Raw genomic sequence first — 57,671 nt, 5'->3', positions numbered from 1 at the left:
TGCTCGTATGCGCTATGACGACCCTCGTGGTGACTTTGGTCGACAGGATCGTCAAAAGCAGGTTATCCAAGGGATTATCGATAAAGGAGCAAGCTTCACTTCTGTCACAAAAATTGATGATATTCTTGGTGCGCTTGGCACGAACGTAAAAACCGATATTTCCTTTGATGAAATGAAAACTATCCAATCGAAATATAAGGATGCTCGCCATAACATCGAGCAATACAGCATCGACGGTGTTGGGCAAACCCTTGACGCATGGTACTGGATTGTTTCTGAGGAAGAACGTCAGGCCGTCTCTACACGCTTGAAACAACATTTGGAAATTCAATAAATTACTGAAAGCAACCGGTCACGTTCCGGTTGCTTTTTTACGCCTTACATATTTTCCTCCTTTTTCCACATACTAAGTGGACGACGGACCTGTGTCCCAAAGGAGGTTCTTACGTTGAAACTTAAAATTTTATTATGCATAGCGTTATTATTTCTATTCATTTCGCCAGCGAGTGCTGCAGAAAAATCACCATTTTTTGGAGTGAGTGCGACGGTGGTACAGGTGGAGGATGGTACATTTGAAGTAAAAACGAAAGGTGAAGAGGAAAACGAGGGATTTGTTTTTTCACCAAAAGGGGTTAAGGGTGGCGAAACGATTGTGTTCGAGGTCCAGGTGAAGGGCAACACTGCCGTTTATTTACTTGTGGACGAGACTGATGCACGCGGAACTTTTTTAGCGGAGAGTGTATCCGCAGTGATAGGCTTGCATGATCCGTGGCGAACAATTCAACTTGAGGTTGAGCTTCAGGATACCACTTCGCAAATCGATGCAATGGTACTTACCAACCAGAAAGAGAAAACCACATTCATGTTCCGAAATGTAAAAATGAGTGTAAAAAAATAAGGATGCCCGCGCACAGGCATCCTTTTTCTATCTTAATAACCTCTCGATTTTTTCCCTAATCCCATGTGGCAATGGCTGGTTCAAAGCACGTGCTAGCAACCATGGATGCTTCACACCATTCTTTTTAAAATGTTCCTCAATCAGTTTTGCCTTATCCTGTCTGTTTGGAATGAACATGTAAAGAATATACCAATCCTCAAGTGAACTTAAAGGAATTCCATCAAAACTCCCGACCACCGAGTTTTCGTCAAAAGGCAACCGATAAACCCCTTCTTGATGTTCAATTGCAAATCCTCCCATGCTATCGACATTATTCCCACCAACGATGAATTTCGCAAAATATCTCGTTCTAAAAGGGCGTAAAGCGTTTGCCTCAATCGGTGTTCCAAGCACCTCAAGTTTCTTATTGAACCAAAAAGCGTCCTCTTCATCCACCAACAAATCAATATCATTTGGATGCTGAACAAGTCCGTGAAAACTTAGTAATAACGACCCGCCAACACCCCAAACGATTTTTCGTTCGTCAATAGTAGCCACAATCTCCTTTAATGTTTCAATCACAATGATTCCTCCAAAAAGAAAGACTTGAGATTATCTCCCAAGTCTTACTCAACCTTTTTTGAAATTTCATCTAGCTTTGCTTCCATTCGTTTGACACGCTTTGAAAAACGCATCATATAGATGAGGACGGCAACAAAACTTAGTGGAACGAGAAATGCAAATAACTGAAAAAGAATGTCACCAATATTTACCACGCAGGATTTTCACCTCTCTGGGACAAGGGACCTGTCCCCATGACCCACAAATTACTTCACATTGAATTTCTGGATTAACATGTTGAGTTCACCAGCATTTTCTTCGAGCTGTTTCGCGCTTTTTGAAACTTCTTCCATTGAGCTGCTCGATTGTTGGGCAGTTGCAGATACTTGCTCGACACCCGCTGCCGATTCTTCCGCCACAGCTGCAATCCCTTCGATAGCTCCGCTGATTTCTCTTGTGTCATCAAGTATACCGTAGAGCGAGCTAGACATGGACTCAAACTGGGTACTAATATCATCGATCTTACGTTTTAAATCATTAAATGTTTCGCCAGTTGTCTGGATTTGTGAGGTACCTTCTTCAACAGATTGGTAGCCATCATCCAATGATTGAACGACTTGCTTCGATTCCGTTTGAATATCTTTTACAATCACTGTTATTTCTGCAACAGATTTTCCAACTTGTTCAGCAAGCTTACGAACCTCGTCCGCGACTACTGCGAAGCCTTTTCCGTGTTCACCTGCTCTTGCTGCCTCAATCGCTGCGTTCAATGCTAATAGATTCGTTTGTCCTGCGATTTCCTGGATCACATTCACAAGCTTCGTAATTTCATTCGTTTTGTTATCCAGCCCAACTACCATCGCGTGGGACTGCTTCATTTTTTCATGAATACTGTTCATCTGTTGAATCGATGTTTCCATAAAGGCGCTGCCATCGTTAGTCAGAGTTAACATTCCCTGAGATTGTTCCTTAATGTCCTCACCATTTACTGCAACCTGCATGATCTCCTGCGAGAAATTGGACATTTTCTCAATTAAAAGGGTCGATGAAGATGCCTGGTCCTCAGCACCCCGTGAGAGCTCTTCCATCGTGACCGCGATTTGCTGACTACCTGCCATGACCTCATCCGCATACTGGGTCAATTCCTCACTTTGACCAGTCACATGGTCTGAAACAACAGACATTTGCTTGACCATACCTCTTAAATTCTCATTCATATCATTAACTGCTGTTACCAACTGGCCAATTTCGTCTTTTAGCTTCGTTTTAATAGGCTCAGCGTGAAGCTCACCATTCGAAATCGCCTTCATCCGGTTTGCCACATTTTTCACTGGTCTTGCAATCACTACAGATGTATAAATGGAAATAATCGTTCCTAAAATAATAGCAATTGCAGCCACCACGAGTCCAGCGATATTGGTACTCTCACCGTAACTTACAACGTCGTTACCAGTTGAGACAATTTGCCGTTCTCGTTCTTTTGATAGTTGTTCAACTTGATCCATCAAGCCCCTAGCTCCCGGCTGAACATATGTCTGCAGATTGTGCTTGGCCAGTTCTTTATCACCACTATCATAAGGGATGAACACCTTTTCATTTATCAAATCACGCCATTTTTTTGTTTCGCGTAAAATTTTCTCCACTTCTTTAATCTTCATCGAGCCTAACTTTCGATCGGTTAAATCAAATTCCACGGAATAGATGTCATAATCATCTCTATAGGAAGATTCCCCATACAACACATATCCACGAGCCAACGCAATACTCTGAGCAATATTATATTTCAAACTATCATATTCTAGTAAAACCGTGAGTTCCTCGGATACCATGTCGTCCGTCTTTTGATTCATAGTAGACACAGAAAAATAATTATATGCCGCTAAGCCTATACAAAGGATGATGATGGCAAAAAAGCTGACAAATAACCGCGTACGAATACTTTTCATCTAAAGTACCTCTTTCTTGTTGAATAGTAATAGATCAGGCAAAAAATAAAGCCAATTCTGCTAGATTGGCTCAAACGCTTCATATATTTTGTTACATAGACCCTATGCTCCAGAATCCCGTTTTTTTCAGAGAGTTTGCCCTTTTCTACAAATATATGATTTTCTACCTATAGTATATAAGTTTTCGCACTTTTCAACAATACTCGACACCACAATTCCACTACTTTTTTACTATTAAATCTAACAATAGTTTCAAAAAATCTTCCCTATTAACTGGTAATACCTCTGGCAACTCAACACCTGTTTTCACTAGAATTCCTCCTTACGAACCACAGGGACGGTTCCTTTGGTTCCTATTTTTTATATGTTCTATCACTTGTAATCTAGTATTGCCGAAATTTTGGTAGATATACATTTTTACTAGAAAAAGTTTTGATAGATTTGAGGAAGGAATTTGCTAAGAACAGGAAAGTCGAATTAAAAACAGTATTTTGAGATTAAAAACAGGAAAGTCCATGTTAACGACAGTGTTTTTAAATTAAAAACAGGAAAAAGAGGAAGGAACGAAAAAAGCCAACCCAGGGGTTGGCTTCAGACTGTTGACAAACGCTCACATGACTTTAGTTGCTTGTCTAACAAGCGTTTTCAAGACAGGTTGGGGGGAGGTAATAAATATCTAGATATCTCGAAGACAACCCGAGGGTTGGCTTTTAATTTTTAATTACGAGCAGACGCAAGCGCCTGTTCAATTACACGCATATTTTTCAATGTTTCTTCAATGCTGTACATCGGCTGTTTATCAGAAAGAACACAATCTGCAAAATGCTCTACTTGAAGCTTGTACTGGTCACCTTGAACTGTTTCTTCTCGCTGGCCAGCTTCAGCATTCACGACAAGCGCTCCATTTCCACCTTCATTATCTGGACGGAATGCATGCTTGGCTAAAATAGAGCCCTTTGTGCCAACAACCTCATATGAAGCTTTAAAGTTTTGTTCAAAGCTCACATCGAAATTGGCAATCACACCACTTTCAAACTTCAATGTACCCGCTGCAGTAATATCAACATCATGTGTAGGATGAAGATTCGCTGCTGCTTTCACTTCAATTGGCTCTTCGCCTGTAATCAAGCGACTCGCATGAATGCAGTAACAGCCTACATCGTACAGCACACCGCCTCCAAGCTCTTTTTGCATCTTGATACTTCCAGAATTTAAATCATGTAGAAAGGAGAACGTTGAACGAATCAGTTTCACATCACCAATTTCACCAGAAGCAATGATTTCCTTCACACGGTTATGTTGTGGATGGAACTGATACATAAATGCTTCCATAAAAGTAACATTATTTTCTTTAAAAGCTGCCGACATCTCTTCAACGTCTTTCGATGTCAAAGCAGCTGGCTTTTCACACAACACATGCTTGCCATGCTTCGCTGCTTCAATCGCCCATTGTTTATGTAATTGATTAGGAAGGGGAATGTACACCGCGTCGATTTCAGGATCATTTAATAAATCTGTGTAGGATTCATAATGCTTAGAAATGCCTAGTTCTGTTGCAAAATCCTTCGCTTTTCCGCTCTCACTCGCAACAGCCACAACCTCTGCATTGTGTGCGCGCTCCATCGCTGGAATCAATGTATTTCTCGCAATTTTTGCTGTAGATAAAACACCAAAACGAACCTTTGTCATCGGAGTTCCTCCTATTTGTTTAGATACTCAACAAATCTATATTCTCATATTTTAGGAGATTATGAAAGGGCTTTATTTTATAAATACCGGATTAAAAAAATAGAAAAACGGATCTAGCAAGTGCTAGACCCGTCCTTTTCAAAAGATTATTTTAACGCATCATATGCATCTAAATGTCCGTATCCAAAATATTGTTTATCCTTGCCTTTTACAGGGTCAACTGCCTTTTTATAAAGAAGGTCTTGAAGTTTAGCCGGTGACATTTTTCCATACTTATCAATCAGTAACGCAGCAACTGCTGAAACCTTTGGTGTTGCCATTGATGTACCAATTGACCAGTACCAACCACCGTCGTCACTTGCACTTAAATTGAATTCAGTTTCAAACAGACGTTTTGCAAGGTATTCATTGAATCTACCTTCAGCTGCGTATTGGTCATATAATCTTGCATCGCCCCCAACTGCTGCGATATCAATAAAACCTGGGCCGTAGTTAGAGTAATTAGCAAGCACATCTTTTGGTCCAGTTGCTGAAACAGTTACAACACCTGGAATGGTACCAGGAACTTCAAAGCCTGCCCCCACAAAATAAAGTCCATCTCCTCCATATTCGCTATTTAAGAAATCCATAACTTCTTTCTTGTTTGTTGCATTAATTCCATCATTCCCGGCAGCCACAACAACGAGCGCTCCCTTGTTCGTTGCGTACTCAACAGCACGTTTGTATCCAATAAAATCAGCAACATCGTTTCCTAGGTTTTCCTTCTTACCTGTCACAGGGTCCACATAAAAAGTTTGACCTATGACATCAAAGCCACCTAAGCTCATTGAAATGACATCGACTCCATCATTTGCCGCTGCAATCATCGCATCGTAAATCCACGCTGATTCAGCAGAACTAGTACCGAACACACGATACGCACGAATTCCCGTATCAGGAGCTACTCCAAGCATTGCACCATTTCCTGCAATTGAACCTGCTACATGGCTTCCATGCCCATGAATGTCATCAAACGCTGCCTTATCACCTGTTTCATAAGGCTCTGTTCCTTGGAATCCACCAGCTGGAACAAAGTTCTTAGAACCAGGTAAAAGGTTCTTTACTAAGTCAGGATGATCCCGGTCGATACCAGTATCAACGATTCCAACAACCACATCATGTGAACCCGTTCCTAATTTATAACTTTCACCATCATTCGTGATGCGGTGAATATCCCATTGTTTTTCCCATAAAGCTGCATCAGCAGGATTTACATTATCAGCTTTAATTTGCTGTGATTCCGGAAGATTCCAGGAAATCGAAGGATTGGCTACACTCACCCCTGCCATTCCTTTTAGCTTTGAAAATGAAGCTGTTGAAGCTTTCACCTGTGCGAAGCCAATTTCCGGAACGGTGTAAACGACTTCGCCACCAAATTTGCTAACCTCCTTAGCAAAGCTAGCAGGAATACTGTTTTTCTGAAACAGTACCGAATAATACTCCTGGTGAACATCTTTTCCAGTTGCAGAAACAGCTGGTAGGAAGCTCAGTAAAAGAGCCACACTGAGTAAAACTGCAAATATTTTTTTCATTATACTCCCCCTCATCAATGTTGTTTGGAGATACGGAACCTCCAACATACATATATTTAGACGAGTCTTTTCCCATTCCTCTAACTTTCGTTCATCAAATAATTACAGGAATACCCATAGGCAGTCGAATTGTCGGGGGTTATGTTAGAGAAGCACAAAAAAGCCAGAGATTTCACTCTGGCTCCTGATTTTAGTTTCGGTACTAGGTTTTAAGCGGATTGACACTCTTTCAATCTACCAATAAGGTCTTGCATAACCTCTTCTGTAGTAATCGTAGATGTATCCTCTACTTTTTTCTGGATATCAATCATTATTTTTAAAAGTTGTTCGGCACTCATTCTTTTTACCTACCAATCTTATTTTCCAATTAAAATCCATTTTACACTATTCGCTAAATTTTGCAAAGGAAAATTGTTACAAATTTTCGACAAAAAAACCCCCAACTACTTGTTAGGGGTTAAAACATTGATTTATTCCATTGATTCTCCTTGAAATCCAGAGAATTTTCCATTCGTAAAGCCAGCGAATAATACTTCTCCATTTTCATGAATAAATGGAACTGCGACGATTGTTAAAATGATTCCTTCAAAAGGCATATGGACAACCATTACCTGATCCGCTCCAGCAAATACATAGCCATCTTGGCCTAGGTCTGCCTTCACTTTCTTAAACTCCGTTAATTTCAACGTGTTTGCAACAACCTTGTTGCGCTCTGCCCCTTGTAAATAAGTTACACCACATTCACAATCATCCCCATGTGCAAAAGCGGTTTTTCCAGGCATAACAAGCGTCAACAGTACAACCAATACACCTAAAAATTTGACCATGTTTTTCATTCCAAATCCTCCCTTTCGTAGCTTCATTGTTACAAATTACACAGGAATCTGACAAATTCCTTTATTTTCTGTAAAAATGAGTCGGAAGGCGGAGTGCTAGTTCTTTTTGCTCACAAAAAAAGCAACCCAACAAGTGGGTTGCTTTACTCTTGATTAGCAATTTCATCGCTATTGACAAGTTCCTCGTATTTCACAAGTTCCTCTTGAAGGATTTTCTCGAGTTCCTTGAATTTTGATGAAACGCTGCTTGGTGATACATCATATTCTTCTGCAAGCTCTTCATAAGTAGAAGTGCCTTCATCTGAATAAATTTTTTCAACCATATACACCAATGCTGCTTCATAAATTCCCGTTTTGATTATCCTTGGATTTTTACGCTCACAATATTTATGCCACAATGAAAGTCCTATCCCAATAATGTCTTCCTCGAAATCGTACTCCTTCATCCGAATCTGGAACATTTCGGCGACCTCTTTATGTTTTGGCGTCTTCCATTGATAATCCTCAGCCGTTACATTCGCCTTTCCAAACATAAACACCATGAATACATTGATAAATTCATGTGACATAAAATCAACAGGATTGCTCTCGCCACTCTTTTCAAAGAGTTCAAGAATCATGTTTCGCATATCTCCCGCAAATTCCGTTGGCAACTCAAGAAATGTTGGGAAAAAGATGGAGTTCGCTCCAGCAGGCAACAGCGTTCCGAACACAAAATAACCTACTTCTACTTCCGTCTCTGTTTCATAAATCCGCACGCGGTGTTCATTTTCCGTAAAAATATCACGTACCGTCATATAGGTTCCCCGCTCATCCACCTCAGTTACCGTGTAGGCAGACGGTCGCGCTGCCTTCCATTTCTTTAAATGATCGCGCGTACGTGGGCGGCTACATTTCGGACCATATATATCAACATACTCTTCTAGAATCGTTTTCTCTTCTAACGGAATCGAGCTAACCACCCAAACGCGTGAAAAGAATGAGAATAAATCATACACATCCTCTGGAAGCTTATCAAAAATATTCGCATACTCTTCCAAAACGTCATCTAAAGTCTCTTCGTACATATGAAATGCGTACTGAAACATATCATGCTGGATATCGTTCAGCTCGTTTTCTACGACTTCATCGATTGAAACCACAGCAGACCGGCCACAGCATTTTTTATATTTCTTTCCACTCCCGCATGTACAAAGATCGTTCCGTCCAATAACCTTCAAATCCATTCACCCTTCTCTTCTTCTATGACACTATCATATCATAAAACCTTATTAAATAATGTAATTGGTAACATTTTGCAGAAGGAGAATGAGGTCTAGACACGGGTTCACATCTTCATGCTCGGATTTGCCTGTCGGGCCACGTATTTGAGTCGCACATCAGCACACTCGCAACCCAGCCCAATATAAAAAGAAGACAGACCTAGTAAAGTCTGCCTTCTTTCATAAAATACTCACTTTAATTTAAGTTCTGGCTCTAGTTCGGCTTCAAAGATACGTGGCCAAGGTAATTTGACGTGGACACTTTCTAGCTCAGAGATCGTCTTATAAAAATCCTTGTTTCCTCTGGACCCGATATATACCTCTTTTCCGTCAAAATATTGATACCATTTTTCGGTTTCAAGTGTAAGGTTTTCTTGGACAAAGTGATTGACTTGGTCATATTTTTCTCCAAGGTCCCATTCACTTGCGCCGATAGATTGAATATACGTTCTTGCCGCAGGGTGTACAATGTTTTTATAGCTTTGATCCTTTGTAAAACGATGGAGTAAAAATTCGTAATGGTATTCTGCTGTCTGCTCATATAAAGGAACCCCAAAACCATTTTTTTGAGTTAAGAATGCATAGCGCGCAGCAGCATGACCTACTGTAATACCAAGTGCATTTCCTGCCGTATTCCAACCGCTATATGACAGAATCTTGGTTAAATCCACATTCTCAGCAAGCTCCGTCACAAACGGTTCATCTGCTTTGTTGACAATCCAAACGTCTCCGATTGCCACCTGTTCTCCATTTGCAATAAGATCACTTGTTCTTTCTACAAGACCTGCTATGTCCTTCTCTCTTGTTGAATCTGCAGCTGATGGAGTGTTTAAAAGAAGGTGAATATCAGCATCTGCTTCATTCGTTACGACTTTTCCTCCAGCTGAGACAATATGTTTTTGAACATTATAATCAAAAGTCGTATCTTCAAATGGAGCAATCCAATCTTCCCCGTGGATTCCACCATATTCAACAAAGAATGTTGGTGCTGTCCCGAACAGTTGATTCACAAAGCGTGAAACCATTACGACATCAACCTCGTCTGCTCCAGGGAAAACAGCTACTTGATCCCCGACATTAAGAGTATCCACTTTTTCAAGTAAAAGCTCTCTTTCAGCACGATGAAGGCCATATGGGGCGGCGTCATCCTGTGATAAGATTAAATAGTCAATATACCCTTCTTTCACCCAGTCAATCAACAAATTATTGACTGTGTGATTTCTTGCCCTTGCTTTTTTATAATCTTCTAATACTGCTTCAGGAATAACTCTTTCTAATTCATCAAGTCTTTCCTTTCCTGGCATTCCTAAGTTAACTACCTTATCATAAAGAACCGCCCATTCACTAATTTGTGAATAATACTTTAAATACTCATCACTTATGGCCGTGACGGCTAATCGTTGAATCGTATCATACACATACACAGGTTTTTCAGGATAAAGCTCCTTAAGTTGTTTGATAACCTGAATGTCGGAAAGAGCATCTTCAAGCGACTTTGTCCCTGTTCGCGAGGCAACTAATCCTCCATAAGCAAGCATGCTTGTTGATATGACAAACCCGTCTGCTTTGTCTCCGTTTTCGATTAACCACTGACTTATTTCTTCGCCATTTCCTGGTGTTGTAAACTTTCCGATCATCTCTTTTGGTGGTGTAATAACTTCAACACCAGCTGAATATCCTACTTGGGTAGGGAAGTAGATGTTCGCTGGTCGATCATCAAGTGGAACCATTAATATTGTTGCAAGTTCATTTTTTTCCTTTGCAGCACTTATTACGCTGGCTGAGCTAAATAACAAAAGGACCGCGAGACTAATTGAGAACACTTTTCTCCATCTTTTCATTGGTTTCCTCCTTAACACCTTATAGAACTACCCCGTTCTCTGCTAAAATCGCCTTTAGCTTGTTGATGTCTAGTTCCTTTGGTGCAACATTTTCAGTAATTGAAAGTGCTGCGGCTGTTCCAGCCGCTTGCCCTGTTGCCATTGCACTAGGAGTAAGTCTTGTTGTCGCTAATGCCTCGTGTGTAGTTGAAATACACCTCCCCGCTACCAATAGATTTTTAATTTTCTTAGGTACAAGGCATCTGTATGGAATGCCATAGCTTCCATCTCCTTCGATGTCATTTGCCTGTACGCCTTTACCAGTTGGATCATGTATGTCAATTGGGTAGCCACTAAGAGCAATCGTATCCTCAAATTTTTTGCCCGCTACTACATCCTCAATTGTAAGGGCATATTCTCCATCAATACGGCGGGTTTCTCGGATACCAATTTGGGTACCAACAGCTGAAATAGAGGCCTTTTCAAAACCAGGAATCTTCTTCTGTAAAAATTCAGCCATCATTAGTACTTGTTTTCTACCTTCTTTTTCTCCTTCGGAAAGGTCAAATACATCAGTTCCATCCAAGCCCTGAACACGTGTGCAGTTAACTAGAACCTCATCCTCCTCAGGACCTGCAAAAAAGAGCACTTGATCACGATTAATCGGAACACCGGATTCATTCCATTCCTTATAAAAGCCTTGAACACCTGTTAATGGCAGTTCATCTAATTCGGCAATTGGCGTTTTTTTATAGAAATTACCAGGGTTTGCTTTCATCGCTTCCTTCACCTTTGACAAATCAACGCCCCTCATTCGAAACTTCATTGTCATCGGTTGTGTTTTATGATCACTGTCCCTTCCTTTTAAACACGGGGCTCCCGATAAATAGGCAATATCTGCATCACCAGTTGTATCAACGAATCTCTTTGCCGAAACCGTGATAGGTCCGGACTTAGTTGTTAAATTAATAGATGTAATAATGTTTCCATTAACCTCAACCTTATCTACGAAGCTATGAACAAGGACTTCGACTCCTGCCTCCTCAAGCATTTCGAGTGCTAAAAGCTTATATTTCTCAGGATGATAGGGGGTAAGTGTATTGGTAAAGCCGACCGTATCACGTAAATGACCTGGTGAGCCACCTTGCTCCATAAGTCGATCCACGATTTCTTGTGCAATTCCTTTGATTACTTGCTTTCCAGATGATGTATGAAAGGTCATCCACGGATAGACTAATGCTACTGTAGACATCCCACCCAAAAATCCGTATCTTTCAATGAGAAGTGTTTTAGCTCCTGTCCTACCTGAAGCAATCGCTGCATTAATGCCAGCAGGGCCTCCTCCTGCAACCACAACATCAAACTCTAAGTCTCTCTTCAAAATAGACACATCCTTTGTACATTTTTACTTACCACCTGTCATAGCAACGCCTTCAATAAATTGCTTTTGTGCAAAGAAGAAGACAATAAGCAATGGAACAGTTGCCATAACTGATGCACTCATGAGTAACTCCCATTTCGTTCCAACCTCGTCCGTGAATAGTGCCAATGCGAGCGGCAATGTCATCAACTCTTTTGAATTGATATAAATAAGTGGTTCATAGAATTCATTCCAGCTTGTTAAAAATGTAAAAATGGTTAAAGTGGCAACAGCTGGTTTTGCTAATGGAAGCATGATATTCCAATAAATTCGGAAATATGAGCAGCCATCCAGTTTTGCTGCCTCTTCCAACTCTTTCGGCACTAATAGGAAAAACTGCCTCATCACAAAGACTCCAAATACACCTGCTGGACCTAAAATGGGAATAGCAATTAACGGTACATGTGTGTTGATTAATCCTAAATCCCTCATAAATAAAAATAGCGGTATCGTAATTACCTCAACTGGAATCATCATTGTGCTCAATAAACAAAGGAATAGGAATGAGCTTCCTTTAAACTTTAGTTTTGCAAATGCATAGCCAGCCAATGATCCTAAAAAAATAGTCCCTACTGTAACAAGAATGGCAATATATAAACTATTAAAATAAAAAAGATGAAAGGGCGTAGAATCTAGTACTTTTAAATAATTCCCCCACTTAAATGGTTCAGGGATTAACTGAAAGACAAACACCTTCGTTGAGTCCTTGAAGGATGTATTGACCATCCATAATAATGGGACAATCATAATAAGGGAAATCAGTGACAAAACTCCGTAAAACGAAATTTTCGTAAGTAAACCGTTTTTCTTTTTATTGTTCATGGAATACCCACCTTCTTCTTCCAACCCACTGAATAATGGTAAAGAATAAAATGATAACAAATAAGACGAGGGCGATTGCTGATGCATACCCGAAATCAAAGAGTTTAAATGCATTTTCCCAAATATAATAGACTAGCACTTTTGTAGAATTCCCTGGTCCTCCACCCGTCATCACGTAAATTTGACCAAACACTTTCATCGATCCAATGACCGTTAAAATAATGGTTAAAAAAACGGTTGGCGTGATCATTGGAAGTGTGATATTCCAAAATTGTCTTCCTTTTCCTGCACCGTCTAACACAGCCGCCTCATATAGATTATTATCTACTTGCTGCAATGCGGCTAAAAATAGTACCATATTTAACCCCACGTTCTTCAAAGCACTTACTACAATAACAGCTGCCATTGCAAGGTTTGGAGAATATAACCAAGCTGGGCCATCAATACCAAACACAGCAAGCATTTGATTAATAAATCCTTCATCTGTCCCGAACATATATTTCCAGATAATGGACCATACTACGATTGATGTCATAACTGGAATAAAAATGGCCGTTCTAAAAACCCCAATACCCGGTAGGTTTCGTTGTAAAAGAAGTGCCAAGAATAGTGCAAGGACAATATTAATGGGAACCAGTCCAGCTGCAAAAATTAACGTATTTTTTAGGACCACCCAAAAATCAGGGTCATTCACTAGCCTTTCGTAGTTTTCCGCACCAATAAAGTTTGGGTCCCCAAGAAGCTGCCAATCTGTGAAACTTATATAAATTGAATATACGAGCGGAAATACCATGACTATCAAGAATCCCAATACCATTGGGCTGACAAATAAATACCCGTAAAATGCCTCACTGCCTATGAACTTCCGTCGCCTTTTTTCACCATTCAAAGGTAGGCGATCCGCTGTTTGAACTTTAGATTCCACTTCATCCTACCTCCTTTATAATGAGTCAATTCCCTCTCGAAAAATGGATATCGCTTTCTCAAGACTGTCTTCCGTGTGTCCCGTTACAATGGCCCCAAGCATAACTGCCTTTACGCCCGCTTGATAAAGAACTGGCAAATCATGAGGCACCAGTTTTCTCTGGGAAGGAACAAGGACAGGAACATCGACGCTTTGCACGAGTTTATAATAGGCAAGTACATCTTTAAAAGTTAACGGAGTCCCATACTCCTCCCCACGGACGATGGATGCTTCTAATGCCGTAATTCCAAACTGCTTTACATTCCCGATATTTTCTATTTGATAATCACTGGTTATCGCAAACGTTTTTTCAATCTGATCTAGGCCCAGCATCCAACTTGGTTTATGGTGCGCGTAAATCGAATAAAAACTAAAACCAAGATTGATCAACTTCTCCATTTCAGTTTGTTTTATATCTTCAAATGAGCCACCTGGAACGATGCCGAGTGGTCCAGAAAATTCATCCTTAATACTTCGAAATACTTCAGAGTAAGAGTCTACCTCTTCAAAATGATTTCCTGATGCACGATGGTCAACATTCACATGCATTTTTATCACATCTACGCCAGCACGAACGGCCACCCTCGCTAAGTCTAAACGGTTTTCTGGCAAACTCACGATTAACGTCATTTTCTTTTTTTCTAATACTTGCTTTAATGAAGTACTCAAGCGATTTCACCCCTAGGAAAAGGTATGCGGTTAAGTCTTTTGCATACTTAACCGCATACTTGTCATTCTTTTATTTCAAAAGTGGATTAATTTTTTCTTCCATTGTTTTTAAGATACCTTCAGGCTCTTTTAATTGTCCAAATAACTCATCAAATCCGAATTGGATAGCGTTGTCAATTTTTTGCCACTCAATATGGCCAGCTTGCAGTCTTGCATTGTCCATTTCATCAATGACCGCTCTTTGAATGCTCTCAACTGGCGGATTATTTGGTTGATTCACAAACTCATCAGAGCTTAGAACAGACTCACGTGGCGGTACAAAGAAGGTAGACGTTGCTGTAATTCCCTCTTGGCTTGTAAAGAACTTTAATAGCTCCTTCGCCTCTTCAGGATGCTTTGAACCTTTGAATAAACCATATCCCGCTTGACCTAGCATTGGGAATCTGCCTTCAGGTCCCTCTGGCAGTGGGGCAATGTCCCATTTAAAATCCTGTACATTACGTGCGGCCGACACATAGCTGTATACATCGAAAAACATTCCAATTTTTCCTGATTCAAAGCTTACTTGTTCCCCTGCTTTTGGATGTGAGGCATTTTCAAACATCATCCGTTCAAGCATTTTTAAGGTTTCTACACCTTGCGGACTATTCCATGTAAATTCCGTTTGATCTTCATTAAACAAGTCCCCACCGTTTGCCCATGTATGCGATAATAAGGCAATCCATGTATTCCAATCACGGAAGAAGTTTGCACCATACACTCCGTCGGCTGAAATCGCTTTTGCGGATTTTTCAAATTGTTCCCATGTCCATGTTCCAGCTTCCGCATGCTCGTTTGGTGTCTTTTCACCTGCATTTACGAACAAGTCCTCGTTATAGAACATGACCATTGGAGGCGTAGAGAACGGAATCCCTAATAATTGATCGTCCTTCTTAAATAAATCGAGCGTAGATGGGAAAAAGTCATCCATGTTATATTCAGCATCATCCTTGAAAGAAGATACATCCTCTAATAGATCGTTTTCCATAAATTGAGGCACCATGCGCTCTGCTACCCATCCAACATCCGGTAATTCTCTACCTGCTGCTAAAACGGTTATCTTTTGCTGATAGTCTGGGAATGGTACACTTTCCATTTTCACCTTAATATTTGGATGTGTTTCGTTAAACTTCGCGATTAATTTGTTGTACACTTCTTGATGTGCTTCACTTCCCCACATCATGAAGGTTAGTTCTACTTGTTTATCGCTTTTTTTGTCTCCATCCTCTTTTGATTCGCCGGTATCTGCGTCACTGCTGCACGCCACTGTAAACGTTATCAAAAGAAATGTTAAAAAAATGATTCCAATCTTTTTCATTTTCGTAATCCCTCCCTTTCCTTTTCATTTTAGGAAAAAAGCCCATTTAAAAATATCCTCTCAAAAAGAGAAATAGTTCGTTAATCATAGGTAATGTGAATGTTAGGAATATTTGCGAAACTGTACAGGAGTCATTCCTACTTCTTGCTTAAATACGGTCATAAAATGTTTAGGACTTTTATAACCCGAGAGCTGAGCGACCTCATACACTTTTAAATTGGTGTCTTTCAAAAGCTTTTTGGCACGCTTTAATCGCTCCTCCGTTATATATTCGGTAAATGTTTGATTTAGCTCTGCTTTAAAAAGCTGACCTACATATTGTGGATTCAAAAATACATAATCTGCAATATGCTTTAGCGTTATTTCATGACTTAAATGATCGTCAATGTATTGCAGGATTTTTTGAAATTGTTTTGAGGTTTCCAAGGATTCCTCTTCCTTATCCTTAAAAAGCTTTGAAATCGTTTCAGATAGTTCCACCCTGTTAATCGGCTTTAATAAATAGTCCGTTATTCCATAACGCATTGCCGTACGTGCATATTCAAAATCGCTATGTCCACTTAAAATAAGGATGGGAACCTCATTCGAGATCTGTCTAGCCTTCGAAATAAAGGTCAAACCATCCATTGCTCCCATTCGAATGTCGGTAATAATAAGGTGTGGTAATCGTTGATGTAAAAGCGATAGACCTTCTTCTCCACTTTTCGCTTCACGGACAGAAAATCCACCTATTACTTGTTCAAGCAGTACCTTTAGCCCTGCTCTTATAATCTCTTCATCTTCAACAATAAGAATTTCCTTCATTTTTCTTCCCCCATTCTTTGAATCGGAAATGTTAAGAGAACTGAAAAGCCTTCCTGTTCTCCAGCTTCAATTTGTATTCCATATTGTTTTCCATAAAAAAGCTGAATCCGTTCATGAACATTTGATAAGGCAATCCCGCTATGTTTATCAGAGGATGTATGTTTCTGCTTCTCTATTAATCTTTTAAGTTCTGCTAAACGTTTCTTTGTTATTCCCTTCCCGTTGTCTTCGACCTTAATCTTTATATGATTGCCTTCCCTGCTTACCTTAATAAAAATAGCGCCCCCGTTACTGGATAAACCATGAACGATCGCATTTTCAACTAAGGGCTGAAGTAGTAATTTTGGAAGCAATGCATTATATAGGGAAAGGTCGATTTCTTCTATAAATTGCAGTTTCTCTCCCATCCTTACCTTTTGAATTGAAATGTAGGATTGGATAAATTGTAACTCTTCCTTTAAGGATACAACCTTTGATGAATGATCAATCGTATATCTGAGTAATCTCCCTAGTGAAGACACCATATCTGACACATCCAAATTTCCTTTTGTAATCGCAAGCATATTAATTGATTCAAGTGTGTTATATAGAAAATGGGGATTCATCTGACTTTGCAGGGCTCTAATTTCCGCCTCTTTTTCTCGCAAACCCGTTTTGTATACTTCTGTTACAAGTCTGTCAATCTCACTAATCATGTGATTAAAGCCATTTCCAAGTTGACCAATTTCATCATGAGACGTTATTTCCACCCTTTGTGAGAAGTTTCCCTTCTGAACTTTATCCATTGCCTTTCGCAATTTATGAATGGATTGTACAAGTGGTTTAGAGAGGATAAAACCTAGTAAAAGAGAAATGACAATTCCAATTATCACAACAACCATCATCACTTTTCGCAGATGATTCACTTCACTAAATACAACGGATCGAGGGGTTAACATAATGGTTTTCACTCCAGAATAAGAAGATTCATTGTAAACCATCATGTAATCCTTGCCGCTAATTGGAATACTCGTATAGTTTTTTACGGTCACATCCTCCAATTCTTCTAAAAAGCTTGGCTCAATGATTTTATTTTCTTTATTTGGATAAATAAATTGATTGCCTGAGTCTACGATAAAAATATGGCTTTTTGAATTGGTATTGTCGATAATTTCCTCAATAAGTTCCTGCTTTAAATCTATTTTTATAATTCCAAGCGGCTCATATGTTGAAGGATCCCGAATAAGCCTAGCAACCGAAAATACAGATGTTTCTTTATTTAAATAGTAATTAGGTTGATGAAGGGGGAGTAACACCCACTCCCCATCCGCCTTCTCAATCTTCTTTATCCATTCACTGTTTCTTTCAAAAACCTTAAGCATCACTGAATTCGAATCCAAATTACTAAAAATGGTTCCATCATTTGCTAAAATATGGATCCCTTTAATCTCATTTCTCATATGAATTAAACTTGATATATATCTCCACATTGGGAGTCGTTCGGATGCGGGCGGAAAAGCAGTAGATGTACTTGGCTTTTGATGAACTTTTAAAATATCTAACACTTGCTGGTCATATAAGGGTGAAAGTGAAATAATCTGCATCTCTTTTAAATACCGGTTGATATTTTGATTGATTTGATCGGCCAGTTGAATCTGGTACTCCTCCGTCCGTTCCTGACTTGATTTTGCAAATTGAAAATAGGTGATGCTCCCCAAAATTAGAGCTGTTAAGAGAATTAGAAGTGAAAAAACAAGCATCAGTTTCACACGATAAGGTAAAGATAGCAAATGACTTTTAAGTCGTTGGTACTGTGGCATCCCCATAGATTTCCCCTTATGAATGATTTATTTTTTTATTTCTTTCGACATTTAATGTTTAAATCCTTTGTGTCCTCTAAATGAAAATAGATGATGCAGCGAAACTCTAAAAAATACGACGGCTAAATGGAAATCGCGTTCGAAACCACATAACAAAACCCGAGTGCCACAAAGGCATTCGGGTCCCACTACCTAAACCGGTATCTTTAACGTTTGTCCAATACTTAGGATGTCACTTGTTAAGTTATTTGCCGTCTTTATGTTGGTCACGGTGGTGTTATAGCGTTTAGCAATTCCATATAAGGTATCACCTGAAGCGACGGTATGCACCACAACATTTGTTGGCACTTTTAATACTTGCCCGACGTAGATCATGTCTGACGTTAAGTTGTTTGTATATTTTATCGCCGTCACGGTGGTGCCATTTTTAGTCGCGATTCCCGACAATGTGTCGCCAGCCACAACTGTATAATTCACGGTATACGCAGGTGCTGGCGGAGCCGGCGGTGTTACGACACTCACTGCTTCATCCGTTGGCACCCGCAATACCTGTCCAACATACAACGAATCCGTTGTTAGAGCGTTTGCCTCTTTCAATTCACTTACTGTTGTATCGTTCCGGTTCGCGATTACCCAAAGCGTATCGCCTGCAACAACCGTGTACGTTTTATAGTTCTGAACTGGCCCAGTGTAGACAGGCGATACAACTGGTACGGTGTTAGGCAATGTTGTCGTGTAGCTGTTCCAGACGCTTTTGTTTTCCTGGCCAAGGCTCCAGTTTCCGACGCCACGAAGATTGTATTTGCCAACAAGCCCAAGCTTTGCCTGAATTGATTCATCATTTTCAAACCAAATCGTATAGGTTCCTGGTGAAAGTGCAGCTCCACTTACAAATGTCAACGGATCACCCTCTTTAATCGTGACAATTGCTTTTGGCGTTTTGCTTACCTCATCAAACACAACAGTGCCGTTATAGCGGTCAATCAACGTCTGGACCTGCGTGTTTGATATTCCATATCCACCATAGCTTTGTCCTTCCATCCAATAGCGTCCAAAATGCGCGATTCCAAGGACAATTTTATCCGGTGCGACATTCTGCGCCAGCGCATACTGAATTGATTTTTCCACCCACGAATAGCTCGCAACCGAGCCAGGGTCGCCACCCTGATAGCTCTCGTCATACGCCATGATCATGAGATAGTCTGCGTATTTCGCAAGATTCGTGTAGTCGTACGACCCATGCCACCCTGCATTCCAACCATTTGGATTGGCCGCAACGGCAACGGAAACCTCCTTTGTTGGCGGTATTTTTTCACGCAGCAGCCGAACAAATTCGGTATAGTTGGCGCGGTCCGCATCGGTCACATTTTCAATATCAACATTGACTCCATCCAGGTTATACCGTGCGATGGCATCGGCAATTTGCTGGGCTGCAAGCTCCTTGTTCGCAAGCATCGCCCGGCCCACATCACGGTTCCAGTGATTACTTAAAAATGGAACAACCCGTATTCCTTGTCTATGCATCGTCTCGATAAAATTCGGGTCAACCTGATAGGTGAGCTTCAATGTTCCATCCGCATTGATATCAAAATAGCTTGGTGATGCAATATTCACCGCATGCCCTGTGGAATTTACGGTATTTACATATTGCTTTGTGTTACCAAAGTACATATACCCTAAATTGACAACTTCGCTCGCTGTAATCGGCAGCCTTAATGTTTGGTTCGGCTGAAGTACGTCACTCGTCAAATTATTCAATGTCATCAATGAATCAACTGTTGTGTTATAGCGCTTCGCGACACTATACAAAGTATCACCTTGTGTAACCGCGTACGAACTCATCGAAACATTGGTAACCTCGCTCGTATTTCCAGCGACATCGGTTTGCGTAACAGATGCCGATGCAACGCTGGAAGCCTTATCGACATACACATCGACTGAATAGTATCCATTTTCATCCGCATTTGCGATTCGTGTCACGAGTACATTTTTATCCGCATCAAAAAGGGAAACCTCAACCTTGGCGTTCGCCTCAGCCGTGCCGATCACCGTATAAATGTACTGCAGGTTTTCATAGCGGAATCCATTCTTCGTTGCGACCGCATTTTCAACAACTGTATCCTTCTCAATCGTCAACGCCTCTGCAATACTTTGATTTCCCACACGATCTGTTTGTCGCGCTTCAAAGATCAACGGGCCATCTTTCAGCCCCGACAGATTAAGAGTGGCACCGAACGTACCGTCGACAACCTGGGCAGTTTGCGTCACCGTTGTCGTGCCATCACTGACAATCATCTCAATGGTCGCACCTTCTTCGACGCTTGAGCCCGTAATGGTAAAATTGGACTGGTTGGCGCTGTTCACATACGTTGGCTGATTCGTCACCACCCCAGCCGGTGCTGTTGTATCTTTTTCAAGCGTAAAACTTTGCGCTTCACCCACGTTTCCAGCATTGTCAGTCGCACGAAATGTAGCGGTCATCTTTCCATCCTTCAACATACTCAGGTCAAAAATTTCTTCAAACCTACCGTCGTCATCCGTTTCAACCGTTTTCGTGATAACATTGACACCGTCTGAAATCTCGATCACAACTGTACTATGTGGTTCGATTACACCGCGAATGGGGTAAACCAGCACATTATCCGAAAAAATGGGCAGCGGCGTTTCCAACTGGATCTCGTTCGGTCCGACTGTATCCTTAACCAGAGTCTTTGTAACTGCAGGGCTCACATTTCCCGCGCGGTCGACCTGGGTCAATTCAAACGATACATCTCCATCTGAAAAAGCAGTTAAATCCACTGGAACACGGTATTCGCCATTTTCATTTGTCGTTGCGGTCACAACCTGTTCCTGACCATTTCCGTTAAAAATACGAATTCGGAGATCTGAATTTGCCTCGGCTTTCCCGGTTAGCTCGTAGGTTGCTTGATTTTCACCGGTAATAAAATGATTGTTATTAAAGATCGGTGCGGTAGGTGCTTTTGTGTCTTTTTCAACTGTTATATTACTAACATTACTTGTAATGCCGGCCGCACTCGTTTGAAATGCTGAGATTGTCAGGTTCGTATCCAACAGGGCACTCACATCAATGGCGACAGTGTACTCCCCGTTTTCATTCGATGTTGTCGATGTGATGATATCCGGATTCACCCCGTCAGACACTGTGATATCAACGGTCGTACCCGGTTGCGCCATTCCGAAAACGTGGTAAGTTGTTGCATTCATACTGTTGATGATTTCCGTATTGCTAATGACTGGTGGTGCAAGGGTGGTTTCCTTAATGAGTGTTGCACGCTCGACATCACTTTGATTTCCATGCTCATCGACTGCACTAGCTGTGACAAAAATTTCCCCGTCATTTAAGGCTCGAAGGTCAACATTTGCGCGGAACTCGCCATTTTCGTTCGCCACAGCCTCAACCGTCATTTCCGGATTCACTCCATCTGATAGCACAATTTGGACGGTCGAACCTGGGTCTGCCATTCCAAACAATGTGAAGTTGTTGGCGTTTTGTGTGGTGATGGATTGATTTGTATCTAGGACAGGCTCACCCACGATAGAATCCTTTGTAACGGAAACTTGTACTGGTGTTGAACGGTTTTGAGCATCATCAGTTGTGGTTGCTGTGATGGTAATTGCACCGTCATTCAAACCAGACAGATTAAGAGCAGCCTGGAACGTACCATTTTCATTTGTTGTAATTGTTGTTTCAATCACTTGGTTTAGACCATCTGTTGCGCGTATGGCAATTGTCGCATTTGGCTCAGCCGTTCCTGCGAACGTATAATTTGCTACATTTTTACCGGTGAGGTCTTGTAATTCCTGAAAAATGGGGGCGACCACCGTGGTATCTTTTTTCACCGTCAGCTTCGTCATGCCACTTTCGTTTCCGGACGAAGCAATGGCTTTCGACGTAATCGAAATCGGACCGTCTCGCAATTTGCTGAGATTTATAAATGTGCTAAATTCTCCTTTTTCATTCGCAAGCACTTCCGTCGTAATCGGCGCATTGACTCCATCAAAAAAGACAATTTGCACTCGCGATGCTGGCTCAGCCGTTCCTTTCACCGGATAGGCTCCAGCTGATTGGCTATTGATAATCTGTGTAGTAACCAAAGTTGGGGCTTCTAGGTTACTTGCAGGTGTTTCCTGTGTAGGCTCTTCTGGTGTAGTAGGAGCTACCTGCTCACCAGGAATCGTTAGTACCTGGCCGATAACTAAATTTGTCGTTGTTAAATGATTCGCAGTCTGAATCGCATCGACGGTTGTACCAAACCTTTGCGAAATGCTATATAACGTGTCACCTGCAGCTACTGTATATGTCGATGTGACAGGTGTTGGTTCCGGAGTTGGCGTTGGATTTGTCGGTGCAACCACAACTGGTTCAGCTTCACTGCCGGGAATCTTCAGCACTTGCCCAATGTTTAGCACATTAGACGTTAGGCTGTTGAGCGCTTTTATCTCATCGACTGTCGTGCCAAATCTTGTGGATATCCCATACAACGTATCACCCGCGGCAACTGTATATGTGAATGTTTCTTGTGTTGGAGCTGGTGTTGGCGCGGTTTCCTCCACTGGCTGTGGCGCAGGTGTTGCCTGCAACAGTGGAATCCGTAATTTTTGCCCAATCATAAGCATGTCTGATTTTAATTGGTTGGCTGTACGGATTTGGTCAACCGTTGTGTTATAACGTTTTGCAATATTGTAAAGCGTGTCGCCGGAGGCCACAGTATAGGTGAAAAACGGCAATTTTAGTTGTTGACCCACAAACAGCATATTTGACGTAAGCCCATTCACTTTTTTAATCGAATCTACTGACACATTGTAGCGCATGGCAATCGAGTATAGGGTATCGCCCGCTTTTACCGTGTATATGTCGTTGACAGCTTGGGTTTGACCACTGATGGTTTGCGCTCCAACGTTAGGGGCCGTCGCTCCTAAATAAAAAGTCGTAATCAGCATTGAACCCGCTAGCACCTTCGCAACCCTAATCGGCAGATGTGGGAATTTATGTTTAACGAGATGGCGAATTTGTGTATTCAGGTCCTTTTTTTCGTGTTGAAAATGCCCGCCAAACTCGGATGCAAATTCTGTCATTTGCGAGTCCAGGAAGACCACTAGTGTATACTCATCCTTATTTTTCACAAGCTTATATCCTTGAATTTCCAAAACGGAACACCTCATTATCCAATCTTTGGTCTTAGTTTCTCACCTTCCTTTTTATTCATTCCTTTTTTAGACATGAAAAAGCACCCGACTACACAAGTCAGGTGCCACAATTTTTACGATATGCTTTTCTTTGTCTCGTACGGTGGGTCAGCCTTCATGCTTTGCGGCAGCATTTGAATCGAGTCAATGACACTATCAAGCTTCGTTTCGATCCGATGCAAAAGATAGAATGTCACGACGACAGGAAAGCCAACCTCCTGAATAAAAGGCAAGAACTGTTCCACCAAAACTCCCCCTTCCTATTAATAAAGCCAACTCCCTAGAGAGTTGGCCCTAATTTAAATCAAATGCGCCCTTGGCGTATTTGTGCCCGATTTTTTTCGAGCTTGCTCGAAAAGTTTCCTTTGAAAAATCGTGGCATCCGCCGGAGGCTGTAACTTTATTAAGCGGGATATGAAAGCCCGCTTAATAAAGTTACATTTCTACTGTTGCAACGTTGCGCTCGACAACGCGTGCGCCTTTTTTCTCCACGATCGCACCACCAGGTGTAAGAAATACATTTGTTGATACGATAAGATCCATTGCGGCTGAAACCGATTCTGCATCAACAGGTTCAATTGGATTTTCAATGGAAATTGTTGTTGTCTTTCCATCCTCATTTTTAAATTGCATTTCTAGTGTTTTTGCCACTTTTTAATCCCCCTTTCTATAAAATTTGTTTAAAACTTACTGTCCGTCATTAGCTAGTGAATAGCTGTCATTACGCTCCAGTGTGACAAGCGGTAACGTTTGAAGCTTTTCAATCGAAACAGCTACTGAAAACAAATCTTCAGCTGTTACAAGTGGGTTGATGTTGTTGTAGTTTTTGTTTTTATAAGTCATCTTGCCTTTGTCATCAATCCCGTTTTCAAACACAAAGCGTAACTGTGTACGTTGAATATCCTGTAAAACTGCCATGTCCCTCACCTCCTTTACACCTATGTTATAGAGAGGTAAGGGGCAAAATGGGGCATCTATTTTAAAAAAGGCCCTTTTCTAAAAGATTGTTGCTTTTATATATACAGTGCAAACCTAGTTGATTGGAGCGTAAGGTGGCGACTCCTGCGGGAAAAGCGTGAGACTTGAGACCCCGCAGAAGCGGCAGCGACGAGGAGGCTCAAGCCACGCCCGCGGAAAGCGTCCACCTGAAGCGGAAATCAACGATAAAAAACAACAAAGTTTATGAAAACAGCCTAAAAAAAAGACAAAAAAAATACCTCCAAAAAGGAGGTCCAACAAAAATATATAAACAAAGGGGGGGAATACATTATTCATCCTTGCCAGATCTAAACCATCTTATACGTAAAAAAGAAAAAAATATCTGAGGTTCCAATATTTTCACTACAATGGCTCATACTAAATGTATAAGTTGCATTTGCCGAGGTGTACGTATGATTTCAACCTTTATATTAAAATATACAATCTCCCTTCTCACCTTCCAACATATTAGAGGAATGAGCCTAGTAATCCCAGATGACGGCTTTTTTTCAAGTAGTATTTTTTTGCCTTTCCTTTTATTAAGTATGTTCTTATGCACGTTCGTTGCGATTCTCGGCAATCGGTATCAGCGAAAATTACACAGGCAAGAGCGTTATTTTTGCCCTCTGTACGACCTAAACCCCAGCTCGATTATTATGATTGATCCGAACGGATTCATCATTGATATCAACCCAAGTTCAGAAAAACTAACACAGATGAAAAAAGGAGATATCAGTGGCTTACATTTTACTCATTTTTTACCTGAACATGAACTAGAGGTGACAAAACAACGATTTGAAAGAGTATTGACGGGAGAGGTTGTTGAATATGAGGTTCAAATATATAACTCCAAGGGCGACTTGATTGATGTATTTGTCCGGAATATCCCCATTGTAGTAGAGAATAAGATCCATGGAATCTACGGGATCATTATGGATATCACCAAGGAAAAAAGAAACATGGAAAAAATCCATTTTATGGCCTACCACACGCCTCTCACCAATTTACCAAATAAACGGAAGCTTAGTGAGGATGTCGCCAAAAATATCGCAAATGTAGTTCCTTTTAGTCTCATTTACCTTGATTTGAATGAATTTAAAAAGACCAACGACCGTTATGGACACCTAGCTGGAGATGCAGTTCTAACACAGGTTGCCAAACGTCTCACAGAAGTAGACGACCAAGGAGTTGCATACCATATCGGTGGCGATGAATTTGCCGTGACTCTTCCCGCGGTGCAGCATGATGCAATAGAAAAAATTGCATTGGCCATCGCTAATGAAATCTGCCTCCCTATTACTTATCAAGATTTTAGCTTAGAGGTTTTTGCAAGCATCGGAATTGCGCGTTTTCCGTTTGACGCCAATACCATTGAGGAATTACTACAAAAGGCTGACCTTGCGATGTATGCATCTAAGGAACACGGTCGGGGCCATCTTGTCTTTTATCATGATACACTCTTAAAAAAGGTTGAGGAACGCTTTAAGCTTGAGCAGGATTTAAAGGAAGCACTTGAAAAACGGGAATTTGAAGTCTATTTCCAACCTCAATTTGAAATCTGTTCTGGAAAATTTCGTGGGGCTGAAGCTTTATTACGTTGGAATCATCCTGAAAAAGGATTGCTTGGACCGGACGTTTTTATCCATGTACTTGAAGATACTGGTTTGGTTGTGGATGTCGGTGAATGGGTGATTACAGAAGTTTTGGGATTGATTTATTCGTGGACCGAGTCAGGCTATGAGTTTGAGCATATTTCAGTGAACCTGTCGCCAAAGCATTTTGAAAAACATAGCTTATGTCATTTTATAGAGGAGGTGAATAAAGAACACACCACCTGCCTTCATCGCTTAGACATCGAGATAACCGAAAGTGCCTTAATTAATTTGGAAAAATCGATTGATTCCGTTCGCGAATTGAAGAAACTTGGGATTAGCATTAGCCTTGATGACTTTGGCACCGGCTATAGCTCTTTAAGCGTTCTTCATCAACTACCCATTGACTGTCTAAAAATTGACCGTTCTTTTATTAAGAATTTTAATTCAGACTCCAAAGCTCTCATTCAAATGATTATCCAAATGGCCGATAACCTAAACGTCAAAGTCGTCGCAGAAGGCATCGAAACAAAAGAACAACTCACATTTCTCAACAACCAAGGCTGCACCTACGGCCAAGGCTACTACTTCAGCAAGCCCCTCCCCAAAACCGAATTCGAAGAAAAATGGCTAAAGGGACCATAGGGACGGTTCTCGTGGTCCCTCTATTGGCTGGGACCACAGGCAAAGGGCCACAGGGACGGTTCCTGTGGCCCTCTATTTGAAAATGTCCGCGTTTAATTCCGATTACAAGAAGAGATGTGACAGAAGCTTCAACCAACCAAAAAACGCAATCCAAAGCGGAATACTCAAGGTCGTTCCCCACACCATACCAACCGCTAATTGATTCGGATTCTCTTCCATCACTTCGCCTCCTCACACTTTCTTACCTATATTATAACGAAATAATGACAACGCTTACACATAAACTTACCAACAAATTATGCCAAATTGTATCAAAAAAGGAGCACCTTAGCGTGTTTGTGCCCGATTTTAGGTCTACACAAGGTGAGTCAAAGACGTTGCGATACGATTTGAAAACCGTGGAATCCGCCGGAGTCTTTATCTTTATTCAGCAGAAATAGTTATTCTGCTGATTAAGGTTATACCCAAAGTTCCCTTTTTGAAGTAGTGATGGCAGTAGCACCCGCTTCAAGTGCCTTTTGTACTTCCTCTTTTGTCCGAATCAGACCACCTGCAAGCACCGGAACATTCATTCTTTCTTTCACCTCTTGGATCATCCACGGCATTGCGCCTGGTAGCACCTCAATATAATCAGGTTGATTTTTTTCAATGAGCTTATAGCTTTTTTCAAGGGCATGTGTATCAATCAAAAACATCCGCTGTATCGCGAAAACTCCCTTTTGCTTCGCCTTTTGAATCACACTTGATTTCGTCGAGATTAACCCATACGGCTGAAACTCCTGGCAAATAAATTCCGTCGCATACTCATCACTTTTGATCCCATGTACCATATCCACATGAAAGATCATCTTCTTCCCATATTCATTGGCCAGCCTCTTAATATTTTTCAACTGAGCAATGTGAATTTCCGTAAAAATCCCGATTTCATATTTACTTTTTAAAAAATACTCGAATTCTTTCATCGTCGTCGATGCGGGCAAAATTTGTTGATTCACCTGTCTCCCCTCCATCTCTATAAACTAGTATACACTTTCGATTACAAACAAAAAAAGAGCCCCGCTCACCATGAGCAGGGCAAAAGAGAAAAAAGTCTACAGGTAAAATATATAGTCAAATGTAGAAAACCCCCATTCTCTACATTAACTAACTAGAGTATGACTGGTTATAATACCAATCTAGTAAATTACTATATTTATATAGTACCAATGTATTACAAATTTGTATATTGGGAAAATCGATGTAAAAATATAGCGATTATTAGCACTTTTTGAAGGTAACTTTCCTAAAACAGGGCTTTTTTAGCGGTTTTTGTCTAAAATTGACCAAAATAATTTAATTTTTTTCTACACGATTCCACATTTTTATCTCCATGGACATGCTATTATTTTTTAAATAGATTAAAAAATTCAAAAAATAATATAAATAATCATTTTTTGTCTGGGAGGAGTGCTAAACTTGCCTTATTATACATTTAAAGAAATTTGGACGCCATTAAAGATCGTGGGAATTCGTTTTTATAAAAGACTTGAAGATCGGCTGTATTTTGTAAGTTACGGCAAAGGTCCACGTCGTCCATTTTTAACTCGATTGAGTAAATTTAGCGCTAGGGCATAGGCTCTAGCCTATTTTTTTGCTCGCGGGACAGAGGGACAGGTTCGTTGTCCCACACCAAATCAAGAATTAAATCTTGTACTAGGACAACTTTCCAAAGGCATATCCATAATAGTAAACAAGCTTAAGGGGGCTTTTGTTTACATATGAGAAGACGACGCGGCTTGCCCATTCAGTTGATTTTGATCATAGTTGGAGTCATTCTTTTTGTTATTCTATTACTATCATTGTTTCGTTCTTCGCCGGAGGAAGAAGCCAAAGAGCTTGTTCAATCCTTTTATAAATACGAGCAGGATGCAGATTTCGGAAGCTCCTGGGAATTGTTCCATCCCTTGATGCAGGAGCGATTCGAAAAAGCCGACTACATCCAGCAGCGCAACCATGTGTTTGTTGGACATCTCGGAACCGACACGTTCAAGTTTACGATGGAGGACGCTGAAAAACTGAAATCCTGGCAGATGACAAAAAGCTCCACCATCTTCCACGATGTCTATAAAGTGCCTATCACTCAAACCTACAAAAGTACATATGGCACCTTTACCATCCACCAAGATGTCTTCGCGGTCCAAGAAGATGGTGACTGGACGCTCTTGTGGTCATATCGGTAGGGTGTGACGTGCCTGACAAACACAATGTTTGGGCATTTTAAAAGCCTTCGGAGTTCATCTGGAAGGCTGAAGTTCCGCACCCAACCTGAGGGACCACAGGAACCGTCCCCCCGGTCCCTCCTGACCAGCGAGTGACCAAGCTCACCCCATCTAAAGAAATCTTTGGTTTGTCCTTACGTCTAAACTTTCTCCATTTGCGAATAGACTTATAGAAACCACAAACTTCTTTTTGAAATGGGGTGGCTGTATGTTTTCTGCCGAAGGAATGCAGACGTTTGAGTTGTTTTCCACCTCGCATATCGTGACGCTTTTCCTTTTTCTGCTTCTCACTATTTTGCTCGTGGTCTCCAGAAGGAAACTCAGACCTTATCGCTCGATTATCAAATGGACCTTTTTTGGCATCTTAGTCGCGAGTGAAGTGTCTCATCAGATTTGGCTAATCACTACCAACCAATGGGAAGTTGGCGAACTTCCGCTACATCTTTGTTCCATCAGCACTTTTATCTGTATTTTCTTATTCTTAAAACCTAGTAATAATGCATTTTACCTTGTCTTCTTTACAGGACTCCTCCCACCAATTTTAAGTACGGTGACTCCCGAATTGTTCCATGAGTTTCCTCACTATCGATTTCTAAAATACTTTCTTCATCACGCCACCATCACCTGGTCTGTACTCTATTTCATTCTTTTCGAAGGCTACCGTGTTCCACGAAAAGCTGTTGGGACCACCTTTCTACTCCTTAACATAATCGCCGTACCAATCTTTTTCATCAATCTCCTTCTTGATACAAATTATTTCTACTTAGCGAACCCAACTGAATCGACAACCATCCTGTCCTACTTCGGCTCAGGCATCAAGTATTATGTGACCCTTGAAATTGCCGGCATCATCGTCTTTTTCATCACCTACCTCCCAATGGCTCTCTTGATGAAAAAAGAAAAACGCCATTAAGTCGATTTGACTTAATGGCAGTACGTGGGACGAAGGGACAGGTTCCGTGTCCCACAACTTTGATAGAGCCACAGGAACCGTCCCTCTGGTCCCTCCTCTACTTCATTTCAATTGCCTTCTTCACTGCTGCGTAGGCATCAACATACCCGGCGCCAACTTCCCATTCCTCATAACCCGTCATTGGTACCGCTGTGTCTACAATAATTTGCTTAATATCGTCCGGTGTCAGCTGTGGATTTGCTTCCAATAAGAGCGCTACAATTCCTGCAACATGTGGTGTAGCCATCGATGTCCCGCTCATAATCGTGTAGAACGGCACATGTAATGGATTCAAGGTTTGCAAGTCCTGTAGAGCCGCTAATGATGAAATCGGTGCAATCGCACGTGTAGACACGATATCCACGCCTGGTGCCGTAATAGTTGGTGAGTCCTTCCACGTCCACTCTTTACCATCCAAGGTGAACGTTCCACCCACTCCATTTGTCCCTCGTGAAGAGAAGTCCGCTAATTGGATACTACTGTCACCTGCTGCTACTGAAATCACCCACGGTGCCTTTGCATACGGGTTATGAGTGTTCTCATTCGGACCTTCATTTCCTGCAGCAAAAAGAACCGTTATCCCAGCATCATACGCTTTTTTACTAGCAACATTAATTGGATCATTTGGGTCAAAATCTCCTGATGAACCCCAGGAATTTGTAATCACACGAATATTGTATTTATCCTTATTTTTAATTGCATAATCAAAACCACTAATCCCATCAAGAACAAACAGCGCTGCACCTGAACCATAGCCAATCAAGTCTGCACCTGGTGCTACACCTTCATATTTGCCATCTGACATCGCACCCGTTCCACCAACCGTACCAGCTACATGTGTACCGTGGCCGGAATTCGTATCCGTATTCGGCACATTTTCAAGGTAAGTAATCGGAAGAAGTCCTGGTGCCAAATTCGCCAAATTCACAGATCCGAGCACGTTTTGCACAAGGTTTTTTCCAAAAAGATGGTCGCCATGCGTCCCATCAACTCCACTATCATTGACGACAACCCCAACTCCCTTACCCGTTACAGGCTGGTCGCCATTTGCCAATCTGATCTCCTCATCCGCCCTCACACGGTCGACGCCGGTTATTTCAGTCGATGTTTCATTGAAATACTCTAGCTTTCTATTAAAATAAATCGAGCGTACTTCATTGCTTTGTGCAAGTTTTTCAATTTGGCTCTTCGTCGCAACAATTCCGGCAATCGGGAGATTTTTCATCGAGACGCCAGCATTGACTCCGAGCACTTTCAAAAGATCCAATTGATGCTCTTTTGGGGCACCATCCCCATTGAATGTGACGATCACCTGCAAGGAACTAACCTTGTCCCACACTGCTTCTAAAGCCGGATCAATGATCGCTGAACCCGTCTCAACTGCAAAAACCGTCTTCTTTTCTTGTAAAAATGTCGGGATCACCAGTAAAAACGCAAATAATACAACAGCAAGTTTTCTCATCTTTTTCCCCTTTCAGACCACATATGTAACTTTCTTACCTCCATTATCGCGCCACTACTGAAGGTTTCCTATTCCGCAAAAGACGTAAAACTCCGCTAAAAAAGCAGTATTTCTTGTTATACAAAAGACATATAGATGTAATAATGCAGAAAAACCGTTACATAAGGTTACAGTTTGCAATTCACAAAAAACAAACGTTTCGGATTTAAAAAAGTTTATTAGAATCATTGTGAGAAACGTACTCCAATCTCCATTTTGGGCATAAAAAAACTGCCCCCACAAACGGAAAGCAGTTGTTGACCTTCATATTCAAAAAGCGAAATTGCTGGGGTGGAGGACCTCCAAAGCCCAGACTACTGGGACAACAAACCTGTCCCCGCGACCCAAGGAACCACTAGAACCGTCCCTCTGGCACCCTGAACCCCACGACTAAGGGTCCACTAGAACCGTCCCTACGGCACCCCGGCGCCTACCTACATCGGCACTAACTTGTTTTGCACGGCGTAGATGACGACTTGGGAGCGGCTTTTGACGTCGAATTTTTTGAAGATTTTGCTGACGTGTATCTTAACGGTTTTGTCGCTGATGAAGAGGCGCTCGGCGATTTCCTTGTTGCTAAGGCCTTCCACCAGGCATTGAAGGACTTCCGTTTCCCGCTCGGTTAGTGCATTGTCCTTCGGTTGCTCTTGCTGTTGCTGATGGAAGTTAAGCAGCTTTTTCGTCATCGACGGATGAATCACAGACTCCCCGCGTGCGACTGTTCGAATGGCTTCGACCACCTGTTCAGATGGAGCATCCTTTAACAAATACCCGTCAGCACCCTCGCGAATCGCAGCCATAAAATACTCATCATGGTTGTGCATCGTCAGTACCAAAATTTTAATCGAAGGATATTTTTTCTTTAAAATACCCGTTGTTTCCACACCATTTTTCTGGGGCATGTTGATGTCCATTAAAATAACATCAGGCTCACACATCGGCACCTTCTCAAGTGCATCATCCCCGGAAACCGCCTCGCCGACAACGCGAATATCGTCCTCAAGCTCTAAAATATTCCTCAGTCCGTCACGTAACACAGCATGATCATCCACCAACATAAGCTTGATCAACAGTACTACCTCCTTCAAGTCCCATTTTAGGAACAGTTAATGTAATATCCGTACCTTGGCCCTCTTTTGTATCAATTTGAAGCGTTGCATTAATTTTTTCTGCTGCGTCATTCATATTTAAGATTCCAAAATGAGGATTGTTTTGTGCCTTGACCATTGCCTGGAACAATGAAAACCCTACACCATTATCCTTTATTTTTAAAATAATGTGCTCCTTTTGATAGCTTAACAGAATTTCTATTTTGGTGGCCTGTGCATGCTTAATTGTGTTTTGCAGGCTCTCTTGAAAAATATCAAATAATTCTTTTTCGACCATTGGACTAAGTGGAACCTCTTGGCCTCTAATATCAAACGAAAAATGAATGCTGTATTCGCTCTTTATCATTTCAATTCGCTTTTTAATAGCAACTGACAACCCAACCCGCTCCGTTGGGTATGGGCGTAGCTCGTAAATCGATTCGCGCACCTCCCGTAAGCTAAGCCTTAATTTATCCATACTTTCCCGAATGAGCCTACGCGTTTCATCGGGATGACTTTTAAATTTTCGCTCAGCCGTTTCAAGCTTCATGACGGCACCAGCTAATGTTTGAGCCACACCATCATGGATGCCTCTAGCAATTCGGTTACGCTCCTCAAGGATAATTCGCTTTTCTTGTTCCTCGATTAAAAACCTTGTCTTCACCGCAACCGCAAGCTGATTCGAAAGCGTGGCGATCGAATGAATTTCATCTTCCTCAAAGCTTCGTGACCGACTTTTTGCAACAACCAGCATCCCGATCGTTTCCTCCTCAACGACCATCGGTGAGTACACAAATGCCTTCATATCCTTTTTAAAATACTCATCAATGGGACCAAGCTTTTTTACTCTATCTTGATAGACAATCGGTTGCTTTTTTCCATCAAAACGAGCAAGTGCTTCACCGCTCAATTCATCTTTCGGGGTCACACGCCCGTCAAAGTATAAAATCTTCCACACATCGTTTTCCTTCACCCATAGCATGAGTGCCTGCACATCAACAATTTGCGAGAACGTATTTTTAAATGTATCAATCCACTCAGGTGAGTGGATTTTCTTGTTAACCCCGGTTGTAATCGCAAAAAGAGCATTCAACCTTCTCTTTTCGTTTCTTAGGGTTGAGATGACTGAGTATAATAAAGACACCGCAACCAATGGAGAGAAGAAGAAGAATAGCGAAAACTCGTCAATTGTACGACCCCCAAGGTAAAACATCATCGCTCCATACAATAAGGAAATTCCTACATTGCTTAATTCAGTTAGTGATTTGTTTTTAAATAAATAAAACGTATAGGGTTGCGGACGAACGAGCAAAACAATATCTACGATGAAATTATTTATGATAAAAAAGAAGCATAGAAAAAGTAAATATGTGCTAAATCCTGAAAAAAAGTCACTACTTGATGTAAGAATTTGATCCACATCTGTATGTGATAATATGTATTCCGCTAAAAAGACACTTAAAGTCAACTGTGCGGGATTAAACAGAACAAGTCTCAACGGACGTTGGTGAAGGATATTAATCGCTAATGCAATTACCGCATAAATGATAATGGGATACGATACCCCAAACAGTTCATACATCACAAAAATAAATGGAAATGAGATCGATGTTGAACCTCTCAAAAGCGGAATTGGGTAATACTCTGTGATCGCTAAAAACACTGTGAGCAAGAGTAGAACGGTGATATTATTTGTTGGTTCAAGATGAAAAAGTGCGTTAACCACAGCACCCCAACCTAGCACAGCCATAATAATCATATAAAACTTCGCATAATTTTCCCGTTTATGCGAGGATACTACTGGAAGCTTCAATTTGCTCCCCCCTTATCATAACATTCAGTTAATTGGGTCTGCTTTTATCATAATATATGTATTAACTAAAAATCACAATCCAAGCCCTTGAAAACGAATTCATTTTAAAAAATCCTTCAAACCCAATAAAAACCCAGACTAGTCGAATGGCGTGAAAACCACTGACCAATGCTGGGTAACCACAAACACCGCTAAATGTTTGTGTTGATAATTATGTCAAAAAAACGGGAGGATTTCTATTGCCCAAATTTATTATTTTGATACTCCAAAAGTAGTAAGACTCGTCCTTAAGACCGCTCTACCAAAGGGATTTCCTAAAAATCAAATCCTTATTTAGCAGTCGGCTAAAGGCAAGCCTGTACTACCTAAAATGTGTCGAATACGGCATTTTAGGCATGTCACTATGTTGTAGGAAAGCCTTTAATATCATTTGCTAAGTCTTGAATGAATTGCTTAATATCGATTTCTGCACTTCTTTCGCCCTTCATATAGGCTCGAATTAACGCTCTTCTTACCTTTTTCTCATCAATCGAAATAACCTCATCTGTAGATTTATCATCCAATGTATGTTCACTCCTAGCTGAAAAAGTGCCTTAATTTAAAAATTGCCTGGTGAAGAATGGAGACGCCTTCACCAGGGACAAGAATTCAGTAAGTACCATCACGGCACTTTGGGAGAAAATGATTACTTGGGGAGCTTGGATGGAGAAACCAATTCCGCCAAGTATTTACTATACATGTACGCCAGAGACTTCATTTTTGCGACTGTCTCACTCAAAATATTTCTAAATACAGGTAAAACGCACACTGTTTCAAAGCCGGGAATCCAAATTTGTACGATTCTGCGGTATAATAAAAAGATATGATTTTAGTGGATGTTCAATAAGTACGGTAAGAATGACACATTTAACTATTGCACGTGGGGAGTGAGACCACTTTGCTTCAAAACGATATTCCAAAGGATGCGGTCATGCATTTTTCCGAAAAACTTCGCAGTATGATAACTTTCGAAAACGAAGAAGACCGCAATTTAATCAAAAAAGGACTAAACCTCTACCGACAAGGTAGTGTTTATAATGTACAATACAACGGAAAAACGCTTGAAGGACGTGTACAGGACGTCACCGCGGTTGATGTCACAATCAATCTTGATTTTCTAGAAATGTGTAGCTGTACCTGCCCATCTCCTTCCTTTTGTCGCCACCGGATGGCATTGTTTTTCTATATGTACGCAAGTGTCGATCGCGTCGGGTCTCTACTTGAACAGTGGAAGGCTGGCAGCAAACCGAAGCCTACGCTAGCCTCGATTCCTGTTATCAAAGGAAACGTCCTACAGCGAGTCGAATACAAGGAGAATTCACTTGAGAGCTGGTTAACCCTTTTTAACAGTGAATATCAGCGGTTTGAATCGGGTCAACGTGATAAAAATGTGTATTCATTCGCGACCTTGTACCATTCCCTTTTTCAAACCTTACAAAGGAAAGCACCACGCTCTGAGGAGCTCAAACGCTTGTATTACATCCATGCTGCCCTTTTTTGCATTCGCAAAACAATAGAGCTACTCGGACAAATTGAATTTCGAAATTACCAGGTGGATACGTATATCCGACCTTACTTTCATAATTTCACAGATGTTGTGCTCGACAACTCACTTGAGATGCGGAAGGTATCTCTTTCCTTTTCACTTGATGAAATGCTTGTGGAAAGCCTCGAACTTGTTCGCAACACGCTTTTGACGGACAGCTTATTCCAGTATGAGCGCATGCAAATGTACCGTTTACTTTGGGCCACCTTTTTTAATCGAAAAAAATGGCTAGAACTTGAAGAAAACGCATTGGGCACCGAACAGCAAACAAGCTTAATTGCCTATGCCCATATTCGCTTTTTACAACAGGACGATGCGACTGCTATCGACACAATGAAAAAGCTTGGAAACCAGGGGATCCCCTATAGCTTTTGGTGGATTTCCTATCTGTCTGAATCAAAAAACTGGGACCGAGCTCGCGCTTGGATTGACCATGCATTAGAAGGAATCCGCGGCTATATTTTCGGCATCCAAAGCTATGAAGGGCGCCGCCACATGACGCGGCTGTTTTTACAACACATCATGGCTTACGCAGATGAGCGCGATTCAGCCGTCTATATTAACGCGTTGAAACAGCTTCTTCCGTATAGCTATGTGGAATACAACGACTATTTGCTTGATAATGACCAATACCGGAAATGGGTCGAACTGCAGATCATGGTCGGCTATGATATTGATGAAATGGACCGTTATATTATAAAACAAATTGAAACCCTTGACCGAGCGGCTTTGCTTCCGCTTTACCATCAAGCTGTCGCAAAGGCCATTGAGGGCAAAAACCGCCCAAGCTATAAAAAGGCGGTTAAATATTTGCGCAAGATCCGAACTCATTACAAAAAATTAAAACAAGAAGACCGTTGGGATGACTATATTACGAAGCTTGCTACTATGAATAAGCGACTACGCGCATTTCAGCAGGAGCTGCTTCGGGCTTCCATGATTTCAGAGTAAAGGGGTGAGATGATGATATTTTTAGTTCATGCAGAATGGATCGAGGACAAAGGATGCCATGTTTGGTGCACAACAGAAGATGGCAATGAGGTTGAAGTGCAAGAGTGGAAAAATAATCTCTTTGCTTGGCATGAGGCCAGCTTTTACGGAACCTTTCTCCAAGGGGATGGTCAAGCTGTCCTTCTTTCACCCTGGCAAGCATTAACCTTTTTCGCCGAATTGCCCGTCAATTCTCATATAGAAATCGAGTTAAGTGAAAATGTGGACCATTACCACACGATTGCTAGTAACTTGCTCCCAAACATCGAAAATGGCGAATTTATGCCTGACTTCGACCATTGGCGCAGCTCTGAACGCTTTGGCTGGAAACCGACTGGCACTGAACTAGCCGGATTTTCAGCAGAGTGGTTTTCTGAAGCCATCAGCGACTGGATTCAGTTCGATTCAGCGTTGTCTGACGCCTGGGAAGAGATCGCTCAAACCTTCCCTCTTGTAAAAAGTAGCGCCGGCGCTGAGTCCGTCGTCGATGAAAACAATTGGCTCGAACGTATTGGATGGAAGGAAGATCACACACCCTTTGACGTTATGCTGCAAATCGAAGAACCCGAGGTGGATAACGGAGTCTGGAAGCTCCAAACAGTGCTCCGCAAGAAAGAAAAACCTCATACCATGTATACCACTCTGCCACGAGAATGGAGAGATTTCGAGGGCAAAGTTGAAAACGACCAAGCCATGTGGTGTAAGCTCGTTCCTTGGCTTCGTGATGAAGATGGTATTGTTCACGAGCTAACTGAGCGACAGGCTTGGGACTTTTTAACAGAAGCAAGCACAAGGCTGATTGATGCAGGAGTCGGTATTCTATTACCATCCTGGTGGCAAGCCATTAAGGACGCCCAACTTGCGATCAAGGCAAAGGTCAAAACGTCTTCCGGAAGTGGTCGCCAATCCTTTGTCGGCTTGCAGTCAATCATTAATTTTGATTGGCGCTTTTCAACAAATGGCGTCGAGCTTTCCGAAGAAGAATTCTTGTCGCTTGTAAATGAGCAAAGACGCTTAATTAATATCCGAGGCAAATGGATCAAGCTCGACCCGGCGTTTATCAAACAGGTTCAATCCATCCTGGAGCGTGCAAACAAAGAAGGACTCCATGTCCGAGATGTCCTGGAACAAGAACTCCTTTCACTAACAGAACAAGCAGAGCGTGAGGAACAAGAAGCGGCGAGCGCATTTGCAGGCGTACAAATTGAATTAAACCGCCACCTGTCGCAAATGATTACCCAGCTAACAGATATCAAAGAGATTCCTCAGGCTAGCATACCGGACACATTCAAAGGTGAACTACGTCCATACCAGCAGCAGGGTGTAGACTGGCTCTTATTTTTACGAAAATTTGGATTCGGAGCCTGCCTTGCCGACGATATGGGACTTGGAAAAACGATTCAAATGATTGCTTACTTTTTAGCGGTCAAAGAAAATGGTGCCAAACCTGCGCTCATCATCTGCCCAACTTCCGTCCTTGGAAACTGGCAAAAGGAGCTTGAGAAATTTGGACCGGACTTACGTGTCCACCTTCATTATGGCCCAAACCGCTTGAAGGGGGAGGAGTTTGCGAAAGAAGTCAGTGCCGCCGACATCGTCCTCACCTCCTACGGGTTGTCCCATATGGATGAGGAGGAAATTTCCGCTTTTGACTGGGGTACAATTTGCCTGGATGAGGCGCAAAACATTAAAAATGCCCAAACCAAGCAGTCACGCGCGATTCGCAAGCTAAAAAGCGACCATAATATCGCCTTGACCGGAACACCGATGGAAAACCGCTTAACGGAGCTTTGGTCGATTTTTGACTTTATCAATCGTGGCTATTTAGGCAGCCTCGGCGGCTTCCAAAAACGATTTGTGTCACCGATTGAAAAGGATCATGATGAGGAAACAATCGCTCATCTGCAGCGCTTGATTAAGCCATTTTTACTTAGACGTACGAAAAATGACGAAGCCGTTGCGCTGAACCTACCGGACAAGCTTGAACAGAAGGAATATTGCCCGTTAACGGTTGAGCAGGCATCGATTTATGAGCAGCTTGTAAAGGATACATTGGAGCAAGTCGAACAGCTGGCAGGTATGCAGCGTAAAGGGCTGATTTTAAAAATGTTAGGGCAGCTCAAGCAGGTTTGTGACCATCCAGCGCTTTATTTGAAGGAGCAGAATCCTGTGAATGTGGATGAACGTTCCGTGAAAATGGAGAAGTTGCTTGAACTTGTGGATCACATTCGGGACCAAGATGAGAGCTGTTTGATTTTTACCCAGTATATTCAAATGGGAGAGATGATTCAGGACGTGCTTCAAAAACGCTTTGATGAATCTGTCAAGTTCTTGAACGGAAGTGTTCCGAAAGCACAGAGAGACAAGATGATTGAAGGTTTCCAAAATCGCGAGTTCAATATTCTAATTCTGTCACTGAAGGCAGGCGGAACCGGATTAAACTTGACGGAAGCGAACCACGTCATCCACTATGATCGCTGGTGGAACCCAGCCGTCGAAAACCAAGCAACTGACCGTGCCTACCGCATCGGCCAAAAGCGCTTCGTCCACGTGCACAAGCTTATCGCCACCGGCACACTCGAAGAAAAAATCGACGAAATGCTCGAAAAGAAGCAGTCGCTGAACGACGAAATCATCACCAGCGAAAACTGGATCACCGAACTCTCTACCAACGAACTGAAAGAACTGTTGGGGGCATTCTAGTGGGGCACTGGGCTGCTCTGCTACACGGGACACGGGGACAGGTTCACTGTCCCAACCCGCTCGTTTTGGTGTGGGACACAGGGACAGGTTTATTGTCCCTGCACTCTCGTGATATGTTTGCGGGGCTAGCGGTATACCAGTTGATAAAATCCCATCGGGCGATATACCGGAAATGAGCGTAGCGGTATACCGGGTGCTAAAATCTTATAAGGTGATATACCGGAAATAAGCGTAGCGGTATACCAAGCACACTAATCCCTCTGCGTGATATACCGTAAATCCAAAGGAGCTGATTCATTTGGCAGAAAAAACAACCAAACCTAAAAAAAGAGCGAAAAAATTTGTGCCAAGTGAAAAGCACAAAGATAAAACCGAACCTTGGCAAAAATTCTACCATCTAGTCGAAGAAAAACTGAAAAAATGAAAGAGGGTGGTGACTGTTGTCACCACCCTAATTTGTGTGAAAACCATTTAGACGCAAATAACTCCACACAGACGCATATCCTCGTTCATGGACGCATATTTTCCTATTCCGACGCATTTCCCCGTGCCCACACGCATATTTCCAAAAACCAAGCAATTCCCCGCACCCAAACCCATATTCACCATTTAAAAGAAGCCCCATTACCCATTCAAACTCACAATCCCATCTCTCACTCTATCAAACCGACTCCAAATCCCTCTCAAACTGCTTATACAGCACATACCGCTGCATTCCTCGTGTCTTCTCAAACGCTTTTTGGATTTCAGCGACATACTCCTCGTGATTTCCCGCTTTCTTCGCAATTCCAGCAGCTAAAGCGTGCTTCATCCACTCCGACTTTATCTGTTCCCCAAGTTCAGCTGCTTGTTCCAGTTTACCTTCCTCTACTGCAACTATGGCTTGATAATACGCTTTATACTGAGGGGGTTGGATATCCTCAATATCCTCTTTTACTCGTAAAATATCATCCTCGTATAAAGCATGCAAAGTCTTGAACAATGCCTGACGTGCAGGCTGCTTATACTTTTGAAGCAATGCCTCTGTTGCTTCCTTCACATCCTGATCAATCCGATTGCCCATCCCATAATAAAGCTTGAATAATGGATTTTTCCTTCGCTTTTTAAGATAGGACTCTATCCTTTTTACATTCTTCTCCCCATAGATAGGATAAACAACCAAGTACGTGGAAAGACCAACAATCACAATCATACTTATCATTAAACCAAGCGGCTCACTTACATCAAGAAAAGCCATAATAATTCCTAGAACAAGCGCCACCCCAAACAAAACTACGAATCTCATCCTAATCATCCTCAACAAATTGTCATTATTGGATAATTATACCTCACCCCTCCCCGTTAAAAAAGACCAACCATGTTATCCATGATTGGCCTGCAATTACACAATTACCTTATTATTCTCATATACTTTCTTCAACAAACGTTTCCCTCTAAAGAGCTTGTTTTTCACAAACGAAATATCCTTACTTAGTACATGGCTTATTTCGCTATATGAATAATCATGAAAATAATAAAGAGATAATGTCTGTTTGTAATCCTTCGGCAACGCCTCGATATGTTCGTACAGCCTTTCTCGATCAAACTTTTCCACTATCGCTTTTTCAATATTTTCACTGGTCGTATACCGTAACACTTCAATATCATCCATTAAGACCGTAGCTTTCACAACCTTGCTACGAAGATAGTCAATGCATTGATTTCGGGTAATTTTGTACAACCAGGCTTTTATCTTGGAAGGATCCCTGAAAGAATGGAATTTTAAAAAGATCTTCAAAAAGACTTCTTGCATAATATCATCCACAACCACCCAATTTCGCACATAGCGAAAGGCTGCGTACCGCAACTCAGGTTCATATTCACTTATAATTTGTTCGATTTGATGTTCCTTCATTTTTATCACCCTATTTATTTTGGGACAAGGAACCTGTCCCTCTGTCCCACATTACCGGTCGATGTTTATTTCGTTAACATACAATTGGTATTCGTTTTGAGCGGTTTTTTGATTTTTTACCTTTAGTTTACCTTCGTATAAGGTTTTCCCTGTATTTATGTCTCCGATTAAAAGCTTATGTCCATCATCGGTAGAACTCACGATATAGAGTTTTTCATCTTGTAGTTTTACAAATGGTACATGTTCAGCATCCTTAGATTGTTCGATTGCAAATGTTTGTTTCGTGCTCCATTCCTGAGCTTCTATGTCATATTGAATAACTTCTACTTCATGTTGAGATTGAACAGGTACATAAGCAACGGAATTTAATACAGTTGAATTTGCAATGTCACCTGCGAAGTCATCAGGTAGTTCGCTTTTAACCAACTTATTTTTTTCAATGTCATATATCATGAAATCATTAACTAATTCCTTCGGTTCACCCTCACCTTGCCCATGTTCATAAGCCTCTGCTTTAAATAACAGGTACCTTTGTGGTTCAGGCGAATAATAATCATTGAATATGTTCATGCCCGACCAACCATTTTCAACTCCTGGAGTGGAAAAAACGACTTTATCACTTGTTATTTTCTTACTGTTTAAGTCAATCGTGTAGGCGATCAAATCCTCTCCAATGCCCATACCAGAACCTCTCGCGATTACTTTCAATTCCCTGTCTACTATCTGAATATCCGTAATATCAATCCAATCATATTTCTCACCTTTAGGTAAACTAATCTTCATTGGAGTTGACTCTTCTGTTTTCTTATCTAAAATGTCAATATCAAAAAAGGCATTACTATAAGCAATATTAACTCCTCTTCCTTCAATACTGACATAAACGAGTACCTGTTCATCTTCATAAAAATAGGATGGCAGGAAACTTTTCCCTCTCATAAATTGTTTGTATTTCTCAACCAATTCCAGTGTAGAAGTTTCTGCATAAAGACCGGTCAATTGTTGAACAACGGAACGATTCATTAAATTTTTTGTTCCTCCATTCGAAATCAGTAGGTATTGATGAATGTCTCCTACTACATAATTAGCATTTAAAACCAAATCCTCTACAAGACTCTCATCTCCACTCACTTTTTCAAACTCAATTTGTATATTCTCCGAAGCTAAACTCGATTGTATATAAAAAGTTCCAAGCACGATAACCGTAACGAGACAGACCGTGAGAATTTTCCAATATCGTTTCATGTATGTGACCTCCCATCAAACCCTTATTTTCTTATTTAAAAGATAATTGCCAATCCAGATGGCTGCAGCCCAGGCAACTAAACCTGCCCCAACCACCAGATAAAACAGTTCATTTGGATAAAAATAATTCCCTAACACATATTCATCTACTAGTAGTGGTGACAAAAGGAAAAGAAACGTGATTCCACAATAAAGAATCCCTAAGAAAATTCCTTTTAATCGGTAGGATCGTTCAAATAAAATAGCCGTAAAAACAACGCAAACTCCCGCCAATCCTGTACCATAGTAGAGGATAAAATCCATAAATGATTTAGGGTATAATAGCTGTAAATAATTGATATTCATGATTTCATCTATTGTAAAATCATTACGAAATTCCCCTGGAACCATCCACTGTAACACTCGACTTTCAACAGGCAGTAACACTAATTGCACAGCAATAAGACCTAAAACAAAAAGGAAAATAGTCGTAGCCTTCGCCAAATACACGTTCAATCGAGCTGTTGGCAATACAAGCAGACGATAACTGAAAGTGTTTTTTCCGAGCCAATCACGATACCAAATAAAAAACACATAAATCAGTAAAGTAGCTCCACTCAGCATAATCGGCCCCATAAACCAAAGGGTCTGCACAAAATCGATCATCGAGATTTTCCCATATTGTGAAATAAAATCACTCTTTGAGAGCATATCCTCAACCATTGCTCTCTCTGCTCTACCTAAATATCTTTTTGACGTAAATATAACGCCAATCACCTGAAAAAATACCGTAACCCCAATCAAAACAAGATAGAGTTTTAAAAATCGAGAGAACTCGAAGTTCACTAGTTTTAAATAACGTTTCATCCCTTGTACACCTCTCTCATCACATCGATTACCGATTTCCCTTCATTCTCTCTCACTTCTTCGGTATCGAATTCTTTTAACACAACACCATCATCAAGCAATACGACTTTATCAATTAAGTGTTCAATATCATTAATTTCATGGGTTGTGATAATCACACCACGGTCTTCAATTAAATGACTCGTAAACACTTCAGCAATTTGTTCACGGCTAAAAATATCAATTCCTGAAAACGGCTCATCCATAAGAACATAATCAACATCCAAGGCAAGTCCAAGGATAAGGTTGACCTTTGCCGTATTTCCCTTTGATAACTCTGAGATTCGATCCGTTTCTTTTAGTCTAAAAAATTCAAGCAGTTCATTCGCACGTTTTGGATTCCAGCTGTCATAGAAATCTGCCATAAATGTAAATGCCTCTTTGATTTTCATTTGTGGCAGCATCGTAATTGTATCTGGGATAAACGTTACTTTTTCATAGCTACCTTTATGAATTTTTTCACCATTAATGAGAATTTCTCCACTATTAATTGGGGTCAACGCCATAATCGCCTTCATGACCGTTGTTTTCCCAACACCGTTAATGCCAATCAAACAGGTAATCTTTCCTTTTTCAGCAGTAAAGTTAACACCCTTCAACACTGTCTTCCTGCCAAACTTCTTCGTTACATTCTTTACTTCAATCACTTAAAATCCCCCCTATTCCTTTTCGTACTCTTTTTCAACGAGATGTAAGACTTCTGGTAAAGGTACATTAATGGACCGAACTGATTGAATAAAGGTAGATACTGCATCCAAAATCAATTCCTCGCGAACCATTTTCAACACCTGTTCATCCTTCGTAATGCGACTTGGTAAATTTCCTTCTGTAAAAATCAACCCTTGTTCCTCCATTTCTTTATACGCACGCTGCGCCGTATTCGGATTAATCTTCAACCGATTCGCCAATTCCCTTCTTGACGGGATCTCCTGACCTGGTTCAAAAAAGCCCTTTGCAATTTGCTCCTTGAAATACTGAATGACTTGCACGTATACGGGATCTCGATTGTTAAATTTGATATCCATAGACCCAACTCCTAAAAATTTCATCTCCCTGTATCAAGGGGTTCATACACCACTTATAAAAAAACTGTATTAAACGCATCATACAGCTATGATAAAAAAATACACCGTGTATCAATAGGTTAATACACAATGTATTATATGATTAATACACTACCCCTGTCAACATGAATTTTTTAAATATATCCATTGACAACCAAGAACAAATGTTCTGTATTTTAAATATGAAAAAGCCAACCATGTTGTGACCATGATTGGCAAAAATGAGGAATGGCCGAAGTATCCATCTATCTCTTGAGGAATCATTTTTGAAAAGGCAACCGAGGTTTCTTGTTGCGAGGTGCATGGATAGAGGGTTTACATACATTTTTCATATTCTGAATTTCTTTTTTACATTTTTCATACGATACCTACTTCCCTTCTAACATTCGATTAATTTGTAAAAGTCGTTCATTATAGGTTTGATCCATTTGATCCATCCGTTCACCGATTTGGCCCTGTAACGTTTCCAGATGTAGCGCAATTCCCATCGCAAGCTTATTTAGCTTTTCATTAACAGACTGGATTTCATCCTGTTTCATTATCGTTTCCTCCCAAGTTCTCAGCATCAAGAACCTTAATTTTCAACGAGTTCCCTTGGCTTTCCACCTAGAAATTTCACAGAATCTGCTAACACTTCCGTTACATAAACCCTTTTTCCATCATTATTTTGATAGTTACGCGTTTGGATTCGCCCTGTTACACCTAGAATAGATCCCTTTTTACAATAGTTTGCCGTATTTTCAGCTGTCTTACGCCAAAGTGTACAGTTCACAAAATCGGTGTCAATTTCACCTCCTGCATTCTTAAAATTCCGGCTAACCGCAAGCGTCACATGAGCGATTGCTTTCCCTTCTTGGGTGTAACGCAAGTCCGGATCCCGGGTCAATCTTCCTACCAAAATCACCTGATTAATCATGTATTTTTCCTCCTTGGTTAAATCTAACAAGGCTATCATACTTCAGGATTCGACATAGGTAAAATAAGGAAAAATGGATTATTCCAGGACTTTTTTCTACAAAACTCGAAATTCACCATACAATTTCCATATTTTTTATCGTGAAATTTTCGTAACGAACCATTATCTAAATTTCTACATATTTTTTTCACGGTAGAACTTCTGGTTCATTTCCACGTCTACTCCATATAATAAACAGGTAAATATGCTATAATTTAACTATCTGATATAGTACGAACGAAATATAAGGAGGTCAGGATATTGAAAACGTTTAGATTGGTTTCGCTTATGGTTCTTCACCAGGATGAACAACCTAGTCGTATTGAGGAAATACCGTTGATTGATGGATTGATCATCAATCAAGAGGACGGGGAAAACAGTTGGATTGTGGAAGCTTTTATTGAAAAATCGTATAAATCCATTTTCGAAAAGGCAAAACAAAATGATACAAAGCTGAATCTCCAGGTCACCATTTCCAAAAAATCTAATGATCCTGCCTCTTTAATGGGTGAAGTTAAAATCATCAAAGAAATGGACAATAGCGTAAGTGTTCTTTTGGAGGGAAATTTAGTTCCAAGTCGACTCAACATGGCCGAGATTGTTCTGACCGACCTTATTCAACAAGGCCTACAAGGTGAAGGGCTACTTGCCGAATTCAAAAACCGCCTTCAAGAAAAGAAAAAGCCAATACAAAGTTAAAAAGGCAGGACAAAATCCTGCCTTTTTCAATCGTGTTGACTATTTACCGTTACCAGCGCCGCCTGCTCCACCTGTTCCTCCAGGATTTACTTCGTCGTCTCTCAGATCGTTGTTGTTGTCGTTGTCATCATCGTCATTGTTGATGTCAAGATCGCCGTCATTATTCTCATCTTCAACAACGTCTTGGTCTCCGTTGTTCATACCATTGTTGTCAGGTACAACGTCTTCCTCTGGAGTCACATTGTTATCGAGGTCATTATTATCCATGTTGTTATTATTATTATCATTTAAATCCTCGCCAGGTGTTTCTAGTCCATCATCCTCAGGTGGGGGATTTTGGTCATCATTGTTACAGCCTGTTATTAAAAACACGGCAAGGAGCGACCCGATTAGCTTTAAGAACCATTTGTTGTTCATTGCACATTCTCCTTTCTGCTTTCTTTTAAGTATTGTTGTGACCATCTTGGTCTTCGCTTAGCTTTCCCCGAAGAGTAAAAATGTATCAAAGAAATTACAAATTCATCAAAAGAGAATAAAAAAAAACAGATGGGTTCCCCCATCTGCTTTTTCAAAATAAACTTATTCTGTTTTTTCGCCTAACGCAAACATGATTTCTGTTTCACAAACAAGTTCGCCGTCTACGGTTGCTATTCCTTTTCCTTTACCGATTGACCCTCGAAGACGCGTGATTTCCACTTCTAGACGAAGTTGATCCCCAGGGACTACCTGCTTTTTAAAACGGCAGTTATCAATTCCCGCAAAGAAAGCAAGTCTGCCTTTGTTTTCTTCCTTTTTAAGCATTGCCACTGCACCAACCTGTGCCAAGGCTTCTACGATTAATACGCCAGGCATAACTGGATAGTCAGGAAAATGCCCATTAAAAAACTCCTCATTTGCCGTTACATTTTTAATACCAAGCGCACGTTTTCCTTCTTCCAGTTCAAGAATTCGATCAACCAATAAAAACGGATAGCGATGTGGAATAATTTCTTTTATTTCATTGATATCGTACATATTTAACCATTTCCTCCCTTATGTATCTTCATCAAATACACCTTGGCATATTTGTGCCCAGATTTTAGGCCCACGTGATGTGGGTCACAAAGACGTTGCCACAGGAAGTGGCGTTCTTAGTCTTAGATCCTAAGGTAGAATAACTTCCTTCAAAAATCTGCGGCTCTAACCTGTTCAGTTGAAGTTAATGACTTTTACTGAATAAAGTTAGCTTTTAATGCCTATTATAATACAAGTATTGTGGTAAGTTGTAAACCTCATCTGCAAAGCCTTCAAAAGGCTCCATGTTTAGACATAAAAAAAGAAGGCTTATGCCCCCTTATTTTTCAGCATCTTTATTGACAAGGTCCACGATATGCTGCCATGTTTCTTTTTTCAAGGCATCGCTCGGATCACCATCTCCAATGACTCCATAACCTACAACCACACCAATCATGACGCTGGCTGCAAAAAGAACAACGACAAGCAAAAGTCGTATCCAAATTGGAATTAAGCGAATTCGAAGTTTACCTTCACGCTTCTTTTTCGGCTCTTTATCCGTATTCTTTTCTTCGTCACGCGCCTTTCGAAAGTCTTCGCGCGATTTTACTTGTGTATTGTTAAGTTCACTTGTCACTGAGATTACCCCTTATCTTTAGGTTGTTGCCGAGTTTCTCGATTGTCTGCCTACCTTATAGTATCTACTTTGTTCAATTATCGTATGCCATTTACAAGTCCCATCATTTGATCGGAGATGGAGATTGATTTTGCATTGAATTGATAGGAGCGTTGGGTTAACAGCAAGTCAGACATTTCAGTTGTCAAATCAACATTCGATTGTTCAAGTGCACCTTGCTGCATACTTACTTGGTCCCGCAAAGCTCCCTGAAGGGAAACAAATACATCATCTGCCGCGATCCCGAGTTCCGCCAAGTCCGGTAACGCAAATTGATTTTGTCCAACCGCTTGTAAAAGCTGTGGTTTTTTTACTTCCACAACGGAAAGATTAAATGTTTGAGGCGCACCTGCCTCTGGAACAACGGTTATTTCCCCGTTTGTCGAAATTTTAATCTCCTTAAAATTGTCAACAAACACAATTGGCTCCCCATCTTGATCTAAAACAGGATGTCCACCACTTGTCACAAGGCCAACACGATTCGTTCCATCATTTGCAGGAGACAAATAAAGGGCACCCTCTCTTGTAAAGCGTGGAACCTGAACGCCGTTTTCATCCACCATCACTTGTAAAAACTGATTTTCCTTCGTAAACGCGATATCAAGATCACGGTCTGTTGTTTTGATTGCACCTTGAGTCATCATCATATTTGTATGACCCAGTCGTGCACCAACGCCTACACGAATACCATTTGGGGTTAAGCGACCTTCATCTTGCGCGTTAACGGGTTGATTATTGAATTCTTGGGATAATAGCTCACTAAAGTTGACTTGACGTTTTTTATATCCGGTCGTATCTATATTAGCTAAATTATGCCCAATTGTATCAAGCTGTTTTTGCAGCTGACTCATCGTATTTGTTGCTGTAATCATCGAACGCATTTATCTTCACCCCAAATTTTATTTCTACTAGACACCAAACGCTTTTTCTTATCCTTATCGCCAATAATACTTTTCTTATAATCTTCCAATCTCGTTAACCGCTTTGTCCATACTCTTATCATACGCCTGAAGTACCTTTTGATTGGCCTCAAACGTACGGTATGCTGTCATCATCTCTGTCATCGCCTGTGTCACATCGACATTTGAACCTTCAAGGAATCCCTGTTTTAACGTAAAGGACACTTCAGGATTTGCCGCTGCATTCGGTAGCCCGCCACCATCATTTGTCCGGTACAACCCGTTTCCTTCTTTAATCAAGTTCAATGGATTTTCTGAGAAGGCTACCCCTAAACGTGTTTGTGCCAAACCGCCGACAAGAACACTTCCATCTGCTGTAACTTCGAACTGATCATCTTCAAGTGCAATCCGATTTCCATTTTCATCAAGCACATAGAAGCCTTCATTCGTGGTTAGAAAACCTGCCGGATCAACTGTGAAGTTTCCGTTTCTAGTATAGCGCACATCACCATTTGCATTTTGAACCGTGAAAAACAAGGAACCTGGTTTATTGGTTTCCTCATTGATCGGTAGATTGCCATTTACCAACGCCACATCTGTCGCAAGTCCAGTTTCGCGGATATCACCTTGCTTGAACAGCGGAATCATTTCCTGCATGTATACACCTGTGTTAAGTCCACCAATGCTGCTTGAAGTACGAAGAGTGCCACCGTTTTTTGCCGGGCTTTGGACACCTTCAAGACGTTGCATGAGCAATTCTGGGAACGCACGTAAAGAGCCTTGGTCCACTTTATAGCCAGGTGTGTTGGCATTTGCAATATTGTTCGTAAGCATTTCTGTACGACGCTGCTGCGCAAGCATTCCAGCTGCTGCAGAATAAAATCCACGTAACATGGTCTCACCTCATTTTTATATACATATCCGAACATATACCTAGTTAAAGGAATGTCAAAAAGTCCGGTGAATATGACGCATCGAATTTCTGCGTTGCCTTGCTTCTCCGTTCCTCACGTATTAACTACATACGCTCCGGTACTCAAAGCTGCACCGCCTTGAAATTCTCGGTCCTCTTCATCCTCCTTTTTGAGCACTTATTATTTTTATTATAGTAGGAAATCCCTATTTCTTCATCTGTAAAATTTACCACACTTGCATTTCTTAAGAAAAAGTGGGAAAGGACCTGCCATTTCGGAAAGGTCCTATTTACTGTATTTAGACTAATTTTCTACGTGGAAGCTTGTCCAGGTTTTCAAGCATAATGCCTGTTCCAATAGCTACACACTCCATTGGGTTTTCAGCAATTAATACTGGAACACGTAATTCTTCCGCTAAAAGCTGATCGATTCCGTGCAGCAATGCTCCACCGCCCGTTAAAATCACGCCACGGTCGATGATGTCCGCAGAAAGCTCTGGTGGTGTTCTTTCAAGAACACTTTTCGCAGCTTGTACAATGGCAGAAACCGGCTCACGTAGAGCTTTTTCGATTTCATCTGATTTGATCGTTAGTGTACGTGGTAATCCTGTTACCATGTCACGTCCACGAATATCGATTTCTTCATGACGTGAATCTGGGAATACAGTTGCAACCTGAATTTTAATGTTTTCAGCAGTTCTTTCCCCGATTAATAGCTTGTACTCACGTTTAATATAGCTTAAGATTTCTGCATCAAAAGTGTCCCCAGCCATTTTAATGGAAGAGGCGGTGACGATATCGCCCATTGATAATACAGCAACATCTGTTGTACCACCGCCAATATCTACGACCATGTTTCCGCTTGGTTGGAAGATGTCCATTCCAGCTCCAATTGCAGCCACTTTCGGTTCTTCCTCAAGATAAATTTTCTTCCCACCGCTTTTTTCAGCAGCTTCTTTGATTGCTTTTTGCTCAACAGAGGTAATGTTTGTTGGGCAGCAAATTAAAATTCTTGGTTTTGAAAGAAATCCTTTTACATTTAACTTATTAATAAAATGCTTAAGCATTGCTTCTGTTACGTCAAAATCAGCAATAACTCCATCTTTTAATGGTCGAATCGCCACAATATTTCCAGGTGTACGACCCACCATGCGTCTTGCTTCTTCACCAACAGCTAAAACCTTACCTGAGTTTTTATCTAATGCCACAACTGAAGGCTCATTCAATACAATACCTTTTCCTTTAACATGTATAAGTACGTTCGCAGTTCCAAGATCAATACCGATATCCCTAGCTAACATTTGGGTAACTTTCCTCCTTGCATTTGATTCACAAATGCACATATTTTCCTATGTTGTATTGTATCACAATTTGCCATATATAATAGACTTTTTGTAATTTTTTTGTAGGAAAATGTCGTATAATGCTAACTTTAAGGTGAAAGCGCCTTGGATGGAACGTCGACTAAAACCTGCCAAGTCCCGTGGAAAACGTCAACGTCAGCACATCCTGTGCAAGCACCGACAAGCACAAGACGTCCCACCGAGAAGGTTGCTCATTGACCTTTTTGATGGACTTGCTTGTAATCTTGATGGCCTAGGCGCTGTAGTTAGATATAGGAAGAAAGTCCCTTTCATCTTATTTTACTGGCTCTTCTTGTAATTCTTCCTCTTTTTTGTACTTTAGTTTTGTCGCTTCCCCACCCCGTAAATGCCTTATTGATTTATGGTAATCCAAGATTTCTTTTACTTCATTTGCTAGTTCGGGATTGATTTCAGGTAGCCTTTCGGTTAAATCTTTATGGACAGTACTTTTGGAAACGCCAAATTCTTTCGCAATGACGCGAACTGTTTTTCTTGTCTCCACGATATACTTTCCAATCTTGATAGTTCGTTCTTTGATGTAATCGTGCACACTACTCGCCCTCCCTATGTGGATGTGAGAAGTGTGAAATGAGACGCGTTATTGCTTCAACGAAGAAATTGTCTTGTTTGGATAATATTCGTCATATGAATTGCTAGATCTTTGAAGACGGTATACGCCCCCTCACCTCAAACACTCTCTTTGTTAGGTTTGTAACATTTTATTAGCTTGGTTGAGGGATTATGCTATAAAAGTCAAGAGGGACAAGGCTTTTATCAAAATATTTTTGAAAATCGCTGTTTTTTTCTCCTTGGACAGGTTGTATTGAACCCTGGACAACCCATGTTTCTCAGAAAATCCGTGTCTGATTTTCGGTCGCCTGAAGAAGGTCTCCCCAGGTTCGTTTCCCCCGATCTTTAAAATGTTGGAGGAGTTCAACGAATAAATAAGCAGTTGTTAAAGCGTCACCAGTGGCCGTATGTCTTTCATAGATGCGTGTTCCAAAGTTCTGCGCGTATCTTTGTAAATCTCGCATATCATAGGATGGGGAAATAACACCAATCAAATCCAGTGTATCAATCGTCGGCACCCGTTGTAGGCTGTATTTCTCGCGCTTCAGTTCACTTTTTAAAGTGACAATATCAAACAATACATAATGGCCAATCAGGCAGTTGCTGTTATTCTCCTTTATAAATTTAAAAAGATTTGTAATTCCTTCAATTGCGGTCGGTGCATTTTCGACCATATCATCCGTTATTCCCGTCAATTCGATTATTTCCTGAGAAATTTGTCGGTTTGGATTCACATATGTATGGAATTTTACTTCCTCACAAACCTTCAATCCGTCCACTTGAACAGCTGCAATTTCAATTAATCGATCAACAGCTGCCACCTGAAATCCAGTTGTCTCAGTATCAAAAACTGTAAATCTAATCTCATCAATTGGAGTCGATAACGGAATTTCCTTATGAATTTGAGGACAAAGTGGCTTTTTACCAAATATCACAGATCCGACTCCTCTCATATTTGAAAATGGGCATTTACTAGAGTTTGCATCTCCTTTACTATTTTTACGCTCAAAATCAGTTCTTCCTTTTCCTTTGTTGTTAAATGTGAAAAATGAAGAATAGATGTGAGATTCTCCTTATTTTTAAATTGATGCCACCTGTGGTTCACATAAAAACGCATCACATCTGACACAGCAGCCTTCACATCTCTTCCAAAACTTGCACTAAACGCCTTTTTCTCTACTAATCTATCAATCCGCTGAAATGGTGTTCCTGAGATGATGCCATATTCCAAAGATAGAACTTGCAAACTATGGTGGTAAGGAAATAAGATTTCCTTTTTAATATCTAACTGCTTACGATCTAATTTAAACAAGGCACGAATGGGTTGTTCCAAGGAAGGTATTTGATGTTCCTGTTCATGAAGACGGAACAAAAAAATTTTGGCATGCTTCATTTTTTTAAACAGTTGGGTTTCAAATTCAAGGTTTAATTCTTCATCCCCGTATAAAAAACGGTAGGAAAGGAAATTCTGTGCAAGTAGCATATTTTGATTTGTTGCCTGGCTGATCCAACTCTGAACTCGCCACATCCAAGTTTCTACTGAACCTCGCCAATTGGGATTACTCGCCATCATATCCCCAAGACAGCGTGCGTACCCTGCTGTTTCTAATAAACTTACAATCTCATCTCCTAATTTTGAAAAATAGTCGTTCACCTCTAGTGAACTGTTTTCGAAGACAAGAAAGTGATCCTGGTCTGTTAACAAAAACTGTTCTGCACGACCGGCGCTTCCCATTTGGTAAAAACAGAACTTGGTTGGCGGCAGCAGACCTTCACTATTGGATAATCTTTCAATTGCCAGCTCAATACATCGTTTTACGAGGCGGTCAAACAGTTTTGTGATACTATCTAATACTTTAAAAATCGGAACACCGTCTTGTAAAAGGGCACCAACTACATCATAAATTGCGGTTTTTACAGTTGGTAGAGTTTCATGTGTAGCCATCTCGATTGTCTTAATCGTTCTCATCATGCTATCTGTATTTTGTCGCAACACATCTGATAACGTAATAATCCCCACTACCTCATTTTCTTCAATGACAGGCAAATGCTTCACACCATGTAAAATGAAGGTTGAGAGTGCTTCATAACAATAGGCGTACTTCGAAATCGTCATGGGACTTTTCGTCATAAATTCGGAAGCATTTGTGTTTCCATTTTTCCTTTCATAAATGACTCGTGAAACAAGGTCTCGCTCTGTAATAATTCCAAGAAGTCTTTTATTTTCAACAACAAGAACAGAGCTCGTTCGGCGCTCCGTCATTTGTTGTGCAACGGTACTGCAGACTGTGCTTTGATCAACAGTGACGAGTGAAGTCGTCATGACATCCTGGACCCTTCGGACGAGGGATCCACTATCTTTTGCTTTTCTTGTAATCATCACCTGCTCGGCTAACGAGTTATAGATTTCTTTCAAACGAATCGCAAGTTGAGTGAAAAGATAATGGTGAAAATTGGGGTCGTGGAGGCGTTTTTGAATGACACGATTGTGGATGAACAAACATTGTCCAGCCTCTGTTGCTATGACACCAACTCGGTATTCCATGTCGCGCTTTGGACCCCCGATTAAATCTGCAATACTTGATAGCCCAATTAATTCCCCAGGCTTTATGATTTCAAGAACCTCACGATTATCATTAGGTCCCACAAACACTTCCGCAACGCCAGAAAGCAGCAGAAGTATTCCCTCCCGCTGCTCATTGCCATGAAACAATAGATCTGACTGCTTAAATGTTTTTTGCTGACATAAGGAGAGAAACTCAAAGACATCCGTCTTCGACCATCCTTTAAACAAAGGATGCTCCTTCACCCATTCATAGATCTGTTCCATGTTTTCCCCTCTTTTAAAACGGTCCTATGCAAAAATCGCATAGAACCGTTGAAATTTTTTTCGTGAGTCAGATTTACTTTTAAGCATCCTCTTTAAGCCAAACCTCGCCATCCTTGTAAACCATTTGCTCTGGGTAACGCATATCGACTACCTCGTCTTGTTTTGCTTGTGATGGTGCCTCGGTCATGAGAGAAACAATAATGTTTCCTAAGAAACCTGCTGCTGCCCCAAAGATTCCCGCACCTGTATCAATAATGCCGAGGACTGTGAATCCACCGTATTTTGCTGCAAAAATATACGATAACACGACGACCAATCCGATAAGCATACCTGATATAACACCCTTCGCATTCGAACGCTTCCACCACACTCCGAGAACGAGTGCTGGGAAGAACGTACTAGAAGCAATCGCAAAGGCCCACGCTACAATTTGTGTGATTGCTCCAGGTGGGTTTAACGCAACTAATCCTGCAATCAGTGTGGCAACAACAATTGACCAGCGTGCCACATTCAAGCGATTTTTTTCAGTTGCCTCAGGCTTTAAGACACGATAGTAAATGTCATGCGCAAATGAAGAAGAAAGTGCAATCATTAATCCGCCAGCCGTCGATAATGCTGCCGCCATTGCACCAGCTGCCATTAGTCCAATAACAAACACTCCCAGATTTGCGATTTCCGGGGTTGCCATAACAACGATGTCATTGGCGATTGTCATTTCCTGCCATTGTAAAATCCCGTCACCATTTGTATCCGCAAGCTTTAATAGACCCGTGTCAATCCAGCTTTGCGTCCAATGAGGAAGTTCCGTCATTTTTTGACCAGCAACCTTAGTCATCAGAATGAAACGTGAGAATGCTGCATACGCAGGAGCTGATAAGTATAATAATCCAATGAATAAAAGTGCCCAAGCACCTGACCATCGAGCTGCCTTCATTGTCGAAACCGTATAGAATCGTACAATAACGTGAGGCAATCCAGCCGTACCACACATTAATGTGAACATTAACGCAAGGAACTGCCACTCAGAACCTGTTGCAAACGGTGCAAAGTATTCTGTGAAGCCCAACTGGCGATCAAGCTCTCCAATTTCTGCAACAACTTTTCCATACGATAACCACGGCAACGGATTGCTTGTTAATTGTAAGGAGATAAAAATAACTGGAATCAAGTACGCAACAATTAACACGATATATTGAGCGACCTGTGTCCAAGTGATCCCCTTCATTCCACCCATCGCAGCGTAGAAGGCAATTAGCACTACCCCAATCATTGTTCCGATTCCAGCATCAATTTCAAATAGACGCCCGATTACAACACCAGAACCAGATAACTGACCAATGGAGTACGTAAACGAAATGATGATGGTACAGATTGCCGCGACAATTCGAGCTGTATGGCTATCAAAACGGTCCCCGATAAACTCAGGTACTGTGTAGCGGCCATATTTTCGAAGCTGCGGTGCAAGGAGGAAGGTTAATAATAAATATCCACCTGTCCATCCCATGATATAGGCCAAACCGCCATATCCAAGAGCCATAATCGTTCCCGCCATCCCGATGAACGACGCTGCACTCATCCAGTCTGCTCCGATTGCCATTCCATTATAAATCGGAGGGACACCACGTCCTGCTACATAAAAGTCCGACGTCGCATTTACCCGGTTAAAAATGGCGATCCCGATATAAAGTGCAAAAGACGCTAAAATAATGATTAATGAGACCAGAAATTGTGTATCCAAATTTCCTCCCCCTTTGGGTTCAAATATAGGTACTACTTATTTGTAGGAAAACCTGTCTCTTTTTTCTATCGTTTTGTGTAATTGTTGTAGGATTTGAGTCAAATTGTGTGAGATAAAATGTTTGCTAAGCTGAGACTTGCTTTTTCATCAAGGCACGTCTTAGAAGTAGGGGTTATTTCTGTTACGTAGAACTAGTTTTTCGTGAGTATGATTGTTTGATAGGATAGATTTTTAATGATCAAGTACTTTTCCAGAGCTGATTTGCTCATTTTTCTCTTCGTCGATGCCGTATTTTTGGTCAATTTTATCGCTTACCTTCGCATTAACAAATAGAATAATGATAAAAGTAACAACTGCACCCTGTGCTCCCATGAAGTAATGGAATGGCAATCCATTTACTGAAAACGTGGAAAGTGGCTTTGCAAATAGGACCACTCCAAATGAAACAAGAAAACCGATAATGAGATAGATAATAATATTTCTCGTTTTCTCCCTAAAGTATCCATCGGCAATTTTCTTATCAACTTTTTTCAACTACTAGCACCTCCATAAAAATAAAATTGATGTAAACTTTCGGTAATCCGTATTGTCTTTTATATCACCTCCTTTAGGGTATGTACTGGGTTATTAGCCTAGATCAAAAATAAAACGGAGCGTTTCCCCTAGTGGTGCGGGAAAACGGATGATTTCAAAGACAAAATACGCAAAGATGGACACAAACGGCAGAAGTAAAAAGAGGGGGCGCTTCCGCTTAAACGCCATAAAAAGGCTAAATCCAACAATTATTAGCATTAAATATAAGATCATAGATAACACCCCTTAATTTGAAAGCGTTGTCAAAAATATCATATAATGGACGATTACACTTTCTATATTTACTATGTACATTTTATAATATTACGAAAATTACTAATATTTATATTATCAATTTATTTCCAGGGCTCGTCAAGAAAAGATTTTGGCGAATTTTTGGGGAAAGAAGGACATTGTGAGACCTGCTCAGAGAGGTTGTAATCTTACGAATTAGTTTTGGGGTTTACTTGAAAAAGCAGTAACATAATGACTTTTTAAAAGCTCACTTTTGGATTATATCGGAAGATACTCGATTTATAGTTATGATATTAGTAGACTTTTGGGTTATTAAGGAAAATCCCTTCGCTTAAAACACCTTTATGACCGTAGATTTGGGTTATACTGGAAAAAAATAAGAGATAAAAGCGTGTTATGTCTACACTTTTG

The 57,671-nt window shown here is 41.0% G+C and carries 55 protein-coding genes (1 of these 55 running past the window's edge); 10 read left to right on the top strand and 45 right to left on the bottom strand.

Annotated elements, in window-relative coordinates:
• On the top strand, positions 1 to 334 hold the final stretch of the coding sequence (locus DZB84_RS09890; RefSeq protein WP_116352089.1) for an LCP family glycopolymer transferase. Its footprint begins 599 nt before the window's first position; the window shows 334 of its 933 coding nt (coding positions 600-933); its start codon lies off the left edge, out of view; it ends in the stop codon at positions 332 to 334.
• A gap of 114 nt (positions 335 to 448) precedes the next feature.
• Positions 449 to 898: a hypothetical protein gene (locus DZB84_RS09885; protein WP_116352088.1), complete on the top strand. Its 450-nt coding sequence runs from the start codon at positions 449 to 451 to the stop codon at positions 896 to 898.
• Positions 899 to 925: 27 nt separating this feature from the next.
• Here the strand turns inward: DZB84_RS09885 and DZB84_RS09880 are convergent, their stop codons facing one another.
• From DZB84_RS09880 to DZB84_RS09795, 20 genes are all read right to left on the bottom strand, one after another.
• On the bottom strand, positions 926 to 1,459 hold the full coding sequence (locus tag DZB84_RS09880; RefSeq protein WP_116352087.1) for a nucleotidyltransferase family protein: 534 nt from the start codon (positions 1,457 to 1,459) through the stop codon (positions 926 to 928).
• Positions 1,460 to 1,503: 44 nt separating this feature from the next.
• Positions 1,504 to 1,653 carry a hypothetical protein gene (locus DZB84_RS24890; protein WP_189655207.1) on the bottom strand — a complete coding sequence of 50 codons (150 nt, stop codon included), beginning with the start codon at positions 1,651 to 1,653 and terminating at the stop codon, positions 1,504 to 1,506.
• A 51-nt stretch (positions 1,654 to 1,704) separates the two neighbouring features.
• Positions 1,705 to 3,384: a methyl-accepting chemotaxis protein gene (locus tag DZB84_RS09875; RefSeq protein ID WP_116352086.1), complete on the bottom strand. Its 1,680-nt coding sequence runs from the start codon at positions 3,382 to 3,384 to the stop codon at positions 1,705 to 1,707.
• Positions 3,385 to 4,101: 717 nt separating this feature from the next.
• Positions 4,102 to 5,073, bottom strand: coding sequence for a Gfo/Idh/MocA family protein (locus tag DZB84_RS09870; protein WP_116352085.1), 972 nt, complete (start codon positions 5,071 to 5,073; stop codon positions 4,102 to 4,104).
• Positions 5,074 to 5,219: 146 nt separating this feature from the next.
• Positions 5,220 to 6,644 (bottom strand): S8 family peptidase, encoded by a 1,425-nt coding sequence (locus tag DZB84_RS09865; RefSeq protein ID WP_116352084.1) that lies wholly within the window; start codon positions 6,642 to 6,644, stop codon positions 5,220 to 5,222.
• Between the two features lie 209 nt (positions 6,645 to 6,853).
• Positions 6,854 to 6,982: a YwzD family small protein gene (locus DZB84_RS25435; RefSeq protein ID WP_262983931.1), complete on the bottom strand. Its 129-nt coding sequence runs from the start codon at positions 6,980 to 6,982 to the stop codon at positions 6,854 to 6,856.
• A gap of 132 nt (positions 6,983 to 7,114) precedes the next feature.
• Positions 7,115 to 7,480 carry a hypothetical protein gene (locus DZB84_RS09860; protein WP_116352083.1) on the bottom strand — a complete coding sequence of 122 codons (366 nt, stop codon included), beginning with the start codon at positions 7,478 to 7,480 and terminating at the stop codon, positions 7,115 to 7,117.
• A gap of 143 nt (positions 7,481 to 7,623) precedes the next feature.
• Positions 7,624 to 8,706: a YecA family protein gene (locus tag DZB84_RS09855; RefSeq protein WP_116352082.1), complete on the bottom strand. Its 1,083-nt coding sequence runs from the start codon at positions 8,704 to 8,706 to the stop codon at positions 7,624 to 7,626.
• Between the two features lie 227 nt (positions 8,707 to 8,933).
• Positions 8,934 to 10,583 carry a DUF4127 family protein gene (locus tag DZB84_RS09850; protein WP_116352081.1) on the bottom strand — a complete coding sequence of 550 codons (1,650 nt, stop codon included), beginning with the start codon at positions 10,581 to 10,583 and terminating at the stop codon, positions 8,934 to 8,936.
• A 19-nt stretch (positions 10,584 to 10,602) separates the two neighbouring features.
• On the bottom strand, positions 10,603 to 11,943 hold the full coding sequence (locus DZB84_RS09845) for an FAD-dependent oxidoreductase (protein ID WP_116352080.1): 1,341 nt from the start codon (positions 11,941 to 11,943) through the stop codon (positions 10,603 to 10,605).
• Positions 11,944 to 11,967: 24 nt separating this feature from the next.
• The gene (locus tag DZB84_RS09840) at positions 11,968 to 12,804 is read right to left on the bottom strand and encodes a carbohydrate ABC transporter permease (protein ID WP_116352079.1); all 837 of its coding nucleotides are present in this window, start codon (positions 12,802 to 12,804) and stop codon (positions 11,968 to 11,970) included.
• Positions 12,794 to 13,621: a carbohydrate ABC transporter permease gene (locus DZB84_RS09835; RefSeq protein WP_116352206.1), complete on the bottom strand. Its 828-nt coding sequence runs from the start codon at positions 13,619 to 13,621 to the stop codon at positions 12,794 to 12,796. Before DZB84_RS09835 ends, DZB84_RS09840 begins: the two co-directional genes overlap by 11 nt.
• Before the next feature lie 123 nt (positions 13,622 to 13,744).
• Positions 13,745 to 14,437: a hypothetical protein gene (locus tag DZB84_RS09830; RefSeq protein WP_223254405.1), complete on the bottom strand. Its 693-nt coding sequence runs from the start codon at positions 14,435 to 14,437 to the stop codon at positions 13,745 to 13,747.
• Positions 14,438 to 14,507: 70 nt separating this feature from the next.
• On the bottom strand, positions 14,508 to 15,794 hold the full coding sequence (locus DZB84_RS09825) for an ABC transporter substrate-binding protein (protein ID WP_116352078.1): 1,287 nt from the start codon (positions 15,792 to 15,794) through the stop codon (positions 14,508 to 14,510).
• A 102-nt stretch (positions 15,795 to 15,896) separates the two neighbouring features.
• The gene (locus DZB84_RS09820) at positions 15,897 to 16,598 is read right to left on the bottom strand and encodes a response regulator transcription factor (protein WP_116352077.1); all 702 of its coding nucleotides are present in this window, start codon (positions 16,596 to 16,598) and stop codon (positions 15,897 to 15,899) included.
• Positions 16,595 to 18,403, bottom strand: a complete 1,809-nt coding sequence (locus DZB84_RS09815) for a sensor histidine kinase (protein WP_116352076.1) — start codon at positions 18,401 to 18,403, stop codon at positions 16,595 to 16,597. Before DZB84_RS09815 ends, DZB84_RS09820 begins: the two co-directional genes overlap by 4 nt.
• Positions 18,404 to 18,589: 186 nt before the next feature.
• The gene (locus tag DZB84_RS09810; RefSeq protein WP_116352075.1) at positions 18,590 to 23,581 is read right to left on the bottom strand and encodes a LysM peptidoglycan-binding domain-containing protein; all 4,992 of its coding nucleotides are present in this window, start codon (positions 23,579 to 23,581) and stop codon (positions 18,590 to 18,592) included.
• A 98-nt stretch (positions 23,582 to 23,679) separates the two neighbouring features.
• Positions 23,680 to 23,850 (bottom strand): YvrJ family protein, encoded by a 171-nt coding sequence (locus DZB84_RS09805; protein ID WP_116352074.1) that lies wholly within the window; start codon positions 23,848 to 23,850, stop codon positions 23,680 to 23,682.
• 190 nt (positions 23,851 to 24,040) lie between these two features.
• Entirely contained in the window at positions 24,041 to 24,256 is a 216-nt protein-coding gene (locus DZB84_RS09800) for a DUF2922 domain-containing protein (RefSeq protein WP_116352073.1), read from the bottom strand.
• 36 nt (positions 24,257 to 24,292) lie between these two features.
• A complete protein-coding gene (locus DZB84_RS09795; protein WP_116352072.1) occupies positions 24,293 to 24,523 on the bottom strand; it encodes a DUF1659 domain-containing protein in 231 nt (76 codons plus the stop codon).
• Between the two features lie 473 nt (positions 24,524 to 24,996).
• On the opposite strand from DZB84_RS09795, the gene DZB84_RS09790 reads away from it, so the two are divergent.
• Complete coding sequence (locus DZB84_RS09790; protein ID WP_189655206.1) at positions 24,997 to 26,820, top strand: putative bifunctional diguanylate cyclase/phosphodiesterase; 1,824 nt, start codon at positions 24,997 to 24,999, stop codon at positions 26,818 to 26,820.
• A 458-nt stretch (positions 26,821 to 27,278) separates the two neighbouring features.
• On the opposite strand, the gene DZB84_RS09785 is transcribed toward DZB84_RS09790, so the two are convergent.
• Positions 27,279 to 27,815, bottom strand: coding sequence for a glycerol-3-phosphate responsive antiterminator (locus DZB84_RS09785; RefSeq protein WP_116352070.1), 537 nt, complete (start codon positions 27,813 to 27,815; stop codon positions 27,279 to 27,281).
• Positions 27,816 to 28,275: 460 nt separating this feature from the next.
• Here DZB84_RS09785 and DZB84_RS24885 point away from each other — a divergent pair, with 460 nt between their 5' ends.
• The 3 genes from DZB84_RS24885 to DZB84_RS09775 all read left to right on the top strand — a co-directional run bounded on the left by DZB84_RS24885 (position 28,276) and on the right by DZB84_RS09775 (position 29,991).
• Complete coding sequence (locus tag DZB84_RS24885; protein ID WP_189655205.1) at positions 28,276 to 28,434, top strand: hypothetical protein; 159 nt, start codon at positions 28,276 to 28,278, stop codon at positions 28,432 to 28,434.
• Positions 28,435 to 28,577: 143 nt separating this feature from the next.
• A complete protein-coding gene (locus tag DZB84_RS09780; RefSeq protein ID WP_223254404.1) occupies positions 28,578 to 29,039 on the top strand; it encodes a hypothetical protein in 462 nt (153 codons plus the stop codon).
• Positions 29,040 to 29,286: 247 nt separating this feature from the next.
• Positions 29,287 to 29,991, top strand: a complete 705-nt coding sequence (locus DZB84_RS09775) for a YwaF family protein (RefSeq protein ID WP_116352069.1) — start codon at positions 29,287 to 29,289, stop codon at positions 29,989 to 29,991.
• A 97-nt stretch (positions 29,992 to 30,088) separates the two neighbouring features.
• On the opposite strand, the gene DZB84_RS09770 is transcribed toward DZB84_RS09775, so the two are convergent.
• From DZB84_RS09770 to DZB84_RS24880, 4 genes are all read right to left on the bottom strand, one after another.
• On the bottom strand, positions 30,089 to 31,492 hold the full coding sequence (locus tag DZB84_RS09770) for a S8 family serine peptidase (protein WP_116352068.1): 1,404 nt from the start codon (positions 31,490 to 31,492) through the stop codon (positions 30,089 to 30,091).
• Positions 31,493 to 31,965: 473 nt separating this feature from the next.
• Positions 31,966 to 32,601, bottom strand: coding sequence for a response regulator (locus tag DZB84_RS09765; protein WP_116352067.1), 636 nt, complete (start codon positions 32,599 to 32,601; stop codon positions 31,966 to 31,968).
• Entirely contained in the window at positions 32,576 to 34,432 is a 1,857-nt protein-coding gene (locus DZB84_RS09760; RefSeq protein ID WP_116352066.1) for a sensor histidine kinase, read from the bottom strand. Before DZB84_RS09760 ends, DZB84_RS09765 begins: the two co-directional genes overlap by 26 nt.
• A gap of 401 nt (positions 34,433 to 34,833) precedes the next feature.
• Positions 34,834 to 34,995 (bottom strand): YwzD family small protein, encoded by a 162-nt coding sequence (locus tag DZB84_RS24880; protein ID WP_189655204.1) that lies wholly within the window; start codon positions 34,993 to 34,995, stop codon positions 34,834 to 34,836.
• 374 nt (positions 34,996 to 35,369) lie between these two features.
• Here DZB84_RS24880 and DZB84_RS09755 point away from each other — a divergent pair, with 374 nt between their 5' ends.
• The 3 genes from DZB84_RS09755 to DZB84_RS25430 all read left to right on the top strand — a co-directional run bounded on the left by DZB84_RS09755 (position 35,370) and on the right by DZB84_RS25430 (position 40,134).
• Positions 35,370 to 36,968, top strand: coding sequence for an SWIM zinc finger family protein (locus tag DZB84_RS09755; protein ID WP_116352065.1), 1,599 nt, complete (start codon positions 35,370 to 35,372; stop codon positions 36,966 to 36,968).
• 9 nt (positions 36,969 to 36,977) lie between these two features.
• Positions 36,978 to 39,710 (top strand): DEAD/DEAH box helicase, encoded by a 2,733-nt coding sequence (locus DZB84_RS09750; RefSeq protein WP_116352064.1) that lies wholly within the window; start codon positions 36,978 to 36,980, stop codon positions 39,708 to 39,710.
• Between the two features lie 298 nt (positions 39,711 to 40,008).
• Positions 40,009 to 40,134, top strand: a complete 126-nt coding sequence (locus tag DZB84_RS25430; protein WP_262983929.1) for a hypothetical protein — start codon at positions 40,009 to 40,011, stop codon at positions 40,132 to 40,134.
• Between the two features lie 237 nt (positions 40,135 to 40,371).
• Here DZB84_RS25430 and DZB84_RS09745 read toward each other — a convergent pair whose 3' ends face one another.
• From DZB84_RS09745 to ssb, 8 genes are all read right to left on the bottom strand, one after another.
• Positions 40,372 to 40,995: a hypothetical protein gene (locus DZB84_RS09745; protein ID WP_116352063.1), complete on the bottom strand. Its 624-nt coding sequence runs from the start codon at positions 40,993 to 40,995 to the stop codon at positions 40,372 to 40,374.
• A 96-nt stretch (positions 40,996 to 41,091) separates the two neighbouring features.
• On the bottom strand, positions 41,092 to 41,604 hold the full coding sequence (locus DZB84_RS09740) for an RNA polymerase sigma factor (protein ID WP_116352062.1): 513 nt from the start codon (positions 41,602 to 41,604) through the stop codon (positions 41,092 to 41,094).
• A 51-nt stretch (positions 41,605 to 41,655) separates the two neighbouring features.
• Complete coding sequence (locus DZB84_RS09735; RefSeq protein ID WP_116352061.1) at positions 41,656 to 42,846, bottom strand: hypothetical protein; 1,191 nt, start codon at positions 42,844 to 42,846, stop codon at positions 41,656 to 41,658.
• A 15-nt stretch (positions 42,847 to 42,861) separates the two neighbouring features.
• Positions 42,862 to 43,692, bottom strand: coding sequence for a hypothetical protein (locus DZB84_RS09730; protein WP_116352060.1), 831 nt, complete (start codon positions 43,690 to 43,692; stop codon positions 42,862 to 42,864).
• Complete coding sequence (locus tag DZB84_RS09725; RefSeq protein WP_116352059.1) at positions 43,689 to 44,378, bottom strand: ABC transporter ATP-binding protein; 690 nt, start codon at positions 44,376 to 44,378, stop codon at positions 43,689 to 43,691. Before DZB84_RS09725 ends, DZB84_RS09730 begins: the two co-directional genes overlap by 4 nt.
• A 12-nt stretch (positions 44,379 to 44,390) precedes the next feature.
• Complete coding sequence (locus DZB84_RS09720; protein WP_116352058.1) at positions 44,391 to 44,756, bottom strand: GntR family transcriptional regulator; 366 nt, start codon at positions 44,754 to 44,756, stop codon at positions 44,391 to 44,393.
• Positions 44,757 to 45,163: 407 nt separating this feature from the next.
• Entirely contained in the window at positions 45,164 to 45,334 is a 171-nt protein-coding gene (locus DZB84_RS24875) for a hypothetical protein (protein ID WP_189655203.1), read from the bottom strand.
• Positions 45,335 to 45,369: 35 nt separating this feature from the next.
• Positions 45,370 to 45,711: a single-stranded DNA-binding protein gene (gene ssb / locus DZB84_RS09715; RefSeq protein WP_116352057.1), complete on the bottom strand. Its 342-nt coding sequence runs from the start codon at positions 45,709 to 45,711 to the stop codon at positions 45,370 to 45,372.
• Positions 45,712 to 46,011: 300 nt separating this feature from the next.
• On the opposite strand from ssb, the gene DZB84_RS09710 reads away from it, so the two are divergent.
• Positions 46,012 to 46,449, top strand: coding sequence for a YwpF-like family protein (locus tag DZB84_RS09710; protein ID WP_116352056.1), 438 nt, complete (start codon positions 46,012 to 46,014; stop codon positions 46,447 to 46,449).
• Between the two features lie 39 nt (positions 46,450 to 46,488).
• On the opposite strand, the gene DZB84_RS09705 is transcribed toward DZB84_RS09710, so the two are convergent.
• The 12 genes from DZB84_RS09705 to DZB84_RS09650 form a co-directional block, all read right to left on the bottom strand.
• Positions 46,489 to 46,866: a hypothetical protein gene (locus DZB84_RS09705; protein WP_116352055.1), complete on the bottom strand. Its 378-nt coding sequence runs from the start codon at positions 46,864 to 46,866 to the stop codon at positions 46,489 to 46,491.
• 162 nt (positions 46,867 to 47,028) lie between these two features.
• Positions 47,029 to 47,463, bottom strand: a complete 435-nt coding sequence (fabZ, locus tag DZB84_RS09700; RefSeq protein ID WP_116352054.1) for a 3-hydroxyacyl-ACP dehydratase FabZ — start codon at positions 47,461 to 47,463, stop codon at positions 47,029 to 47,031.
• A 319-nt stretch (positions 47,464 to 47,782) separates the two neighbouring features.
• Complete coding sequence (locus DZB84_RS09695) at positions 47,783 to 48,079, bottom strand: DNA-directed RNA polymerase subunit beta (RefSeq protein WP_116352053.1); 297 nt, start codon at positions 48,077 to 48,079, stop codon at positions 47,783 to 47,785.
• Positions 48,080 to 48,156: 77 nt separating this feature from the next.
• The gene (locus DZB84_RS09690; protein ID WP_116352052.1) at positions 48,157 to 48,999 is read right to left on the bottom strand and encodes a flagellar hook-basal body protein; all 843 of its coding nucleotides are present in this window, start codon (positions 48,997 to 48,999) and stop codon (positions 48,157 to 48,159) included.
• Between the two features lie 75 nt (positions 49,000 to 49,074).
• The gene (locus tag DZB84_RS09685; RefSeq protein ID WP_116352051.1) at positions 49,075 to 49,911 is read right to left on the bottom strand and encodes a flagellar hook-basal body protein; all 837 of its coding nucleotides are present in this window, start codon (positions 49,909 to 49,911) and stop codon (positions 49,075 to 49,077) included.
• 318 nt (positions 49,912 to 50,229) lie between these two features.
• On the bottom strand, positions 50,230 to 51,231 hold the full coding sequence (gene mreB / locus DZB84_RS09680; protein WP_116352050.1) for a rod shape-determining protein: 1,002 nt from the start codon (positions 51,229 to 51,231) through the stop codon (positions 50,230 to 50,232).
• A gap of 337 nt (positions 51,232 to 51,568) precedes the next feature.
• The gene (gene spoIIID / locus DZB84_RS09675; RefSeq protein WP_010677153.1) at positions 51,569 to 51,844 is read right to left on the bottom strand and encodes a sporulation transcriptional regulator SpoIIID; all 276 of its coding nucleotides are present in this window, start codon (positions 51,842 to 51,844) and stop codon (positions 51,569 to 51,571) included.
• Between the two features lie 298 nt (positions 51,845 to 52,142).
• Positions 52,143 to 52,799 carry a 3'-5' exonuclease gene (locus DZB84_RS09670; protein WP_223254402.1) on the bottom strand — a complete coding sequence of 219 codons (657 nt, stop codon included), beginning with the start codon at positions 52,797 to 52,799 and terminating at the stop codon, positions 52,143 to 52,145.
• Positions 52,800 to 52,813: 14 nt separating this feature from the next.
• The gene (locus DZB84_RS09665) at positions 52,814 to 54,694 is read right to left on the bottom strand and encodes a DUF294 nucleotidyltransferase-like domain-containing protein (RefSeq protein WP_116352048.1); all 1,881 of its coding nucleotides are present in this window, start codon (positions 54,692 to 54,694) and stop codon (positions 52,814 to 52,816) included.
• A 79-nt stretch (positions 54,695 to 54,773) separates the two neighbouring features.
• Positions 54,774 to 56,432, bottom strand: a complete 1,659-nt coding sequence (locus tag DZB84_RS09660) for a sodium:solute symporter family protein (protein WP_116352047.1) — start codon at positions 56,430 to 56,432, stop codon at positions 54,774 to 54,776.
• Positions 56,433 to 56,663: 231 nt separating this feature from the next.
• A complete protein-coding gene (locus tag DZB84_RS09655; RefSeq protein ID WP_116352046.1) occupies positions 56,664 to 56,966 on the bottom strand; it encodes a DUF4212 domain-containing protein in 303 nt (100 codons plus the stop codon).
• A gap of 93 nt (positions 56,967 to 57,059) precedes the next feature.
• Positions 57,060 to 57,239 carry a hypothetical protein gene (locus DZB84_RS09650; RefSeq protein ID WP_116352045.1) on the bottom strand — a complete coding sequence of 60 codons (180 nt, stop codon included), beginning with the start codon at positions 57,237 to 57,239 and terminating at the stop codon, positions 57,060 to 57,062.
• Between the last annotated feature and the right edge of the window lie 432 nt (positions 57,240 to 57,671).

Source organism: Bacillus sp. HNG (assembly GCF_003400205.1).
Classification (GTDB): domain Bacteria; phylum Bacillota; class Bacilli; order Bacillales; family Bacillaceae_L; genus Ferdinandcohnia.
Note: the sequence above shows the minus strand (reverse complement) of the source record. Positions and strands in the feature narration are given on the sequence as shown.

What these genes read in the sequence shown, in the direction of transcription:
- DZB84_RS09740 (WP_116352062.1), bottom strand. Translation starts at nt 41,604, where the DNA reads ATGAAGGAACATCAAATCGAACAAATTATAAGTGAATATGAACCTGAG.
- DZB84_RS24875 (WP_189655203.1), bottom strand. Translation starts at nt 45,334, where the DNA reads ATGAAACAGGATGAAATCCAGTCTGTTAATGAAAAGCTAAATAAGCTT.
- DZB84_RS25435 (WP_262983931.1), bottom strand. Translation starts at nt 6,982, where the DNA reads ATGAGTGCCGAACAACTTTTAAAAATAATGATTGATATCCAGAAAAAA.
- DZB84_RS09745 (WP_116352063.1), bottom strand. Translation starts at nt 40,995, where the DNA reads ATGAGATTCGTAGTTTTGTTTGGGGTGGCGCTTGTTCTAGGAATTATT.
- DZB84_RS09690 (WP_116352052.1), bottom strand. Translation starts at nt 48,999, where the DNA reads ATGCGTTCGATGATTACAGCAACAAATACGATGAGTCAGCTGCAAAAA.
- DZB84_RS09775 (WP_116352069.1), top strand. Translation starts at nt 29,287, where the DNA reads ATGTTTTCTGCCGAAGGAATGCAGACGTTTGAGTTGTTTTCCACCTCG.
- DZB84_RS09825 (WP_116352078.1), bottom strand. Translation starts at nt 15,794, where the DNA reads ATGAAAAAGATTGGAATCATTTTTTTAACATTTCTTTTGATAACGTTT.
- fabZ (WP_116352054.1), bottom strand. Translation starts at nt 47,463, where the DNA reads ATGTACGATATCAATGAAATAAAAGAAATTATTCCACATCGCTATCCG.
- DZB84_RS09780 (WP_223254404.1), top strand. Translation starts at nt 28,578, where the DNA reads ATGAGAAGACGACGCGGCTTGCCCATTCAGTTGATTTTGATCATAGTT.
- mreB (WP_116352050.1), bottom strand. Translation starts at nt 51,231, where the DNA reads ATGTTAGCTAGGGATATCGGTATTGATCTTGGAACTGCGAACGTACTT.
- DZB84_RS09875 (WP_116352086.1), bottom strand. Translation starts at nt 3,384, where the DNA reads ATGAAAAGTATTCGTACGCGGTTATTTGTCAGCTTTTTTGCCATCATC.
- DZB84_RS09730 (WP_116352060.1), bottom strand. Translation starts at nt 43,692, where the DNA reads ATGAAACGTTATTTAAAACTAGTGAACTTCGAGTTCTCTCGATTTTTA.
- DZB84_RS09735 (WP_116352061.1), bottom strand. Translation starts at nt 42,846, where the DNA reads ATGAAACGATATTGGAAAATTCTCACGGTCTGTCTCGTTACGGTTATC.
- DZB84_RS09750 (WP_116352064.1), top strand. Translation starts at nt 36,978, where the DNA reads ATGATGATATTTTTAGTTCATGCAGAATGGATCGAGGACAAAGGATGC.
- DZB84_RS09810 (WP_116352075.1), bottom strand. Translation starts at nt 23,581, where the DNA reads ATGAGGTGTTCCGTTTTGGAAATTCAAGGATATAAGCTTGTGAAAAAT.
- DZB84_RS09840 (WP_116352079.1), bottom strand. Translation starts at nt 12,804, where the DNA reads ATGAACAATAAAAAGAAAAACGGTTTACTTACGAAAATTTCGTTTTAC.
- DZB84_RS09835 (WP_116352206.1), bottom strand. Translation starts at nt 13,621, where the DNA reads ATGGTATTGGGATTCTTGATAGTCATGGTATTTCCGCTCGTATATTCA.
- DZB84_RS09790 (WP_189655206.1), top strand. Translation starts at nt 24,997, where the DNA reads ATGATTTCAACCTTTATATTAAAATATACAATCTCCCTTCTCACCTTC.
- DZB84_RS09870 (WP_116352085.1), bottom strand. Translation starts at nt 5,073, where the DNA reads ATGACAAAGGTTCGTTTTGGTGTTTTATCTACAGCAAAAATTGCGAGA.
- ssb (WP_116352057.1), bottom strand. Translation starts at nt 45,711, where the DNA reads ATGATTAATCAGGTGATTTTGGTAGGAAGATTGACCCGGGATCCGGAC.
- DZB84_RS09685 (WP_116352051.1), bottom strand. Translation starts at nt 49,911, where the DNA reads ATGTTACGTGGATTTTATTCTGCAGCAGCTGGAATGCTTGCGCAGCAG.
- DZB84_RS09815 (WP_116352076.1), bottom strand. Translation starts at nt 18,403, where the DNA reads ATGGGGATGCCACAGTACCAACGACTTAAAAGTCATTTGCTATCTTTA.
- DZB84_RS09665 (WP_116352048.1), bottom strand. Translation starts at nt 54,694, where the DNA reads ATGGAACAGATCTATGAATGGGTGAAGGAGCATCCTTTGTTTAAAGGA.
- DZB84_RS09770 (WP_116352068.1), bottom strand. Translation starts at nt 31,492, where the DNA reads ATGAGAAAACTTGCTGTTGTATTATTTGCGTTTTTACTGGTGATCCCG.
- DZB84_RS09850 (WP_116352081.1), bottom strand. Translation starts at nt 10,583, where the DNA reads ATGAAAAGATGGAGAAAAGTGTTCTCAATTAGTCTCGCGGTCCTTTTG.
- DZB84_RS09650 (WP_116352045.1), bottom strand. Translation starts at nt 57,239, where the DNA reads ATGATCTTATATTTAATGCTAATAATTGTTGGATTTAGCCTTTTTATG.
- DZB84_RS09860 (WP_116352083.1), bottom strand. Translation starts at nt 7,480, where the DNA reads ATGAAAAACATGGTCAAATTTTTAGGTGTATTGGTTGTACTGTTGACG.
- DZB84_RS09720 (WP_116352058.1), bottom strand. Translation starts at nt 44,756, where the DNA reads ATGGATATCAAATTTAACAATCGAGATCCCGTATACGTGCAAGTCATT.
- DZB84_RS09865 (WP_116352084.1), bottom strand. Translation starts at nt 6,644, where the DNA reads ATGAAAAAAATATTTGCAGTTTTACTCAGTGTGGCTCTTTTACTGAGC.
- DZB84_RS09705 (WP_116352055.1), bottom strand. Translation starts at nt 46,866, where the DNA reads ATGAACAACAAATGGTTCTTAAAGCTAATCGGGTCGCTCCTTGCCGTG.
- DZB84_RS09855 (WP_116352082.1), bottom strand. Translation starts at nt 8,706, where the DNA reads ATGGATTTGAAGGTTATTGGACGGAACGATCTTTGTACATGCGGGAGT.
- DZB84_RS09795 (WP_116352072.1), bottom strand. Translation starts at nt 24,523, where the DNA reads ATGGCAGTTTTACAGGATATTCAACGTACACAGTTACGCTTTGTGTTT.
- DZB84_RS09820 (WP_116352077.1), bottom strand. Translation starts at nt 16,598, where the DNA reads ATGAAGGAAATTCTTATTGTTGAAGATGAAGAGATTATAAGAGCAGGG.